Origin of the sequence: Delftia sp. WY8 (assembly GCF_018437695.1) — a bacterium.
GTDB classification, from domain to species: domain Bacteria; phylum Pseudomonadota; class Gammaproteobacteria; order Burkholderiales; family Burkholderiaceae_C; genus Comamonas; species Comamonas tsuruhatensis.
Genome location: NZ_CP049795.1, coordinates 6,224,097 through 6,280,335 on the forward strand (window position 1 = coordinate 6,224,097; position 56,239 = coordinate 6,280,335).

Sequence of the window (56,239 nt, forward strand, 5' to 3'; positions counted from 1 at the left end):
CGACAGCCCCGTCGTGCGCTATGAGAAGGACGGCCAGGTCCATGAGCTGCAATGCGACTTCATCGCCGGCTGCGACGGCTTTCACGGCATCTGCCGCGCCAGCGTGCCGCAGGACAAGGTGCGCACCTTCGAGAAGGTCTACCCCTTCGGCTGGCTGGGCCTGCTGTCGGACACGCCGCCCGTCTCGCACGAACTGATCTACGCCCAGACCGAGCGCGGCTTCGCACTGTGCAGCCAGCGCAGCGCCACGCGCAGCCGCTACTACCTGCAGGTGCCGCTGACCGAAAAGGTCGAGGACTGGAGCGACGAGGCCTTCTGGAACGAACTGCGCCTGCGCCTGGACCCCGAGGCCCGCGAGCGCCTGGTGACCGGTCCCTCGCTGGAAAAGAGCATTGCCCCGCTGCGCAGCTTCGTGACCGAGCCCATGCGCTTCGGCCGCCTGTTCCTGGCCGGCGACGCGGCCCACATCGTGCCGCCCACGGGCGCCAAGGGCCTGAACCTGGCCGCCTCGGACGTGGGCTACCTGTCCAGCGCCTTCGCGCAGTACTACCGCGACAAGGCGCCCGAAGGCATCGACGGCTACTCCGAGCAATGCCTGCGCCGCGTCTGGAAGGCCGAGCGCTTTTCGTGGTGGATGACCTCGCTCATGCACCGCTTCCCCGACGCGGGCGGCTTCGACACCAAGGTGCAGGAGGCGGAGCTGGACTACATCGTCAACTCCCGGGCAGGCTCGACCTCGCTGGCGGAGAACTATGTGGGGTTGCCGCTGGTGTGAGGGCCGGCGTGAGGCCCCGGGCGCCGCCGAGGCTGCGCCCGCATTGATGCGCGCCTGTCGCCACAGCATTGCGCAAATTTGCAGGCCGCCTCGCCCGGACGGGTGCGGGCGAGGAGTAAGCTTGGCAGGTTATGGCGCACATCACGTTTCCCCCTCCCTATATCGCTCCCCAGAATGCAGCGCAGTCGCTGCGCGACGCAGGCTATGCGGTGCTGCGCCCCGATGAATTCGCGGCCTGGGCGGGCGTGTCCTTGACCGAGCTGCATGCGCTCGATGCCGACTGGGCCCAGCTGCCGCCCGATGCCTTTCTGAAGGACGGCGGGCGCTACCGGCGCCGCCGCCATTCCTGCTTCATCGCGGGGCAGGACGGGCTGCAGCAGGTGGAGCACCGCGCGCACTGGCAGCCGGTGGAGTACAACGCCCTGCATGGCGGCATGCTGCGCATGTTCGAGCCCATGCGCGATGCCACGGCGCAAAGCGCCACCTGGAGCCGCCTGCTGCTGGCGCTGGCGGGCCTGTCCGACCAGGTGTTCTGCGCCCAGGGCGATGATGTGCAGCACGAGCGCTGGTTCATCGAGTCCCACCAGTTCCGCATCGACACCACGGACGGCATTGGCCGGCCCACCCCCGAAGGCGCGCATCGCGACGGCGTGGACCTGGTGGCCGTGATCCTGGTCGGGCGCGAGGGCGTGAAGGGCGGCGAGACGCGCATCTTCGAGGCCACGGGCCCCAGCGGCCAGCGCTTCACGCTGACCGAGCCCTGGTCGGTGATGCTGCTGGACGATGCCCGCATGATCCACGAGACCACGCCCATACAGCCCGAGCAGCCGGGCGGTGTGCGCGATACCCTGGTGCTGACCTATCGCCGCCAGGGGTTCCAGGGCTCGGAGCTGACGCGTCGCCGCAAGGATTGATGCAGCTCAAGACGCTGGCGCATGATGGGCGCACACTTTGGTTCATCGACCCGGCCGCCCCCGATTCCTGAGGGCGGCCAAGCACAAAGGAGAAAACGCATGTTCAAGCACATCCTGGTTCCCGTGGACGGCTCCAACAGCTCGATGCTGGCGGTCCACAAGGGCGTGGAGCTGGCCAAGGTCTTTGGCAGCACGCTGACGGCGGTCTACGTGGTGGACCCCTATCCGTTCACGGGCGTGGGCGCCGACTTCGCCTACGGCCAGTCGCAGTACCTGAGCGCGGCCACGGCCGAGGCCAACACCACGCTGGACGCCGTCAAGAAGATCACCGACGAGGCCGGCATCACCGCCACCACCGTGGTGGGCGAAGGCCATGCGGTGCACGAAGGCATCGTGCGCGTGCTCGAGAGCACGGGCGCCGACCTGATCATCATGGGCTCGCAAGGCCGCCGTGGCCTGGAAAAGCTGATGCTGGGCAGCGTGACCCAGCGCGTGCTGGGCGCCGTGCGCGTGCCGGTGCTGGTGGTGCGCGAGTAATCCCCGGGCCGCTCGGCCCTTCGCCGGGTGAAACGTCAACGGCTCCTTCGGGAGCCGTTTTTATTGGTGCGCTGCAGGGGGAGAGGGCGATCAGCGATTGAGCAGCCGTGCCAGCCAGCCCTTTTTCTTGCGCTGCAGTTCCAGTTCCTGCAGCACTTCGTTCTTGAGCCTTTCCTTCTCGGCGGCAGGACTGGACTCGCGCGCCATGCGCAGATAGGCCTTGGCCGAGTCCACGTAGCCGGTGTCTTCGTTGCGGATGTGGTTGAACAGCCAGCGCGAGAGCATGCCGTGCAGCTCGGCGGCCACGTCCTCGCCGGCATCGAAGCGGGTCTGCATCTCGATCACGCGGCGGGTGAACAGCTCGTGCACCTTCTTGTGCGGGCCGGCGAACATGTAGCCGGCGCTCTCGATCAGGCTTTCCTCGAACACGAAGTGCGAGACGGTGTAGTCGATCATCTCGCCGATGACATCGCCCAGGGCCTCGCGGTCGGGCGAGGACCGCAGCTCGTAGAGCTTGTTGATGTAGTCGACGATGCGGCGGTGCTGCCTGTCGATCTCTGCAATTCCGGTGTCCAGCTCGGGGACCCAGACCAGCAATGCCATGGCGTTCTCCAGGAATTCGATGATTTCCGGAGAAGTATTCACGGGACTGTCACATCGCCCCTTGATGCAGATCAGTCTGATCTGCATCAAGGAGACGCGGCGTCACTCGATCTTGGCGCCCGAGGACTCGACGATCTGCTTGGACTGCTTGAAGTCGGCCTGGAACATCTTGTCGAAGTCGGCCACGGTCATGGACTGGGGCTCGGCGCCCTGGGTCTGGATGGCGTCGCGCACTTCGGGCATGGCCAGCAGCTTGTTCACTTCGGCGTTGACCTTGGTCACGATGGCCGTGGGCGTGCCCTTGGGCATGAACAGGCCGTACCAGGTGCTGACGTCAAAGCCCTTGAGGCCCGATTCGGCCAGCGTGGGCGTGTCGGGCAGCGAGGACGAGCGCTTGGCCGAGGTCACGGCGATGGCGCGCAGCTTGCCGGCCTTGATCTGGCCGATGGCCGAGGGCACGGAGGACACCAGCAGGTCCACGTTGCCGGCCAGCGCATCCATCAGGGCCGGGTTGGAGCCCTTGTAGGGCACGTGCACCAGCTGGATGCCCGCCGCCTTCTCCAGCAGCACGCCCGAGAGGTGGATGCTGGTGCCATTGCCCGGCGAGCCGTAGGTCACCTTGCCCGGGTGCTGCTTGGCAGCGGCCACGATGTCGGCCAGGGTCTTGTAGGGCGAGTTCACGCTGGTGGCGATCACGATGGGCGTGTAGGCCACGTGGGCCACGGGCACCAGGTCCTTGACGGGGTTCCAGGGCAGGTTCTTGTAGAGGTAGGGGCCCAGGACCACGTTGTCCTTCTGGCCCATGACCATGTCGTAGCCCGTGGGCGCCGCCTTGGCGGCCTCGGTGATGCCGATGGTGCCGCCTGCGCCCGCGCGGTTGTCGGGCACCACGGTCCACTTGCTGACTTCGGTGAGCTTGTTGGACACCACGCGCGCGAGGATGTCGGTGCCGCCGCCGGGCGGGAAGGGCACGATCATGCGCACGGGCTTGTTCGGATAGTCGGCAGCCGCACCTTGGGCGGCTGCGGAAAAGCTCAGGCCCATGGCGGCGGCCACGGCGGTGCAGGTGATCAGTTGGCGGAACATGAAAGAAGAAACTCCAGGGTCTGATGGGGCGGTGCAACCTTCTCGCAGCGGACCGGCAGCACCGGGCCGCCCATGCGGTGGGTTGTCGATGATCGGGGAGGGTGGTTCCGCCATCTTGCATTGGGAAACCCGCTATTTGGGCGGATTTCCGCAATCTGTGCCACAGGGGCTTCCACCAAGGAGCAGCTTGTGCCTGCTCCAGAGGGAAGCGGGCTATTTTATGCCGCCTTGGTGCCTGGCCGCAGGCCAGGCGCTCAGCCCTGCGCCAACTGCCTGTCCAGCACGCGCACCGTCTCGTACAGCACCCGGGTGCCGTCCAGCAGCTGGGACGGCTCTATCCATTCCTCGGGCGCGTGGCTGCGGCCGTGGAGGCAGGGGATGAAGATCATGCCCATGGGGCCGGTGGGCGCCATGTAGACGGCGTCATGGCCGGCGCCGCTGGGCATGCGCATGTGGGCGTAGCCCAGGTTGTCGCAGGCCTGCTCCACGCCCTGCATGACCAGGCCAGCGCAGTCCGTGGGCTGGGAGCGGCTCACGTCGGCCATCTCGGCACGCACGCGCAGGGCGGCCAGGCCGGGCAGGACTTCGGCCAGCAGTTCCTCGGGGAAGCGCTCCAGCACGCCGGCGTGGTCGCTGCGCACTTCCATCATCATCTCGACCAGGCCAGGCACGGCATTGGAGGCATTGGGCGTGAGCGAGAGCCGGCCCACGGTGGCCACCACATAGTGGGGCTGGCCATTGAGCGCAGCGGCCTTGCGGTTGGCCGCATCGATGATGCGCGCCGCGCCCACCAGCGCGTCCTGTCGGATGTCCATGGGCGTGGTGCCTGCGTGGTCGGCCTGGCCGTGCACGGTGAAGCCCACGCGGCGTATGCCCACGATGTTCGTCACCACGCCAATGGGCAGGCCGCGCTGCTCCAGCACCGGGCCCTGCTCTATGTGCAGCTCCACAAAGGCGGCCGTGCCGCCGGCGCTGCGCAGCGGGCGGTCCAGCGCCTCGGGCCGTGCGCCGATGCGCCGCATGCCTTCGGCCAGGGTTTCGCCTTGCGGGTTGCGTGCCGCCAGCATGGCGGCGTCCAGCTTGCCCGACAGCGCGCGGCTGCCTATGCAGGAGATGCCGTAGTCGCTGGGCTCCTCGGACAGGAAGTCGATCACCTCGAACGGGTGCTGCAGGGCGATGCCGTTTTCATGCAGGCAGTGCGCCACCTCGATGCCGGCCAGCACGCCGATGATGCCGTCGAAGCGCCCGCCCATCATCACGGTGTCGCAGTGCGAGCCGGTGGAGATGGGGGCGCGTTCTGCGCTGCCCGCAGCGGCCTGGGCAGCCGGCAGGCGGCCGACCAGATTGCCGCCTTCATCCAGATGCACCTGCATGCCCGCGGCCGCGAACTCGGCGCGCAGCCAGGCGCGGGCCTGGTCGAACTCGGGCGAGAAGGCGCGGCGGGTCCAGGGCCGGTCGGGCAGGGTGAAGGTGGACAGGGTCTGGACACGGCGCCAAAGGCGCTCGGCATTGATGGGGGGCAGGGCGGTCATGGGTCTCGGTGAGTTCTGCGGCAGGCGCGCGAGCCGCGCAGGCGGCGCAGGCAGGCTGGGCGAAGCGGGGATTGTCGCGCGCAAAGGCGGTGCTCATGCAGACGTGCGCAGGCTCCTGAGCAACCGCTCCAGCGTGTCGAAGCTCACGGGCTTGACCAGGTGGTGGTCCATGCCGGCCTCGCGCGATCGTCTCAGGTCATCCTCCTGCCCCCAGCCCGTGAGGGCGATCAGCAGGACCTGGTCGCGGCCCTGACGGGCGCGGATGCGGCGCGCAACTTCCAGGCCGTCCATGCCGGGCAGGCCGATGTCCAGCAGCACGACGTCGGGCCTGAAGGCGTCGTGCATGGCCAGCGCGCCGGGGCCGTCGCGGGCGATCTCGACCTCGGCTCCCAGCAGCCCTAGCAGCATGGACAGGGTGTCGGCGGCGTCCGCGTTGTCATCGACCACCAGGATGCGGCCGAAGGCTGGCGCGTCCCCGGACTGCGCGCCTGCGGCCGGGCCGGGCAGGGAGGGCACATCGGCGGGTGCATGGGCGGATGCATCGGCAGGTGCATGGGCCGGCAAGGGCAGGCGCAGCCGCAATTCACTGCCCTGGCCCGGACCTTCGCTGAGCGCCTGCACGCTGCCGCCGTGCATCTCCACCAGGCTGCGCACCAGGGTCAGGCCGATGCCCAGGCCCCCCTGGCCCTGGCGGCCGCCGCGGTCCACCTGCATGAACATGTCGAAGATCCTGTCCAGCAGCGCGGCGGGGATGCCTATGCCGTCGTCACGCACGGAGATCACGGCCTGCGCACCCTCTGCCCAGGCCGCCAGCACGACGTGGCCGCCGGGATCGGTGTACTTGGCGGCATTGTTGAGAAGGTTGGTGACCATTTGCGCCAGCCGCACGGGGTCGGCCGGCAGCAGCAGGGTCTCGGCGGGCAGCTCCAGCCGAAGCTGGTGGCCGCCGGATTCCATGACCGCATGGCTGGCCGCCGCCACGCCTTGCAGCACGTTGTTCAGGTCCACCACCTCCTTGCGCAGCTGGACCTTGCCCGTGGTGATGCGCGAGACCTCCAGCAGGTCGTCCACCATGCGCACCATGTGGTTGACCTGGCGCTCCAGCATCTCCTGGCTGCGGCGCGCGCTGTCGTCGCCATGGACGGTGCGCTTGAGGATTTGCAGGCCGTGGCTGATGGGTGCCAGCGGATTGCGCAGCTCGTGGGCCAGGGTTGCCAGGAACTCGTCCTTGCGCCGGTCGGCCTCCCTGAGGTGCTGCTCGGCGCGCTTGAGTTCGGTGATGTCCTGGATGACGGAGCAGGTGCCCACGAGCTGCCCGCCGTCATCGCGCAGCGGAGCGGCGCTGACGCGCATCCACCATTCGCGGCCCTCGTCGTCGGTGTGCAGCATCTCCAGCCCCGGCATGACCACCTCGCCGCGCAGCGCGCGCCTGCCGGGCCAGTTCTCGGGCGGTATGGGCCGGCCCTTGTCGTCCCAGCCGCGCCAGCGCTGCACGCGGTCGGCAAGGGTGGACGGGATGGCGCGCGGGACGAATCGGTCCATGAGCGCATTGCTGAGCACCATGGTGCCGCCCATGTCGGACACGCCCACGCCCGCCGGCATCTGGTCGATGATGGCGCGCAGCCTTTTCTCGTTGGCGCGCAGGGCAGCATGGGCCTGCTCGCGCACGCGCTCGAACTGCAGCAGCGAGGCGACGCGCGCCAGCAGCTCGCGCGCCGAAAAGGGCTTGACCAGGTAGTCGTCCGCGCCGGCGCGCAGGCCTTCGACCTGGGCCTCCTGGCCTGCACGCGCGGACAGCATGATGACGGGGATGGAGCGCGTGGCCTCGTCGCTGCGCAGCGCATGCAGCAGCTCGAAGCCGTCGAGCACGGGCATCATCACGTCGGCAATCACGAGATCGGGCCGCTGGCGCCGGATGCAGTCCAGCGCGGCCCGGCCGTCGCCGGCCACCTCCACCTCGTACAGCGGACGCAGCAACTGGCCGATATAGCCGCGCATGTCGGCGTTGTCGTCGGCGCAGACGATGCGCGGCCGGGGGCCTTGCGGTTCGGCACCAGCCGGCACGCCGTGCGGGGCGTGCGTGGGCGATTCGCCCGGCACCCACTGCCGCGTCTCGTCCACGAGCTGGCGTGCGGCCGGGGCGCCCGCGCCGTGCCCCGGCGGCGGCGGGGTTGACGGTGCCGCGATGGGGTTCACCTGTTCGGCCGGCAGGTGCGCGCTGCCCTTGGGCAGCCGCACGGTGAAGCGGCTGCCCTCGCCCTCCGTGCTGGTGACCGTGATGGTGCCGCCATGCAGCCGCACCAGTTCCTGCACCAGGGCCAGGCCGATGCCCGTGCCCTCGTGCGTGCGGGCGGGCTTGCCCGGAATGCGGTGAAAGCGCTGGAAAAGATGGGGCAGGTGCTGGGGCGAAATGCCCGAGCCGGTGTCGCTGACGGACAGCTCCACCGCAGGGCCCGCGTCGTGCAGCGCCACGGCGATCTCGCCCTGCAAGGTGAACTTGAAGGCGTTGGACAGCAGGTTGAGCACGATCTTTTCGTACATGTCCTGGTCCACGTAGACCGGCCCTTGCAGTGGCGGGCAGTCCACGCGCAGCCGCAGGCCCGCCTGCTCCATGGCCGAGCGGAACACGCTGGCCAGCTCGGCCGTGGCGCGGGCCAGGTCCGTGGGCTCGTAGCAGGCCTGCATGCGCCCGGCCTCGATGCGCGCGAAGTCCAGCAGGGCGTTGACCAGCTTTTGCAGGCGCAGCGCGTTGCGGTGGACCATCTGCGCCTGATCGGGCGGCAGGTGGCCGCCGTGCTCGCGCAGGGCGTCGTCCAGCGGCCCCAGGATCAGCGTCAGCGGCGTGCGCAGCTCGTGGCTGACGTTGGAGAAGAACACGGTCTTGGCACGGTCCACCTCGGCCAGGGCCCGGGCGCGCCGCGCTTCCTGCTCATAGGCCACGGCGTGCGCGACAACGCCGCCCGTGTGGCTTGCCACCATATCGAGGAAGGCGCAGTACTCCGCATCCAGCGGGCGGCGCGGGCTGACGCCCAGCACCAGCACGCCCGAGGCCTGGCCGTCGCCCGACCAGCGAACGGGCACGATGCGCGCCAGGCGCGAGGGTTCGGGCCAGGGGCCGCCAGGCAGGGTCAGGCCCAGCTGCGCCAGGTCCACGTTGGCCGGCTGGCCCGATTGCACGGCCTGGGCCAGCGGCCAGGGCGCGGGGTCGGCCGCCAGGTCGGTGTCCATGCCGGTGGAGCACAGTAGCTGGAAGGCCGGGGGAGCGGTGTCTGCGCTGCCTGCATCCGGGGCGGCCTGGCATTCGTAGATGATGGCGAAGGGCACGTCGTAGGGGTTTTCATCCAGCACGGCGCAGACCTTTTCGCCCGCGTCCTTGGCACTGCGCATGTCCAGCGTGCGGATGCCCAGGCGGTGCAGCGTCTCCAGGCGCCGCCGGCTGACGATTTTCTCGGTGGTGTCGGTGCAGGGACAGAACACGCCCTGCACGGTGATGCCGTCATCGGCCAGGATGGGGCCGTAGGTGAAGGTGACGAAGACCTCTTCCTGCGGCAGCTCGCGGTCGAAGAAGTAGCGCGCATCGGTGGACCAGGTGGCCTGGCCCGTGCGCAGCACGCCCTCCAGCATGGGGCCGATGTCGTCCCAGATCTCGCTCCAGCATTGCGCGCCGGCCTGTCCCAGCGCCTTGGGGTGCTTGCTGGTGCCCAGGAAGGGAATGTAGGCGTCGTTGTAGATCAGCCGGAAGTCATCGCCCCACCAGATGATGATGGGAAAGCGCGAGCCCAGCATCAGGCTGGCGGCGTTGCGCAGGCTTTGCGGCCAGCTCTGCGGCGAGCCCAGGGGCGTGCCCTCCCAGTCGTGGGCGCGCACGCGTGCCGCCATTTCGCCGCGCTGCGGCAGGAATCCAAAACCGTCTTCTGAATTCACGGGTTCTCCCACGGGATTGCCGACTTCGCGGGCCGGCCTGTGTCGTTGATCCAGGCGCCGGGGCCGCGGGGGCGGCGCAGCTATCGCGAGGCGGATTGCGCTGCAGGTGCGGCGCCTCGCCTGCGGGCGCCCTTGCGGGCAGCGCAAGGCACTGCTTGCCGGCCCCGGCCGCAGCCCGATCGCCTGCCGCCGCCGCTGTCCTTGTCCACGGTGGCCCACAGGCGCCTTTCTGCGTCTTCATGGCCTGCGCCGCGCGATTCGTGGCTGTGCACTATGTGCCGGGCCTGGCGTTTTCGCTCATGGGTATCGGTGGATTGGTCTCCTCGGGGCATGTCACTCTCCCTTGCGGGTCTGTTCCTGCTCGGGCGCGGGCGGCAATTCTATGGGGGGCGCCGTGGTGGGCGGATCTATCGGCTCGGGTCCGCGCGGGCGGCCGGGCTGGCGGTTGGGATCGTCGGGTGCCACGGGGTCGTTGGGCGTGGTCGGCACCTGGGGAATATTGGGTGCGTGGGGCAGGGGGTGGTTCATGGCTGCTGCTGTCCTGAGGGGAAGGGTTGATACAAGTGCGCAAGCGGGCTCAGCGTGGCGCGGTGGTGGCGGGTGCGGTGGCCGGATCGGCCTGCGGCGGCGTCATGGAAGGCGCGGCAGGTGCGGCAGGTGCGGCCGGCGAGGCAGAGGAGGTGGGCTCTGTCGCTGGCGTTCCGGTGGCGCTGGGCGCATCCAGCCGCCCCCTGGGTGCCATGAAGTTGAACATCAGCACCAGGATCAGTGCGACGGCGGCCGTGAGGGCGGCGATGCGCAGCGGCCAGCGGCCATCGCGGATGTGGTTGTTCTCGCTGCGCTGGCGTTCGAGGGGGGCGTGCACTCTGCGGGGAGGGGTGTCCATGGCGGTCTCCTTCAATCCATGAGCCTTCACCTTAGGCCGGACGGCGGCCTGCAACTGTCGGACAAGGCAGGACCTGGGGGAGCGACAAGCCGCTGCACGGCAGTGGGGCTTGGCAGGACACACCGCCACGGGCAGCGGCGCCAAGGGCCATCGCAAGGCCGCGGCCGCGACGGCAGGTGCCGTGTCAGCCGTGGCGCCTGCGCCGGTCGGCCGGCGCTATGCGCAGCAGCTGGCGGTACTTGGTGACGGTGCGGCGGGCCACGACCAGGCCCTGGGCGCCCAGCTGGCGTGCGATATCGACGTCGGACAGGGGCCGGGCATCGGATTCGGCCGCGATGATGTCGCCGATCAGCTCGCGGATGGCCGTGGCCGAGCAGGCGCTGCCGCTGGCACTGAGCATGGGGCGCGAGAAGAAGTGCTTGAGCTCGAACACGCCCGTGGGCGTGGCCATGTACTTGTTGTTGGTCACGCGCGAGACGGTGGATTCGTGCACACCCACTTCCTCGGCAATTTCGCGCAGCACCAGCGGCTTCATGGCCATGGCGCCGAACTCCAGGAACAGCTCCTGCTTTCGCACGATGGCCCGGGCCACGTCCAGGATGGTGGAAAAGCGCTGCTCCACATTGCGCACGGTCCAGCGCGCGTCCTGCAGATGGTCGGCCAACTGGGCCTGGCCCGTGCAGCGGTGGCGCTGGAACAGCTGCTCGTAGACGCTGTTCAGTCGCACGCGCGGCACGACGGCGGGGTTCAGTTGCACATTCCAGCCGCTCGGTCCCCTGCGCACGATCACGTCGGGAACGATGTAGTCCACGCGCGTGGAGCCGAAGCTCCAGCCAGGCCTGGGGTTGAGGCGCCGTATGGCATCCATGGCCTGCACGACCTGGGCCGCCGGCACCTGCAGCGCCTTGGCCAGCCGCGGCACGTCGCGCGCGGCCAGCGCGTCCATGTGGTGCTGCAGCAGGGTCTGCGACAGCTGGCGCAGCGTGGCGTCGGCCATCTGCGGGCATTGCAGCAACAGGCATTCGCCCACGCTGCGCGCGGCCACGCCCGCCGGATCCAGCGATTGCACCAGTCGCAGGGCGATGAGCATTTCCTGCGCATCGGGCGCCGGGCTGAGCGCCAGCAGGCCGGCCAGCTCCTGCAGGTCCGTGCGCAGATAGCCGTCGTCGTCCAGCGATTCCACGATGGCGCGCGCCATGCACAGGTCGCGCGGCGTCATGGCCGTCACGTTGAGCTGGCCGTGCAGGTGCATGGCCAGCGTGGTTTCGCAGGCAGCCGTGTCCATGGCGGAGCCTTCCGCGTCAACGGCCTGGCGCGCGCCCAGGTGCATGTCGGCCACCCACAGGTCGCGGTCATCTGCGGGCTCGGCATCTTCCAGGAATGGGTTGTCCTCCATCTTGCTGCGCACCATCGCGGCAAAGTCCAGCGAGGACATCTGCAGCATGCGCACCGCGTGCTGCAAGCGCGGGGAAAGCGTCTGGGACTGGCGTATGTCCGCCTTGAGGTGCATGGAACCCATCTCGTCTCCTTGTTGCGATGGCCACAAGGACGCAACGTTCATGCCCCGATCAGCGTGGCGAATCGTCTGGATACACTTTGGGCACGAAACCTGCTGCGTACTTGCTGCGCAGAAGGCACAGGGGCCCGGGGTTCGGCCGTCGCTGCGGGTATCGGCTTTGCAACAGCAGGGCCGCTCAAGGCGCCTGCGGTAAAAATTTCCGCTCGGGCGCAAGGTTTTCTGCAAACTTTGCCATGTACCAATCCACCGGTTTTCACACGGTCCCGCCGCCGGGAACCCTCAATGCAGTCCCGCAAGGCGGGGCGCGCGGCGCCGCACGCGGGCCATCCATGTCCATGCGCCTGAGACGGGTCCTGTTGCTTCTGGCCTTGCTGGTGCTTGTGCTGGCCGCCTCGTCCTGGCTGCTGTTGCGCGCCTATCAATCCGGGCACGCGGCGCAGGAGCAGGCCGTTCGCATCGCCAGCATGGCCGCGGCCCGCCTGCTGGACAGGCAGGAGCCACGCGCTGCCAATGCCGAGCAGGCGCTGGCTGCCGTCCAACCGCTGCTGGAGGCGGGATGGTCCGGCTTTCTGGTGGACAGCGCGGGCCGTGCGGTGCCGGCCGGCACGGCTGCGGCAACGGGTCAGCCTGCCTTGCCCGCTGATTTCAGCGAGCGCCTGGCTTCCAGCCTGGCGCACGGCTGGCTGGATGTGCCCGATGCGCAGGGCGGCACCCTGCGCGTTTTCTTCAGCAGGACGGCCCAGGGCTGGACCTGGGTGAGCTGGGTTCCCTGTTCCGCGCTGGATCCGGCGTGTTCCCCGCTCCTGAGGGGCGTGATCTGGGCGGCGATCGTGTTGTTTGCGCTGGCCGGCCTGGGCCTGGCGGGGCTGGCCCTGCGTGGCAGGGCGGACCCGATGAGGCCGGCCCGGCGCAGCCAGGCCGGCGGCGCACCGGGGGAGCGGGACAACGAAGCCGGCGAGGCCCATATCCAGAATGAGCGCCTGCAGGTGGTCGGCCGGCTGGCAGGCCGCTTCTCCCATGAGTTCAACAACCAGCTCGGCGTTCTGAGCAACAGCGCCTATCTGATTGAGCGTCGTTCGGAGGACCCGAACCTGCGCCTGCCTGCACAGGCCATGCTGCGTTCGGTGGACACGGCCAGTCGGTTGACACAGCAGCTGCTGCGCTTCGGGCCGCGCCACAGCACGCATGCGCTGGTGGTGGATCTGTACCGCTGGTTGCCGGGGGTGCGGGGCACGCTGGCCGTGGTGCTGGGAAAGCGCGTGGCGCTGGAGGTGGCTGAGCCCGCCGAGGCCAGCCCGCCGGGCCAGCCGGCCGCGCGCCTGGGCGTGTATGTGGACCCTGACGAGCTGGAGCTGGCGCTGATCAGCATTTTCCTGTCCGTGCGCGAGGCCTTGCCCGATGGCGCCCGCGTGCGCATGGCGGCACATCCCGTGGGCGGACATCTTGCGGCATCGGCCGCCAAGGGCGAGCAGGTGGAGATCCGCATCGAGGCCGTGGCCCACTGGCAGGGCGCCGGGCCGGGGCCGGAGGGGGCGGGTCCGGGCGAATCGGGCGCTGCGGCCGAAGCGGGCGAAGCGGGCGTAGTGGCCGCAGCCAGCGCCGAGGCGCCGCAGCGGCCGCAGGAATCCCGCCCCGGCGTGCGGTTGAGCGACGCCGATGCAGATGCCTCCTGCGGCCTGGCCCTGGCGCGCCGACTGTGCCTGGCTGGCGGTGGCGTGGCGTGGGCCGAGGGCGGCAGCGGGGGAGGCGACGGCGATGGAGACAGCGGCGGCCTGGCCGTCTCTCTGGTCCTGCCGCGCGTGCCCATGGCGGCGCAGGATTGTCTTGCGCAAAGCCTGGACTGAGCTGGCATTCGCGGTCCTGGAAACAGGACTGCGCGCCGGGGCGCGCAGTCAGCAAGCAGGAAAGTCAAAAAAGAGAGGAGGGCCGAGCCCGGTCAGCGTGCGAGGCGCGCGATCAGCAGCCCCGCCGCCAGCGCCGTGGCAATGGAGCGCAGCGGTTTCTTGCACACGGCGCTGCCCTGGCGGGAGAGGTCGGTGCTGCCAGCGGTACTTCTGGTCTGGAAGGGATCTTTGCTCATGGAGGCTCCTTTCCTGCAAGTCAATGGCCCGTGGCCGGGCCGGCTCAGTGGCGCATGCGCGGTTTGCACAGGTTGAAGATGGCCAGCAGCGCAACGGCGCTGACCATGGAAATGAAGATGGACATGGATGTGGCCGGCACCTGCGCCTGCGCATCCATGGCCGAGGGCGCCAGCAGCGGCGCCAGCAGCCAGCCGCCCAGCAAGGCGCCGATGGCGCCTATTGCCACGTTGAGCAAAATGCCTTGCTGGGCCTGGGTGTTCGTGACCATGCTGGTGATCCAGCCGATCAGCCCGCCCACCATCAGCCAGATGAGGAAATCCATGGCATCGCCTTTAACAAAAGTTGCAGTTGAATATCAATGGCAATCGGCGTGCCTGCCCGTCGCAAGCGACTCAGCGCTCCGGTTGCGGGGTGCCGTTGCCCTGGGCCGGCGCGGGGCGGATTTGTGCACGCTCGGCTTCGCGGCCTGTAGGTGTCTGGGCGTCCAGGCCCCGGTCGGGCGACTCGCTGACCTGGGGCAGATCGGCGGCGTGTTCTATCAATTCCTCGATGATGAAGCGGCCGTAGAGCTGGGCGCGCTCGGCGCCGGCGGCCTTGAGGGCATCGGCGGCGTTGCGTGCGGCCTCGTCGCTGTCCACCCGTACCACCAGCCAGTGGTAGCCGCGCTCGGCCAGGGCCTGGTGGGCCTTGACCAGATTGAGTTCCTGGCCCACGGCGGCCACGGGGCTGGCCTGTCGCAGGTCTTGGTCGATCTGGGCCAGCATTTCCCGGTCGGTGTAGCGCCGTACGTCCTGCTCGGGCAGGTTCAGCGCCTGCAGCGCCGCCATGCCGTCATCGGCCTGCGCAGCCGTGGGAAAAGAGACCACCATGTGGCCCACGGGCTTGAAGACACCGTAGGCGCGGGCAGGAGAGGAGTCCATGGGCTTGTCCTTGGTTGCTCAAAGGTGCTTGCAGGGTGGCAAGCAGCGTGCCCGCAAGGCAACGGCAGCAGGTGCTGTGCGCGTCTGCGCACGTGTCAGCCGGGTTCGGGGTCCGTCCTGTCCTTTTTGCCGCCCGCATAGTCCTTGAGCCGGTTGTACAGCGTCTTGAGGCTGATGCCGAGCACGGCGGCCGTGCGTTCCTTCTGGTACTTGCACTGCTTGAGCGTGGCCTGGATCAGCAGCCGCTCGGCCTGCGCCATGGTCATGCCGATGGGCAGCTGTATGGTGGCCGGCTCCATATCGGGCAGGTCGTAGGCGTCGCCTGCCGCGCCGTGGTCGGCGAACGGATGCACGGCGACATGCGCGGCCTGCGCAGTGGGCGGCAATTGCGGGGCGTTGGCGGCCAGCTGTGCAGGCACGGATGTGTGCACGGATGCGTGCAATGACACCGGCATGGGGGCGGGCTGGGCAATGGCCACCGGTGGGCGGGGCAGCCATTCGGTGCCTACCTGCGGGCCGGGCTCCATGACGTAGGCACGCTGCACGGCATTGCGCAGCTCGCGCACATTGCCGGGCCAGCTGTGCTGCGCCAACTGCCTCAGGGCCGACGCCGTGAACTGCTTGGTCTGCCCCTCTCGCTGCGAGATGGCCTGCAGCAAGTGCTGGGCCAGCAGCGGGACGTCGGACAGGCGCTCGCGCAGCGGCGGCAGCTCGATGGGAAAGACGTTCAGCCGGTACAGCAGGTCCTCGCGCAGCCTGCCGCTGGCCACGGCCTCGAAGGGGCAGCGGTTGGTGGCGGCGATCACGCGCACATCGGTCTGCAGCGTCTGGGTGGAGCCCACGCGCATGAAGCGGCCGGTCTCCAGCACGCGCAGCAGCTTGACCTGCAGCTCCATGGGCATTTCCGTGATCTCGTCCAGGAACAGCGTGCCCGTGGCCGCGCGCTCGAAAAAGCCCTGGTGCTGGCGGTCGGCACCCGTGAAGCTGCCCTTTTCGTGGCCGAAGATCTCGCTTTCGATGAGATGCGGCGAAATGGCGCCGCAGTTCACGGCAAGAAACGGGCGGCTGCGCCGCTGGCTCAAGTCGTGCAGGGTCTGCGCCACGACCTCCTTGCCGGTGCCGCTCTCCCCCGTGAGGAATACCGTGACCGAGGTGCCTGCCACGCGCTCCATCTGCTGGTACAGGCGCTGCATGGGAGGCGATTGGCCCAGGAGCCGGCCAAAGCGGCCTTCCTGCGCGCAGTAGCTACCAGCGGGTGCGCAATGGTCTTGTGCCGTGATCTGATCGGAGGCCGGGCCTGCGCCGTTGCGGCTGTCCGCGCCCGACAGGCCCGGCGTGGGGATGAGAAAGCGCGAAAGAATGTCCTCGAGCCGGCCTATGCCCACGGGCTTGACCAGATAGTCCATGGCGCCTCGGCGCAGGGCTTCGATGGAGGAGTCCAGGCTGGCATGGCCGGTCACCAGCACGATCTGCGAGTCCTGCGGCACTTGCCGGTCGCCGAACAGGTCCATGCCGTTGCCATCGGGCAGCTGCAGGTCCAGCAGAACCAGGCTGGGCGGCTGCATGGCCATCTGGCGGCGCGCATCGCGCAGGGTGTGGGCCACGGCGACCGAAAAGCGGTCCACGCCCACCAGTTCGCGCATGGTGGCTGCCGAGTCCGCGTCGTCATCGACGATCAGCACGTGGTTCATTCCATGGCCTCCAGAGCTGCCGGCCGCAGCCTGTTTTGACAAAAATTCATGATCCGGCAGTTTAGGGGCTGGGATGTATGCATCTGTGTCAGTCCACAGGCACAGTGCTTGCCGGGTGGTCCGGTCCCCGCCGCCGTCGCCGCAAAGAGGGGATCAAGCGGATCAGGCGGGCCGGCTGCTGGCGCCCTGGGCACGGCGGGGCGGGGTCTGGCGGGGCCGGGGCTGGGGCTCCAGCAGGCCCAGGAACAGGCATTCCTTGGCGCTCAGCCCGCGCGTGCGCCGTGCGGGTGCAGCGGTCGCGGCGGGCGGGCATTGTCCGGGCTGCTCGCACAGGGCCAGTACCTGGGGATGGATGTAGAACTTGCGGCAAACCGTACAGGTATTGCCCAGGCGCCGCGCCACCTCGGCGATCAGGTCCGTGAAGGTGAGCGCGCCCGGATGGCGGCTGCCCGCCGGTGACGCTGCGGCGGCCATGGCCAGCTCCAGCGCGTACACGCTGGCATGCCAGGTACGGAAGTCCTTGGCACTGAAGTCCGGTCCGTCTGCCTCGTCTGCCCCGGCCTTGCTGCAGATCCTGCGGATGTAGTCGTTCACGTGCTCGGAGCGCACATGGTGAACATCTCCCTCGTCGTCCACGAACTGGAAAAGCCGCTGCCCCGGCAGGTCCTGGCAGCGCTTGACGATGCGGGCCACGGCCCGGTCGGACACGCGGGCCTGCTGGGCGACGCCGCTCTTGCCCTTGAAGCTCAGCGTCAGCTCGCCGGCGCGCACCTGGGCATGGCGGTTCCTGAGCGTGGTCAGGCCGAAGGATCCATTGGCTTCTGAATACTCGTCGTTGCCAACGCGCAGCGCCGTGCAGTCCAGCAGCCAGACGATGGTGGCCACCACGGTTTCGAGCTGCGGCCGCCCCGGCCTGAGGTCCCGCGCCACGGCACGCCGAATGGCGGGCAGATGCCGACCGAACTCGCGCATGCGGTCGAACTTGACCTGCTTGCGCTGCTCCTGCCACTGCGGGTGATAGCGGTATTGCTTGCGCCCGCGGGCATCGCGGCCCGTGGCCTGCAGGTGGCCCCGGGCGTCAGGGCAGATCCACACATCCACATAGGCCGGTGGAATGGCCAATTTGCGGATGCGCTCCAGCGCCTGGGCGTCGCGCACGGGCCTGCCGTCCTGGTCCACATAGGAAAAGCCTTTGCCACGCCGCACGCGGCGCCAGCCGGGCATGCGGTCGTTGACATGGATGAGGTCTGCAGTCAGTGCAACCCCTGCGGCGGCGGAGGCGGAGGTGCGATGGGGGGATCGGAATAGGGCGAAGGCGCCGGAGCCGGCGGAGGATCACCCACGGGTGGCACCAGCGGCTCGGTCGGCGGCGGATTGACCTGCGGAGCGACGGGAGGTGTGGCAGGCGGTGTGGGTGGCGCAGCGATCATGGAACGGTTTCTCCTGTGATGGTGGCGGGCCGCAGCGGCCATGCAGCCGCTGCAGCAATCGCCATGCCCGGACCCTTGCACGGGGCCGAAGCGTTGACATTTGGTAGCAATGATTCGCGAAAACCGGTGGCCTGCGGCCTCAGGCCAGCGTCCTCAGCGTGGGCTCGCGGTCCCAGAAGCGTTTCTTGGCGCCTTCGACAAAGGGCTTGGGCGTGTCGATGGGAAACACGCCATCGTCCGGCGTGATGCCCGCGGTCTGCAGGATGTGCCCGGTGGCCTTGCAGGCCGCAATGGCCTTGAGGTGGCCGAAGGCATCGCGGAACCAGTCCTGGGCGGCCGCTTCCCGGGCCAGGGCTTCACCGCGCTGGGGCGTGAGGATGGACACCACGGCGTCGAACTGCGCCGAGGGCGATCCGGCCAGCTGGCCGTCTGCGGGCAGGTGGCTGCCGTCGTCCAGCGTGGCGCCGCCGATCTTGGGCGCAATGATCTTCACGCTGGCCTTTTGCGCCACCAGGGCCTTGTGGAAGGCGGCAATGTGCCGGGCGCTGGAGCCTTCATCCACCAGGATGGCCACGCAGCGGCCCTGCAGTGTGGGCTTCATGCGGTCGATGATGCGCGTGGCCGGGCTGGGCGGCAGCTTTTGCGGGGGCACGGCAGGCTTGGCGGCAGGCGGCAGCTGGGGCAGGCCCAGGCCGTCGGCCACGCGCTTTGCCAAGTCGGCGTCTATCACCTGCAGGTGGCCCACCACGGCCAGTCGCACATGCGGCGTCTGCACCTTGGACAGCTCGAACACCAGGGCGCTGGCGATGTGGGCCTGCTCCACCGCGCTCTGGCTGGCGTAGAACATGCGCGCCTGGCTGTAGTGGTCGGCAAAGCTTTCGGGGCGGATGCGGCCCTTGGCGCCGTCCCCGTCATCCTGGGCAAAGTGCCTGAAGCCGCGCGCCGCCGAGGCGCGCGGACTGTCGGCCTGCAGGCTGGAGGGCTCGTAGGCCACGCGGCCCTTGGGCACCTGGGTCTGCATATGGCCGTCGCGCTGGTCGTGGGCAAACGGGCATTTGGGCGCGTTGATGGGCAGCTGCGTGAAGTTGGGCCCGCCCAGGCGCGACAGCTGGGTGTCCAGGTAGGAGAAAAGGCGGCCCTGCAGCAGCGGATCGTTGCTGAAGTCGATGCCCGGGGGCAGGTTGGCCGGGCAGAAGGCGACCTGCTCGGTCTCGGCAAAGAAGTTGTCGGGCCAGCGGTCCAGCACGAAGCGGCCGATCTTGCGCAGCGGTATTTCCTCTTCCGGAATGATCTTGGTGGGGTCCAGATGGTCATAGGGCAGGGCGTCGGCCTGTTCCTGCGAGAACAGCTGCACGCACAGCTCCCAGGCCGGGTAGTCGCCCGCCTCGATGGCCTCGAACAGGTCGCGGCGGTGGTAGTCGTTGTCGGCGGCCTGCAGCTTCAGGGCCTCGTCCCAGACGGTGGATTGGATGCCCAGCTCAGGCCGCCAGTGGAATTTCACGAAGGTGCTTTTGCCTTGCGCATTGACCAGCCGGAAACTGTGCACGCCAAAGCCCTCGATCATGCGCAGGCTGCGCGCGATGGTGCGGTCGCTCATGATCCACATGACCATGTGCATGGACTCGGGCATGAGGGAGATGAAGTCCCAGAACGTGTCGTGCGCCGTGGCGGCCTGTGGAAAGCCCCGGTCCGGCTCCATCTTCACGGCATGGACCAGGTCGGGGAATTTCATGGCGTCCTGGATGAAGAACACCGGAATGTTGTTGCCGACCAGATCCCAGTTGCCCTCTTCGGTATAGAACTTGATGGCGAAGCCGCGCACGTCCCGCGGGGTGTCCACCGAGCCTGCGCCGCCGGCCACGGTGGAAAAGCGCACGAAGACCGGCACCTGCTTGCCGGTTTCGGTCAGCACCTTGGCGGTGGTGTACTGCTCCAGTGAATCGGTCAGCTGGAAATAACCGTGGACACCTGTGCCGCGTGCATGGACGATCCGCTCCGGAATGCGCTCATGGTCGAAATGCGTGATTTTCTCGCGCAATATGAAATCTTCCAGCAGCGTGGGTCCCTTTGGCCCTTGCTTCAATGAATTCTGGTTGTCCGCAACCGGTATGCCCTGCTGCGTCGTCAATACAGGATGAGAGGCTTCGGCCTGCTGCTGGAGTTCTCCGCCGTGGCCAACGGGGCATTGGGATGGGGATTTCTTTTCAGCTGGGGCTTTCTTGGCCATGATGCACTCCTTGGGAATGAACGCCATGTTCTTTTGACGCGGATATTGCAAGCGGAGCAACGGTATGTTTTTCAGTTGCCGCAATGGGAAAATAAAAAAAGGGCCCGGAGGACCCTTTTTTCAGGTCATGCAACCTGCGGCTCAACGCTGCTGGTGGCTGTCCTGCTTTTGCTGCTGACCCGGCTGGTTGCGCTGAGGGTTGCTCTGCTGTTGCTGGTGGTTGGGATTATTGGGATTGCTTTGCTGCTGCTGCCCCGGATTGTTTTGTTGCTGCTGCTGGTTCTGCTTGTTCTTGTCGTTTTGCTGGTTGCTGGCCGTGTTGCCTTGAGGGTTATTGGTCTGTTGCGTCATTTCCATACTCCTTAAGTAAACAGCGATGCCGTCATCACTGCAATTTCATTGTGCTGCCTGAAAAATCCACGGCGTGTAGGAAATTCGGAAGATTACTTTTGGTAAATCATTGGAATTTGCTATGCATATCGTGGAATCCATTTTTGCGGCAAAAAATGCATGTATTTTTTATCATGAAATGCCATTTGTAGATTATGCAAAACGGCAATGGTCCGTTTCATTTGGATGTTGAACGTTTTGCAGGCGCCTTGGACGCTGGCTTTCGGGGCTTGGGCGTTGTCCGGGTCGCGGGCGCTTTTGCAGCTTTTGCAGCTTTTGCCGCCGCCCCGGTATTTTTTTCCTTGGCCGCGGAGGCGGGGGCCCCGCTGCCTGCCTTGCCCAGGCTGCTCCTGAGCAGGGCGGTCAGATCCAGCACGGCTGCGTTGGCGGGTGCGGCGGGCGCGTCCTGCTGCCTTTGCACACTTTGCACGTCGCCCGCATGGGCCTTGGCCTGTACCAGCTGGTGGATTTCCTCGCTGAAGGAGTTGCGGAACTGGTCGGCGTCCCAGGCCTGGCTCATGTCCTTGATCAGTGCCAGGGCCATGGTCATTTCGGCGGCCTTGATGCCTGCGGCCCTTGCGTCCAGCGGCGGCAGGTCCAGCTGCTCGAAGGAGCGGATCTCGCCGCCCCAGCGCAGCAGGTTCAGCACCAGCGCCCGGCCGCAGGGGATCAGGATGGCCAGGTGCTGCTTGGCCTGGATGACGACCTTGGCCACGCCCACCTTGTTGCTCTTGCGCAGCGCCTCGCGCAGCAGTGCGTAGACCTTCCCGCCCCGGTGCAGGGGGGCGGTGTAGTAGGGCCGCTCCAGGTAGATGAAGGGGATATCGTCGGCATCGACAAAGGCCTCGATCTCTATGGTCTGCGTGGTCTTGGGAAAGGCGGCGGCAATCTCTTCGGCGCTCAGCACCACGTAGCGGCCTTCTTCGAATTCCACGCCCTTGACGATGTCGGCCGAGGCCACCTCCTTGCCTGTGACCTTGTTGATGCGCTTGTAGCCCACGGGCTGCATGTTGCGCTTGTCCAGCCAGTCGAAGTCGATGTCCGTGCTGGCCGTGGCTGCATACAGGCCTATCGGGATGTGGACCAGGCCAAAGCTGATGGCCCCCTTCCACAGGCTGCGCGAGGAGACGGCCGGGGCCGTGCGGGGAGATGTGGCTTTCCTGGTCATCGTTGTGCTTTCCTCGTTGGCGGCGCTTCGCGGGCCGGTGCCTCGAAGCCCAGCGCCTTCATGGCGCGGCCCAGGCTGGTGGCCGCCGTGCCGTAGTGCTCCCAGGGCGAGTTGCCCAGGCGCAGGCGCTGGTCCACCGAGCGAATGGTCCAGTGCGCGCCGCTCGTGAGCCTGTCGAGCTCGTTCCAGCCCACGGGCACGGAGATGCCCATGCCGGGCCGCGCACGCGCTGTCCACGCGCAGGCCGTGGTGGCGCCAAAGCCGTTGCGCAGGTAGTCCACGAAGATTTTTCCCACGCGGTTGCGTGGCCCGCTCTTGGCCACGAAGCGCTGGGGCACGGTGCTGGCCAGGTGCTGGACCACGGCCTGGGAGAAGGCCTTGACCGTGTCCCAGTCCAGCAGCCGCTTGATCGGCACGACCACATGCAGGCCCTTGCCTCCGCTGGTCTTGAGGAAGGCCGGCAGCTCCAGCTCCTGCAGCAGCACATGCAGCAAGGTGGCCGCTTCCTGCACCTGCGTCCAGGGCACGCCCTCGCCGGGGTCCAGGTCGAAGGTCATGCGGTCGGGCCGGTCGATGCGGTCCCGGCGGGCATTCCAGGTGTGCCATTCGATGGTGTTCATCTGCGCAGCCGCCACCAGGCCTTCACGCCGCGCCACCTCCATCAGCGGCGCATGGCCGGGATCGAGTTCGGGCGCCAGGGCGGCAATGCCCTGCAGCGGCGTCTGGTCCATGTGTTTCTGGAAGAACAGCTCGCCCTCGATGCCCTCCGGCGCGCGCACCATGGCCACGGGCCGGGCCTTGAGGTGGGTGATCATGAAGGGGGCCACCGTGGCGTAGTAGCGCGCCAGCTCCATCTTGGTGATGCCGGTGGAGGGGTCGATGACACGCTCGGCATGGGTGATGGCGATCGTGGCGGGCAGGCGCGCCGCCTTGGCCATGCGGGGCGGGGCGGCTTTGTGGCGGTTTGCGGTGCGGGGTGAAGATGCGGTCGATGGCACGTGCTGTGGCTCCTCTTTTGCGATGCGGCGCGCAGGCTTGTCCGTGCGCAGGCCCTGGAATACGGCGTGGCGGATGCGGCCGTCCGCGGTCCATTGCGCGAACGAGACTTCGGCCAGCAGGGTGGGGCGCACCCAGTGCACCTGGCTGCCAAGGCCCCGGGTGTCTGCCAGCGGGGATGTGCCGGTGGCCAGGCCGTCCAGGCGCTGGCGCAGGTCGGCCAGGGTGCGTGCGTTGAAACCCGTGCCGACCTTGCCGGCCGCGTGCAGCTGCCCGTCCTCGCCATGCACGGCGAGGACCAGGGCCCCCAGGCCGGTGCGCGAGCCCTGGGGATCGGTATAGCCGGCGATCACGAACTCCTGGCGGTGGCCGCACTTGAGCTTGATCCAGTCCATGCTGCGCCGCGAGACGTAGGCGCTGCCGCGCCGCTTGCCGATCACGCCCTCCAGGCCCAGCCGGCAGGCGGCGGCCATCAGGTCGGCGGGCGGGGCGTCAAAGGCCTGGCTGAACCGAACGCGGTCCGACGGCGCCTTGTGCAGCAGCTCCTGCAACCGCTGGCGGCGCTGTTCCACGGGCTGCTGGCGCAGGTCCTGGCCGTCGTGCCACAGCAGGTCGAAGGCGAAGAAGACCAGCAGGTCGGTGTGCTCGCCGTCGAAGGCATTTTGCAGGGCCTGGAAGTCGGGGCGGTCGTCGCTGTCCAGCATCAGCACCTCGCCGTCGATCCAGCCTGTTTGCAGGGGCAGGGCCGCCAAGGCGCGGGCCAGGGCAGGCATTCTGGCGGTCCAGTCCTTGCCGTTGCGCGTGACAAGCCGCACGGTACCGCTGTCGATGCGGGCCAGCAGGCGGTAGCCGTCGAACTTGCTCTCGAAGATCCATTGCCCGGCCTCCGTGGGCGGGCGGTCCACCAAGGTCGCCAGCTGGGGGTCGATCTCCTGCGGCATGGTCGCGGTGCCGGCGTGCTGCTTTCGTGCTGGCGCTGGCGCTGTTGCTGTTGTTGTTTCTGTTTCTGTTTCTGTCGTTGCCGCTGCTGCAGGTTCCAGGGGAAGGCCCGCCACGCTGTCGGGCATGTCCTCGACCACGCTGAATTCGCCGGCGGCGCGTTCCAGCCCGTCATGCTCCTTGATCAGCAGCCACGCGGGTTTTTTGGCATCGTCCTTGCCGCGCATGCGCACCAGGGTCCAGCGGCCCTGCAGCTTGTGGCCGCGCAGTTCGAACTTGAGCTTGCCCTTGCGAAGGCCCTCGGCGGCGTCGCCTTGTGGCCACCAGGTGCCCCGGTCCCAGATGATGACCTTGCCCGCGCCGTACTGGCCCGGCGGAATCTGGCCTTCGAAGCGGTTGTAGGCCATGGGGTGGTCTTCCACCTGCACGGCCATGCGCTTGTCGGCCGGGTCGTAGCTGGGGCCCTTGTGCACGGCCCAGCTTTTCATGCTGCCGTCCAGCTCCAGCCGGAAGTCGTAGTGCAGATGGCTGGCCCAGTGCTTTTGAATGACGAATTGCAGGACACCCGTGCCGGGCTGCCCTGCAATCGCGTCGCTGGAAGGTTCTGCCGAGGGCTCCGGCGTGCGCGTGAAGTCGCGCTTTTGCCGGTAGGCCGCCAGCGAAGCGGCAGCCTTGTCCTGCCCGCCGGCCGCAGCAGCCCGCCGCGGCTGCTGCGTGACCGGGTGGCTGCGGCGCGGTGCGGGCATGCGGCGCTCCTTCAGAACATCAGTGCAATCAAAATGATGATGGGAATGGGCACGCCCAGAAGAAAAAGCAGTATGGATCGCATGAATGGCCTCCGTTCAATGAATGGTTGGATGGTGTTGACTGCGATGCAAAATCAAATGGCATCGCGTTGGCGGCCACCCCAGGTGGCGCACAGGCTGCCCACAAAAGCGCCCAGCATCAGGGAAACAAACAGCCAGAGCATGGAATGGGCGGTGGCCTTTCGCGTTTCTTCAGCGGCCTGCTTGGCCTTTTGCTTGGCCTCTTCTGCCTTTTGCTCGGCCTGCTTTATCTGCATCTGTACGGAATCAAAGGTGCTTCGCACTTTCTTTTGCGCTTCTTCCACCGGAATATCGGAATTGCGCGCAATCAGCTGGGCCAGATATTGCTCATCGGCCGCAGAAAGCTGGCCGGTGCGCAGCGACTGGGCAAAGATCACGCCGGCCTCCCGCGTGGCGCTGGCCATGTCGGCAGGCGTTGTGCTGCCGGAGGTTGCCGCGGAATTGCGGAACAGGCTGCCGGTCCAGTAGGCCAGGCCCTGGGGCGAGGCATCGGCGCCCGAGGTACCGGCCATGGCTGCGGCACCGCCAGCAGCCGCACCGCCGGCGGCGCCGATCGCGCCGCCCACCACGCTGGAGGCGCTGGTGGCCACGGTCTGCGCGGCCTTGAAGGCGCCGGACACCGCACCACCGGCCGCAGCGCCCATCAGGGCCACCATGGCCAGCGTGGCCAGCGCCCAGGACAGAAAGCCGTGGGCCGTGTCGCGGAAGTAGACCTCGTCCGTATGCACGCCTTGCCAGCGGGTGCGCAGCCGCCCGGCCAGGTACCCGCCCACGCCGGCGGAGGCCAGCTGGGTGAAGGCGATCCAGGCCACGGCCGTCCACCCCAGGGCGCCGGCATCCATGCCCTGGCCGGTCCATACCGAGACAGACGACAGGCCCAGGCCCGTGCCCAGAATGAACAGCAGCAGCGACAGCGAGGCCGCCGCCATGGCGCCCGCGAATATCGCCGCCCATGAAACACCGCTGACGGATGTATTGGCCGCAGGGACCACTGGCACTGGCGTTGCCAGGGGATCGGAATAGGCAATGGACATGGCTGGATTTCCTGGAGTTGAGTGCCCCATTCTTGCCAGCCGAAATAAATGCCACTGTAGGAGGATTGGAAAAGCGGGACTGGCAAACGCAGACGAAAAACGTCATCCTTTGCCAGATGACGGTTTCCAAGGCAATGCGCGGCCTGGATATGGGAAATGATTCCTGCAATCGGTAAAACTTGCGGAATATTTTCCAGGGCGAATGGCTGGATTGTTTCCGGCAGCACGGCGATATGTTTCTGTCTGCTGCCGGGATTTTCATTGCTGCATCGGGCCTGCCAGACCCGTACGTTCAGGGCTGGCGCACGTCGGCCACGACCTGCTCGCCAAAATCCGCGCGCTGCAGCCAGCCCAGCACCAGGGTGGCGGCCTGCTCGGGCGTGGACAGCTTGCCGCCCTCCTTGAGCTGGGCGAAGTTGCCTGCGTCGGGAAAGGCTGCGGCATCGGCGCTGCGCAGCTGCACCTGCATGTCGGTGTCGATGACGCCGGGCGCCAGCGAGCAGATGCGCGCGCCGTGGGGCTTGAGCGCCTCGTCCAGCGCCACGCTGCGGCTGAAATGGTCCATGCCGGCCTTGGCCGCGCAGTAGGAGGCCTGCGAGGCAATGGCGCGCCGCCCCAGGCCGGAAGAGATGTTGAGCACCTTGCGCGGCACGGCCGTCCAGCCTTCGGTGGCGGCCAGGAAGGCGGCCGTCAGCAGCATGGGCGCCTCCAGTCCCACGCGCATGGCCTGGGCGATGTCGGCGGGCCGCAGCTGCGACAGCGGCGCGATCTGCGGAATCACGCCCGCGTTGTTGATCAGGGTGACGCTGGCGTAGCGCGTGGCGTCCAGCCCGGCGAGCCATTCGCCCAGCCTGCGGGCCGCTGCCTCGGGCTCGCCCAGGTCCACGCTCCACTGCTGCAGCGGGGCGCCTGCCGTGGCGGCGGCCCGGTTCAGGTCTTCGCTGGTGGAGCGCGACAGCGTGACCAGCTCATGGCCGGCATCGAGCAGTTGCCGGGCCATGGCCAGGCCCATGCCGCGCGAAGCGCCCGTGAGAATCGTCAGGGAAAGGAGAGGCGATGCATTGTTCATGCGGGCGATGGTATCGCTTGTGCCCGTGCTGCCGGTGCTGCCTGCGCGGTCATTGCCCGGGCGGCGACGGGGTCCGAGGGCAGCAGCAGCTCGGCGCTGCGCGCCTGCCGCGTGCGCTCCAGCGCCTGCACGATGCGTTCGCAGGCTCGCTCGGCCGCCTCGCGCAGGCTGGCGCCCTGCAGCCAGTGGCCGGTGAGCGCGGCGCTGAACAAGTCGCCCGTTCCCTTGGGCACCGCATCCACGCGCGCGTGGGTGATCACATGCACGTCCTCGCGCGTGACCAGCGCCACGCGCATGCGCAGTGCATGCTCGCCGCCCAGCTCGGGCGCCGCGCTGGTCACGGCCACCCACTGCGTGCGGCCGGTCAGCAGGCTGCGCGCGGCCTGGACCACATCGTCCATGCCGTGCACAGGGCGCGCGGTCAGCCGTTCCAGCTCGAAATGGTTGGGTGTCAGCCCGTCGGCCAGGGGCAGCAGGTGGCGCTGGTAGGCCTCGACCATGGCGGGGTCCACATAGATGCCGCTGTCGTGGTCGCCGATCACCGGGTCCACCACCACGCGCAGGCCGGGGCGCTGCTGCAGCAGGCCCGCCACCCAGTCCGCCAGCAGCCCGGCCTGGTCCGGCCCGCCCAGGTAGCCGGCCAGAACGGCCTGCAGTTGCCCGAGCGCGCCGCGCGCGCCCAGGTCCTGCAGATAGCCCGCAAACCACTCGGCGGCAATTGCTCCGCCGTGGATGCTGGGATAGTGCGGCGTATTGCTGAACACCACCGTGGGCACGGCCGCCGCCGCCAGTCCCAGGGCCTGCAGCGTGGGCATGGCCACGTTGTTGCCAACGCGGCCGTAGACGACCTGGGACTGCACGGACACCACGTCGATGGCCAGGGGTTGCAGCATGTCATGGGGGGCGGGGGCGTTCATGAGCGGCCTTGCGGGTGGTAATTCTTGGGCGAAGCTGCATTTATAGCGCTGCCATGCGAGGGCCGGCAGCACAATCCAGGGAGCACGGCCAGACCACTTCCAGAATCGCGGCAGCGGGATTGGAGCGCCATGCAAGAATGGTTTTTTCCGCGCGCATGCATCTCGCTTGAACATGAATTCCCCTTCAGAAATCCAGGCCCTGTATTCGAAATTCAGCGGTGCCGAGGCCTCGGAGCGATTGAGGGCCGAGATCCGCAGCCAGGTCGCAAGCTGGCGCTGGGCGTCCGACTCCATGAGCTTTGACGAACCCTATGCCCGTGAGCTGTTCGGCGGCCCTGCCGCACGCTGGCTCAGCGATGGGCGGGCAGACCCGCAAAAGCATGTGCACCACGGCTTTGATGCCCAGGGACGTATCGTCATCGAATGCCGGTCCAACGCGCGCGAGCAGGTATGCCTGTACACGCCCGGCCAGCGCACAACCGTGTCGTGGCATGGAGGCGGCAGCATCGATTCCGTCAGCCAAAGCCGCTACGAGGAGGGGCGGCTGGTCGCCCATCACATGCACCTTGGCTACCGTGGCATGGACAGCCGTTATGAGTACGACGGCCGGCAACTGCAGTGCAGCGTGACCCGGAACTGGGAAACCCGTGAGAAGCCCTGGCTCACGCGGCATGTGTTCGTGCATGGCGCGGACGGCGTTCTGGATCGCATCCACCTTCAATACCTGGACACCCAGGGCCAGCCCGAGCCGGGTGCCGACAGGCTGCTCTACCTGCGCCTGCCCAGGGGCGAGACGCTGAAGACCGTCGAGGCGCGTGTGCAGCAGCTGCTGGAGCAGTCACTGGCCACGGCCTTGCAGCAGATCCCACGCGGCGAACCGCTCTACGGTCTTTTGCTTTGCTACACGCATGAGGACCTGACTGCAGCCTGGCCGCCTTTTCTGGTCTGGGGGCGCGAATCCTATCGGCGCGCGGTGCTGGAGCGTGGTGAAGAGATTCCGTATTACCTGTGGGCGCCGGACGAGATACGCGGCATGGGCGAGGCCGATGAGCACTGGTTCTCCGACGAGGCGCTAGGCGAAGCCTGCCTGCTGCATGGCCAGTTGATGGAGATGAAGCAAAGCAATGCCTCGGCCATGCGGGTGCTCAGGCACATGCTGCCCTTGCTGGAGAGCATGGTCAGGCAGGCGGGCCTGCCCGTGACCGATGATTTCGTGGTGGCCTTTGCCGACAACACGGGCGAGGTCGATCCCTTGAAGGCCATGAAGGCCCGTCTGCCGGATGCGCATTGGGCGTTGCTCAAGCAGCGCGGCCTGGTATGAGGTCTCGCGGGCTCTGAAATGAAAAGGCCCGCCGAATGGCGGGCCTCCGTTCAGTGCCGGCGTGCAGTATTGCCGGCGTTTTGCCGGGCGCGCAGGCGCTCAGGCGCCCAGGTAGGCGCGGCGCACGGCGTCGTTGGTCAGCAGGTTGGCGCCGGTGTCCTCCAGCACCACCTTGCCGGTCTCCAGCACATAGCCGCGGTCGGCGATCTGCAGGGCGCGGTTGGCGTTCTGCTCGACCAGGAAGACCGTGACGCCAGCGGCGCGGATGGTCTGGATGATCTCGAAGATCTGCGCAATGATCAGCGGCGCCAGGCCCAGCGTGGGTTCGTCCAGCAGCAGCAGGCGGGGCTTGCTCATCAGCGCGCGGCCGATGGCCAGCATCTGCTGCTCGCCGCCCGACATGGTGCCGGCGCGCTGGTGGGCGCGCTCACGCAGGCGCGGGAAGAGGCCGAACACATGTTCGATGCCGGCCTCGATCTGCGGCTTGTCCAGGAAGAATCCGCCCATCTTCAGGTTGTCGGTGACCGTGAGGTCCGAGAAGATGCGCCGCCCTTCTGGCGAGACCGCAATGCCCTTGCGCATGATGTGGTGCGAAGGAAGCTGGGTGATGTCCTCGCCCTCGAACGAGATGCGGCCCGAGCTGGCGCGCGGGTTGCCGCACACCGTCATCAGCAGCGAGGTCTTGCCGGCGCCGTTGGAGCCGATCAGCGAGACGATCTCGCCCTGGTTGACGTGCAGGCTGACGCTGTCGACCGCGCAGATGGCGCCGTAGTGGGTGGAGATGTTCTCCAGTTGCAGCATGGCAGGCATCAGGCTTCTCCCAGATAGGCCTTGATGACCCGTTCATCGTTGCGAATGGCATCCGGCAGGCCCATGGCGATGGGTTTGCCGTACTCCATGACCAGGATGCGCTCGGACACGCCCATGACCAGGCCCATGTCGTGCTCGATCAGCAGCACGGCAATGCCGTACTGGCGGCGCAGCTGGTCGATCAGGCCCTGCAGGTCCTTTTTCTCCTGCGGGTTCAGGCCGGCGGCGGGTTCGTCAAGCATGAGCACGCGCGGCTTGGTGATCATGCAGCGCGCGATCTCCAGGCGGCGCTGGTGGCCGTAGGCCAGGTTGCCGGCCTCGCGGTTGACGAACTCGCGCAGGCCCATCACGTCCAGCCAGTGCAGGGCGCTCTCGATCTTTTCCTCTTCGCTGCGGCGGTAGCCCGCCGTGTTGAACAGGCCCGACAGCAGGTTGACGCCCGAGCGGCGGTGCTGTGCCACCAGCAGGTTTTCCAGCACCGTCATGGACTTGAACAGGCGCACGTTCTGGAAGGTGCGCACCACGCCGTGGTTGGCCACGTGGTGGCTGCTGCGCCCCTCGATGGCGCTGCCGTCCAGCGCGATGGAGCCGCTGCTGGGCTGGTAGAAACCGCTGATGCAGTTGAACACCGTGGTCTTGCCGGCGCCGTTGGGGCCGATGATGGCAAACACTTCCTGCGGACGCACGTTGAAGCCCACGTGGTCCACGGCCAGCAGGCCGCCGAAGCGCATGCACAGGTCTTTGACTTCTAGCAAATACTCGCTCATTGCCGGCCCTTGCTGCTATCTGTTGTCCCAAAAATCATGGTGTCGGCATGCCTCATGAGCGCACCTCCACATGGCGACGGCGCATGGGCAGCAGGCCCTGCGGGCGCCAGACCATCATCAGCACCATCACCAGGCCGAAGATCAGCATGCGGTACTCGGAGAACTCTCGTGCCAGCTCGGGCAGCACCGTCAGCAAGATGGCCGCGATGATCACGCCCAGCTGCGAGCCCATGCCGCCCAGCACCACGATGGACAGGATCAGCGCCGACTCGATGAAGGTGAAGGACTCGGGGTTGACGATGCCTTGGCGCGCCGCGAAGAAGGCGCCGCCGAAGCCGGCGAACATGGCGCCCAGCGTGAAGGCCGACAGCTTGATCTTCATGGGGTTCAGGCCCAGCGAGCGGCAGGCGATCTCGTCCTCGCGCAGTGCCTCCCAGGCGCGGCCTATGGGCATGCGCACCAGGCGGTTGGAGATCCACAGCGTGACCACGGCCAGCAGCAGCGCCATCAGGTACAGGAAGATCACCATGTGCAGCGAGCTGAACTCCAGCCCCAGGAACTGGTGGAACGTCGTGCCGCCCTCGGTGGAGGGGGTGCGCGTCATCTCCAGGCCCAGCACCGTGGGCTTGGGGATGCTGGAGATGCCGTCCGGCCCGCCCGTGATGCTGGTCAGGTTGACCAGCAGCAGGCGGATGATCTCGCCAAAGCCCAGGGTCACGATGGCCAGGTAGTCACCGCGCAGCCGCAGCACCGGAAAGCCCAGCACGAAGCCGAACATCGCGGCAGCGGCACCGGCCAGCGGCAGCGCTTCCCAGAAGGACCAGCCGGCCCAGTGGAAGAGCAGCGCATAGGTGTAGGCGCCCACGGCGTAGAAGCCCACGAAGCCCAGGTCCAGCAGGCCGGCAAAGCCCACGACGATGTTCAGGCCCAGGCCCAGCATCACGTAGATCATGGCCAGCGTGGCGATGTCCACCGCGTTGCGGCCCGCAAAGAAGGGCCAGGACACGGCGATCAGCAGGGCCGCCAGCATCAGGCCATTGCGGTGGCTGGGGCGCGCCTGCGGCAGCGAGGGCAGCGAGACCTTGGGCATCTTCGCCGCGATCAGCGGGCGCAGCAGCTGCACCAGGAAGACCAGGGCGCAGGCCCAGGCCACCACCGTCCAGTCGGGGTTGATGATGGTGCGGGTGCCGGCGCGTTCCAGGTGCAGGCCGAAGATGGGCGTGACGACCACGGCCGTCATTACCGTGGCGATCAGGGCGTCGCGCAGGTTCAAAGTGGGTTTGGTTTTCATCAGACCTTCTCCACTTCAGGTTTGCCCAGCAGGCCCGTGGGGCGGAACAGCAGGATCAGCACCAGCAGGCCGAAGGCCACGATGTCCTTGTACTCGGACGAGATGTAGGCTGCCGCAAAGGTCTCGGCCACGCCCAGCAGCACGCCGCCCAGCATGGCGCCGGGGATGGAGCCGATGCCGCCCAGCACCGCGGCCGTGAAGGCCTTTATGCCGGCCAGAAAGCCGATGAACGGGTTGAGCTTGCCCACGGCCAGCGCGATCAGCACCCCGCCCACGGCCGCCAGCATGGCGCCCAGCACGAAGGTGAACGAGATCACGCGGTTGGTGTCGATGCCCAGCAGGCTGGCCATGTGCATGTCCTGGGCGCAGGCGCGCGAGGCGCGGCCCATGCGCGAGTGGCGGATGTACAGCGTCAGCAGCACCATGAGCACGATGGCCACCACGATGATCAGGATGCGCGAGTAGGGCACATAGATCTCGAAGCCGCCTTCGGCACCGAAGCGCAGCGCGCCCGGCAGCAGCGAGGGCACGGCCATGTCGCGCGCACCCTGGCCCAGGGCCACCCAGTTCTGCAGGAAGATGGACATGCCGATGGCCGAGATCAGGGCCACCAGGCGGGGACTGCGGCGCAGCGGCTTGTAGGCCACCTGCTCCACCACCAGGCCATAGACGCCGGTGACGAAGACCGAGACCACCAGCATCAGGCCGATGATGGCCCACACCGGCAGGCCGCTTTGCGTGCCTATGGCCGACAGCGTGACCAGGCCGATGTAGGCCCCGATCATGTAGATGTCGCCGTGGGCGAAGTTGATCATCCCGATGATGCCGTAGACCATCGTGTAGCCGATGGCGATCAGGGCATAGATGGCGCCCAGGGACAGTCCGTTGAACAGCTGCTGTATCAGCTGAGGTAAGAGTTCTGACATGGTGTAATGCCGCCCCAAAACAGGAAAAGGCCTAAAAGGCCAGGATGCAGACGACCGGGACACGCCGAATGCGTGCCCCGGTCAGTCAGACGGAGGGGGATTACTTGGCAGCGACCGACTTGCTGCCGTCCTTGTGCCATTCGAACACCTGGAAGTCGAAGGACTTCAGGTCGCCCTGCTTGTTCCAGCCCACCGAGCCCAGAACGGTCTCGAAGTTGGACTTGTGCAGGTGGTCAGCCACCTTGGCGGGGCTGTCGCCCACGGCCTTGATGCTGTCCAGCAGCACTTGCGTGGCGGCAAATGCGGTCAGCTGGAAGGCGCCCGAAGGATTGCGCTTCTTGTCCTTGAAGGCCTTGACCACGGCGGCGTTCTTGGGGTTGGCCGAGAAGTCTGCGGGCAGGGTCACCAGCATGCCTTCGACGGCGTTGCCGGCGATGGCGTTGACTTCGGGGTTGCCGACGCCTTCGGGGCCCATCATGCGGACCTTCAGGCCCTGCTCGGAAGCCTGGCGCAGCAGCAGGCCCATTTCGGGGTGGTAGCCACCGTAGTAGATGAAGTCCACGCCGGCGCTCTTGAGCTTGGTGATGACGGCGGAGTAGTCGCTGTCGCCGGCGTTGATGCCTTCGAACAGGGCCACTTCCACGCCGGCCTTCTTCAGGTCGTCGCGCACGGAGGATGCAATGCCCTGGCCATACGACTGCTTGTCGTGCAGCACGGCAACCTTCTTGGGCTTGGCCTTTTCCAGGATGAACTTGGCGGCGGCCGGGCCCTGCTGGTCATCGCGGCCGATGGTGCGGAAGATGAAGTGGTAGTTCTTGCCGTCGGTCAGGGCGGGGGACGTCGCCGAGGGGGTCACCACGACCACGCCTTCGTTGTTGTAGATCGGGGCTGCGGCAATCGATGCGCCCGAGCAGACGGGGCCGATCACGTAGCCGATCTTGGCGTTGACCACGCGGTTGGCGGCCACGGGACCCTGCTTGGGTTCGCAGGCGTCATCGACGGACACCAGCTCGATCTTCTTGCCGTTGACGCCGCCGGCCGCATTGGCCATTTCCACGGCGGTGTTCACGCCTTCCTTGACCATGTCGCCGTACTGCGTCAGCGGGCCGGTGGTGGGAACCACCATGGCGATCTTGATTTGCGCATGCGCTGTGGAGAACAGGGCGGCGCCAGCCAAACCCAGGGCGGCGACGACGGTGTGCATGCGGAACGGAATGCTCATGAGTACTTCCTTCAACTTTGGGTAAAGCGTTCTGAAAAACGCGGTGGCTCCTGTAGGGGCTAGCCGCGCAAAGAAGCACAGGTTAATCGCCTGGTTACCAATGGCAACAGGGTATCCCGGGGCTGGCGCGGCAACAGGCTTTTCGCTAAGGCTCCCATCGCGGCCTGCGCCGTCGGGCGGGGGCTGTTTTGGCCGAAGAAAACGGCTGATGCCGACGCTGCACCCTGACGGTGCTTCGTGAAGTCAATATGACCAACTGCAAGAAGGGGAAACACGTACGCTGAATGTTGCATTGCAGCAACGTACGCTGTGGCGATGATTTGCGTGTTCCTGCGATGGATCAGAACGGCGCGGCGGATTCGAAACGCAGCGTCTCGCCAGACAGGGGATGCGCCAGCTCCAGCAGCTGCGCATGCAGCAGCAGGCGCGGCGACAGCGCCTGCACGGCGGCATCGGCATAGAGCGCATCGCCCAGGATGGGATGGCCCAGCGCGGCCATGTGCACGCGCAGCTGGTGGGTGCGGCCCGTCACGGGCTGCAGCTGCACCCGCGTGGTGATTGCGTCCCGGACTTCGGCGGCTTGCGCGCCTGGCAGGGCGCGCCACAGGGTCTGGCTGGGCTTGCCCTGCACGGCATCGATGATGCGCAGCGGGCGCCGCTCCCAGTCGGCTGCAATCGGCAGGTCGATGCTCTGCCATGCGCCGGCTTGCCGCGCGGTGGGGCTGCCTGCCACCACGGCCACATAGCGCTTGTGCACGCGGCGCTGCGCAAAGGCCTCGCTCAGCAGGCGCTGGCTGGCCAGGCTGCGCGCCATGATCACCAGGCCCGAGGTGGCCTGGTCCAGCCGGTGCACGACCAGCGCATCGGGCCAGCGCTGCAGGGCGCGGGCGCTCAGGCAGTCCTGCTTGTCTGGGCCGCGCCCGGGCACGCACAGCAGGCCGCTGGGCTTGTCCAGCACCAGCAGTTCGGCATCTTCGTGCAGGCAGATGACGCCTGCGCCGCCACCTGCACTGGCGCCGCCATCGCGTTGCTCAGGGGTCAAGCCGTTCCCCGCTCATTCAGCAGCCTGTGCACCGTGGCGCACAGCTCTTCCACGTCGTTGGGCTTGTGGACCAGGGCCCTGGCGCCTGCAGCCAATGCGGCCTGCTCGATCTCGGTGGTGATGTAGCCCGAGGCCAGCGCGATGGGCAACTGCGGCTGGATGGACAGGGCCTCATGCACCAGGTCGATGCCGCTGTAGCCGGGCATGTTGTAGTCGGTGACCAGCAGGTCGCAGTCCTGGGGCGCGGCGCGCAGCGCCTCGATGGCCTCGTGCGGATCGGTGAAGCCGCTGACCTGGTAGCCGCGCCGGCGCAGCAGGCGCTGCACCAGAAAGACCAGGGCCTGGTCATCGTCCACGTACATCACATGCTGCTGCGCGGCCTGCGGGTCGGGCAGCAGGGCGAACTGCGGGCCGGTCGGGGTTTCCGCGGCCGCCAGGGGCTCGGGTGCGCTGGGCAGCGCCTGGGCGGCGAGGGGCTCGGCCGGTGCAGAGTCGGCCGGCGTCAGGGGGTCGGCCGGAGGAAAGTACAGCGTGAAGCGGCTGCCCTGGCCGGGGATGCTGTACACGTCCACGGCGCCGCCGTGGTTGCGCATGACACCGTGCACCACGGGCAGGCCCAGGCCCGTTCCCTGGCCCACGGGCTTGGTGGTGAAGAAGGGCTCGAAGATGCGCTGCAGCGTGCGTGCGTCCATGCCGGGGCCGTTGTCCTGCACCGACAGCGCCACGTAGCTGACGGGCGGCAGGCCCAGGCGTTCGCACAGGCGCTGGTCCGGGCGCACCAGGTCGGCATCCATCTGGATCAGGCCGCGCCGCTCGCCCAGGGCGTGCATGGCATTGGTGCACAGGTTGAACAGGGCCTGCTCCACCTGCATGGCGTCGGCCAGCATGGGCGGCATCTGCGGCGGCACGTGCACCTGCAGCTCCACGGCGGGCGGCAGGGTCACGCGCAGCAGCCGCGCCGTGTCGCCCATGACCTCGCGCGCCTGCACGGGCTTGCGCTGCGGCGGTTCATTGCGGCTGAACGTCAGGATCTGGCGCACCAGATCGCGCGCGCGGCGGCCGGCCTTTTCGATCTCCTGCAGGCTTTCGATGGCTGCGGCATTGCCGCCGCAGTCGGCCTTGGCCAGCTCCACATTGCCCAGGATGGCGCCCACGATGTTGTTGAAGTCGTGGGCAATGCCGCCGGCCATGGTGCCCAGGGCCTGCATCTTGTGCGATTCGCGCAGCTGGTCTTCCAGCTCGTTGCGCTGGGCCTCGGCCTTCTTGCGGCTGGTGAGGTCGCGCGCGAACACGGTGGTGGTCTCGCCGCCGCTGTGGTGCTCGAAGGAGACGCTGACCTCGACCGGGATTTCGCGGCCGCTGGCCGTGCGTGCCGTCATCTCGCCCAGCACGGCCTGCGTGGTCAGTGGCGCAAAGGACAGGGCCTGGGCCGCATCGGGCAGGAAACGCTCCAGCGGACTGCCCAGCGCGTCGTGCGGCGGACACAGAAACAGGGCGGCAGCCGTGGGATTGAAGACGGTGATGCGCTGCTCGTGGTCCAGGCAGATGATGGCGTCCAGGGCCGAGTTGATGACCGATTCGAGCCGCCGCTCGCTCAGGAATAGCTGGTGGTTGCGCTGCTGCAGCGCCAGGCGCTCGGCCAGCAGCGGACCCTGGTCGACCACGGCGCACAGGTACTGCGCAATGGGCGGGCCGCTTTGCTGCGGAATGGCGATGCAGGCCACATGCAGGTCGGCGCGCAGCTGGTGCTGCTCGGTGATGTCGAAGCAGACCTCGTGGGCCTCGGTGCGGCCCAGCTCGCGTGCCGCAACGAAGGTCTCGCGCACGCGCTCGGCGTCGTCAGGGTGCACGAAGGGCGCGAAATTGACCAGCAGCCGGTCATGCTCGGTGGGCTGGAAGGCGCTGTGCGCCATGGCGTTGGCCTGCACCACCATGTCGTGCTCGTCCACCACCAGCAGGGGCAGGGGAATGCTGGCAAACAGGGCTTCGAAGCGCTCGGAGGCGCTTTCGGCCACGGCCTGGCTGTAGTCCAGCACGCGGTTCTGGATCTCCAGCTCGCGCTGGTAGTTGCGCAGCTCGGCGACCAGGGCCTGCAGCGGATCGTCTTCGGGCTGGAAGGAGGGGAAACGTTCGACGGGGGGCAGGTCGGCGCCGGGCGCCAGCAAGGCATGCAGGGGCAGGTGCTCGTCGTCGCGAGGCTGGTCGGAAGGGTCTTGGCTGCTCATCGCGTGCTGGCGCTGGGGAAAGCGGCATCTGCCGCACAAATCCTGGTCGCCCGCGCCTGGCGCCCGGCAGATGGACCGGGGCCCGGCGCGGGCAGGGCCGCAGTGTACGCGCGCCGGGCGGGGCGCCACAAGCGCCCCTTTGGGTGGCAGGTGCTTCAGCTCAGGTAAGCGTCGACCGGGATGCAGCTGCAGTAGAGGTTGCGGTCGCCGTAGACGTTGTCCACCCGGCCCACGGGGCACCAGTACTTGGACTGGCGCAGGGCAGCCACGGGGTAGGCGGCGGCCTCGCGGCTGTACGGGTGGGTCCATTCCGAAGCCAGCAGGGTCTCGGCCGTGTGCGGCGCGTTCTTGAGCGGGTTGTCGTCCTGGGGCAGGCGGCCCTGCTCGATGGCGCGGATTTCCTCGCGGATGGCGATCATGGCGTCCACGAAGCGGTCCAGCTCGTACAGGCTTTCGCTTTCGGTGGGCTCCACCATCAGCGTGTTGGGCACGGGGAAGGACAGCGTGGGCGCATGGAAGCCGTAGTCGATCAGGCGCTTGGCCACGTCCTCGGCCATGACGCCCGTGCTTTCCTTGAACTGGCGCAGGTCCAGGATGCACTCGTGCGCCACATGGCCGTGCTCGCCCGCGTACAGCGTGGGGTAGTGGTCGCGCAGCCGGGCGCTGATGTAGTTGGCGCTGAGGATGGCGGTCTCGGTGGCCAGGGTCAGGCCCTGGGCGCCCATCATGCGGATGTACATCCAGCTGATGGGCAGCACGGCCGCATTGCCCAGCGGCGCGGCACTGATCGCGCCCGTGCCGCCCGCAAGGCCCGTGGTGGCATGGCCGGGCAGGAAGGGGACGAGGTCCTCGACCACGCAGACCGGGCCCACGCCCGGGCCGCCGCCGCCGTGCGGGATGCAGAAGGTCTTGTGCAGGTTCAGGTGGCTGACATCGCCGCCGAAGCTGCCCGGCGCGGCCAGGCCCACCAGGGCGTTCATGTTGGCGCCGTCCACGTAGACGCGGCCGCCGTGGTCATGCACCAGCTTGCACAGCTCCTTGACCTGGGTCTCGAACACGCCGTGCGTGCTGGGGTAGGTGATCATGATGCAGGCCAGGTTGGCACTGTGCTGCTCGCACTTGGCCGCCAGGTCCGCCATGTCGACGTTGCCGTTGGCGTCGCAGGCGGTGACCACCACCTGCATGCCCACCATCTGCGCGCTGGCGGGGTTGGTGCCGTGGGCGCTGCTGGGAATCAGGCAGACGTTGCGGTGCGACTGGCCCCGGCTCGCATGCCAGCCCTTGATGGCCAGCAGGCCCGCGTACTCGCCCTGGCTGCCGGCATTGGGCTGCAGGCTGATGCCGGCGTAGCCCGTGGCCTGGCACAGCCAGTCGCGCAGCTGCTTGTCCAGTTCCGCATAGCCCTGCTGCTGGTCGGCCGGGGCAAAGGGGTGCACCTGGGCGAACTCGGGCCAGGTGATGGGAATCATCTCGCTGGTGGCGTTGAGCTTCATGGTGCAGGAGCCCAGCGGGATCATGCTGCGGTCCAGCGCCAGGTCCTTGTCCGACAGCTGGCGGATGTAGCGCAGCATGGCGGTCTCGGAGCGGTGGGTGTTGAACACCGGGTGTGTGAGGAAGGCGCTGCTGCGGCGCAGTCCGTCGGGAATCAGCGGCTCCACGCCCTTTTCGAAGGCGGTGAAGCTGGGCAGGGCCTGGCCGTCCCGGGCGAAGATCTTCCACAGCAGTTCGACATCGGCGCGCGTGGTGGTCTCGTCCAGCGAGATGCACAGGTATTCCTTGAAATACACGCGCAGGTTGGCGCCCAGGGACACGGCACGCTCCACGATGGCCTGGGTGGCCGCGCCCGTGTGCAGGCTCAGCGTGTCGAAGCTGGGCGCCTCGCGCAGCGGCGCGCCCAGCTCGGCCAGGCCGCGCGCCAGGATGGCCGTGTACGAGGCCACGCGGCGGGCGATGCGCTCCAGGCCCTCGGGGCCGTGGTAGACGGCGTACATGCTGGCCACCACGGCGGGCAGCACCTGGGCCGTGCAAATGTTGGAGGTGGCCTTTTCGCGGCGGATGTGCTGCTCGCGCGTCTGCAGTGCCAGGCGGTAGGCGGGCTTGCCGTGCACGTCCACGCTCACACCGACCAGGCGGCCGGGCAGGGAGCGCTTGAACTCGTCGCGGCAGGCCATGAAGGCGGCGTGCGGGCCGCCGGCGCCCATGGGCATGCCAAAGCGCTGGGTGGTGCCCACCACGATGTCGGCACCCCATTCGCCGGGCGGCGTGATCAGGGTCAGCGCCAGCAGGTCGGTGGCCACGATGAAGGCGGCCTGCTTGCCATGGGCCTTGTCCACGTCGGCGCGCAGATCGTCGATGCGGCCGCTGGTGGCAGGGTACTGGGCCAGCACGGCGAAGTAGTCGCCCTCCATCAGCTGGTTCCATTCCTCCAGCGAGTTGGCCAGCAGCACCTCGATGCCCAGCGGCGCGGCGCGCGTCTGTATCACCTCGATGGTCTGGGGGTGGGCATCGCCGGCCACCACGAAACGGTTGCTCTTGCTTTTGACGGAGCGCTTGGCCAGCGTCATGGCCTCGGCGGCCGCCGTGGCCTCGTCCAGCATGGAGGCGTTGGCAATCGGCATGGCCGTCAGGTCGCAGACCATGGTCTGGAAGTTGACCAGGGCCTCCATGCGGCCTTGCGAGATCTCGGCCTGGTAGGGCGTGTAGGCCGTGTACCAGGCGGGGTTCTCCAGAATGTTGCGCAGGATGACGCCGGGCGTGTGCGTGCCGTAGTAGCCCTGGCCGATGAAGCTTTTGAGCAGCTGGTTGCGGCCTGCCAGCGCCTTGAGTTCGGCCAGCGCCTGGGCCTCGGTGGCCGCTGGCGGCAGCGCCATGGGCTGGTGGCGCCGGATGGAGGGCGGGACGATGGCGTCGATCAGCGCATCGCGCGATGCCGCGCCGATGGCGCTGAGCATGTGGGCCTCGTCTTCGGGCGCGATGCCGATATGGCGGGCCACGAATTCGGTGGCGTTCTCGAGGGCGGCAAGGGGCTGGGTGGAGGACATCAGCATGGAGGGACCTGTCTCAAAAGCTGAAAAGCGCCAGGGCGGGCCCTGGCGCCCGTCCTGGCCGGAAAGTGGCGTCAGTTGCTCTGGGCAAAGGCCGTGTAGGCGGCTTCGTCAAGCAGCGCGGCCAGCTGGCCTGCGTCGCTGAGCTTGACCTTGAAGAACCAGCCTTCGCCCAGCGGGTCGCTGTTGGCCAGGGAGGGGTCGTCGCGCAGGGCCTCGTTGACTTCGACGATCTCGCCGCTGACGGGCATGTAGACATCGGCGGCGGCCTTGACGGACTCGACCACGCCGGCCACATCGCCCTGGTTGAAGCTGGTGCCCACGGCGGGCAGGTCGACGAACACCACGTCGCCCAGCGCGTCCTGCGCGTGGAGGGTGATGCCGACGATGGCCGCGTCAGGGTTGGCGGCGTTGATCCACTCGTGGTCCTTGGAATACTGGATGCTCATGGCTTGCTCCGATAGAAACTGAAAAAACCTGTGAAAGGCGGTTTGAGAAAGGTCAGTGCGCACTGTAGCGGCATGCGATGGCAGGAAAAACGAATCCGCCGAACTCCATCCACGCCAAGCGCGCAGGCTGTCCTCAACCGCGGTGATAGCGGGGCGCCACGAAGGGCGTGGCCTGCACCTGCATGGGCACGGCCTTGCCGCGCACCATGGCCTGCAGCGTGGTGCCGACGGCGGCGCTGCCCGGCTCCACGTACGCCAGGGCCACGGGCTGGTTCAGCGTGGGCGACAGCAGGCCGCTGGTGACCTGGCCGACCTTGCGGCCGCTGGCATCCAGCAGTTCCGTGCCTTCGCGCACGGGCACGCGCTCCAGGGCCACCAGGCCCACGCGCTTGCGCGTGAGCAGCTCGGGCGACTGCAGCTGGGCCAGCACGGTGGCTGCGCCGGGAAAGCCGCCTTCGCGCTCGCCCCCGATGCGGCGGACCTTCTGCACGGCCCAGTTCAGGGCGGCCTCGGCCGGGGTGGTGGTCGTGTCCAGATCGTTGCCGTACAGGCACAGGCCGGCTTCCAGGCGCAGCGAATTGCGCGCGCCCAGGCCCACGGGCCTGACTTCGGGCTGGGCCAGCAGGGCACGGGCAAAGGCCTCGGCGTGGCTGGGGGGCAGGGAGATCTCGAAGCCGTCCTCGCCGGTGTAGCCGCTGCGCGTGATGTACAGCTCGGCGCCTTCCCAGTCGAAGTGGCCGCCTGTCATGAACACCAGGCCGGCCGTGTCGGGCAGCAGGCGCTCCATGGCGGCTGCGGCCTGCGGGCCCTGCAGCGCCAGCAGGCCCCGGTCGAACTGGGGCTCGATTTCACAGCGCTGGCCGATGCGGGCCTGGATGTGCGCCAGGTCTTCGTGCTTGCAGGCGCCGTTGACGATCAGGAACAGGTCGTCCTCGCGGCGCACGAACATCAGGTCGTCCAGAATGCCGCCCGCGTCGTTGAGCAGCAGGCCGTAGCGCTGGCGGTGTTCGCCCAGGCCCAGCACGTCCATGGGCAGCAGCGATTCCAGCGCCGCGCCGGCATCCGGGCCGCGCAGGCTGATCTGGCCCATGTGCGAGACATCGAACAGGCCTGCCGCCTCGCGGGTGTGCAGGTGCTCGGCCATCAGCCCCTGCGGGTATTGCACGGGCATGGAGTAGCCGGCAAACGGCACCATGCGCGCGCCCAGTTCCTGGTGCAGGTCGAACAGCGGGGTCCTGAGCAGATCGGTGGTGGAGGCAGCGGACAAGGAGGGCTCTCTTTCAGGCAAGGAACAAGGCATAACGCCATCCCGGTCCTCCGGGATGTGCTGCCCTGCTGTCCGCTTTACCTGAGAGATTCACCCGCACCTTCCATGCGTGGGGCTTGCTCCTTCGGTGGATGGGGCACACCGCCGTGCCCTGCATCTCTCTCCAGCTAGGAACGCCTGCGGCCGTGGCGGCAGGCGGTGCCAGTCCTTTTGCCTGAGCGTTCGGGGCGAACCCTGCGCCTTCGGCGGTGCCGCTGCCTGCGACCGTTGCGGCCGGGCGGGCACTCTCTCCTGACCGGCGCATTCTAGCTGCGGCCAGCGTCCGCGCGGCTTCGGGATTTCCGCGGGCCGACTGCAACTCCATGCGCTTGCCTGCATGGATGCATTTGCAAATTGCATAACTGTCTAAAAAATCTCCTACATTGAGGTGCATCGATATATGAAATCTCGTGAGCGAGAAGGAAGAAGCGCACATGCAGCAGACGCTGGGAGACACATTGGCCTGGCCGGCACGTTACCTGCCGAACAAGGAAGCCCTGGTCGCATGGGAGGGCGGCGAGCGCCGCGCCTGGACCTACGCCCAGCTCGATGCCGAAGTCAACCGCCACGCCCACGGCCTGGCCGAGCTGGGCATAGGCCATGGCGACGTGGTCGCGGCCTTTCTCTACAACACGCCGGCCTTTGTCTTCACCATGCTGGCGGCCGCGCGCCTGGGCGCCATCTTCAACCCCATCAACTACCGGCTGGCGGCGCAGGAGCTGGCCTTCATCCTCAAGGACGGCGCAGCGCGCGCCCTGGTCTTCGAGCACGAGGGCGGCGAGGTGGCCGCACGCGCCCAGGCCCTGCTCAAGGCCGAAGGCGGCGGCACTGGCGCAGGCATCGAGCACTGGATCTTTGCCGACGATGCCCCGGCCGACCCGCTGCCGGTCTGGGCCACGCAGCGCCTGTCCGCCCTGGCCAGGGGCCGCAGCAGCGCGCCGCCCCAGGCCCATGTGCGCGAGAGCGACCCCTGCATCCTCATGTACACCAGCGGCACCACGGGCCGGCCCAAGGGCGTGCTGCATACGCACCGCAGCAAGCTGGCGCACAACGCCCTCATGCACCAGACCATGCAGTTCACGCGCGACGACGTGGGCCTGGCCATGGCGCCGCTCAACCACACGGCCGAGCTGCACACCAGCTTTCTGCCGCGCCTGCAGGCCGGCGCCACCCAGGTGCTGCTGCGCCGCTTCGACGTGGCCGAGGCCTGGCGCCTGATCCGCGAAGAGCGCGTGAGCTTCTTCTTCGCGGCGCCCACCATGATCACCATGCTGCTGGCCGAACCCATCGCCTCGCCTGAGCAGGCGCCCGCGCTGAGGCTGGTGGAGTACGGCGGCGCCTCCATGGCGCCGCACCTGATCCGCGAATGGACGCGCAAGGTCGGAAGCGACCTGGTCCAGGTCTACGGCACCACCGAGATGGGGCCCTGCATGTCCGTCCTGCTGCCGCGCGAGCAACTCTCGCACGCGGGCTCGGCCGGGCTGCCCTCCATGGGCCATGACCTCATCGTGGCCCGCTTGCGCGAAGACAACGCCCCCACCGACCCGGCCGAGGCCTGCCTGCCCGGCGAGGTGGGCGAAATCCTCGTGCGCGGCCCCTGCATGATGGCCGGCTACCTCAACCGCCCCGACGCCAACACCCGCGCCCTGGCGCACGGCTGGTACCACACGGGCGACCTGGGCCACATCGACGACGACGGCTATCTCTGGATCCGCGACCGCATCGACTACATGATCAATTCGGGTGCCGAGAACGTCTATCCGCGTGAGGTGGAAGACGCGCTGGTCGAACACGCCGACGTGCTCGAGGTCGCCGTCATCGGCGAGGCCGACGAGCGCTGGGGCCAGATCGTCGCCGCCCACGTGGTTGCCAAGCCGGGCGCCACACCCACGGCCGAGGCGCTGGACGCCTTCCTGGTCCACGGCGACCGCCTGGCTGCCTACAAGCGCCCGCGCCGCTACCACTTCCGCGAGGCCCTGCCCAAGACGGCCAGCGGGAAGATACAGAAGCAGTTGCTGAGGGTGGTGGTGGCAGCCTGAGGCTGCGGCCTGCGCTTACTTCTGTGTTTGCCCCTGCGCAGTGCAGCACTGCGCCATCGAGTTGCGCAGCCACCGATGCATGGCATCCCCCTGCTTGCGCACATGCCAGGCCTGCTGGTAGGCAAACCGGGGCAGCTCCAGCGGCGGAGCGAAACGGCGCAGCGTTTTGTGGCGGCGCAGGTCACCGATGGCGCGGCTGCCCACGGTCAGCACGAGGTCGGTGCCTGCCAGCACCTCCAGCGCCGCGCTCCAGTGGGGCAGGGCCAGCACCACGCGGCGGCTCAGGCCTTGGGCGGCCAGCGCCCGTTCGATCTCCTCGCTGGCGTCGGGCCGCATGGCCAGCATGACGTGCGGGCGCTGCAGCCAGTCCTGCAGTGACAGCCCGCCGCGTGCCGGCAGCACGGCCTGGTCGGCCACGCTCACGAACTGTTCCTGGAACAGATCCTGCACCTCGATGCCGTCGGGCAGGTCGGGTGCGTCGGGGAAGGGGCCCAGGGCCAGGTCCAGTTCGCCATCGGCCAGCTGGGCCAGCATCACCTCGCGCGTGGACTGGCTGATGGCCAGGTCCAGCCCGGGTGCGTGCTGGCGCAGATGCCGCATCAGCGGCGGCAGCACGATGCGTGATGCGTAGTCCGACAGCGCCAGCCGCAGCCGTCCGCGTGCGTGGGCCGGGTCGAACTCCGCCTGTGCCAGCAAGCCGTTGAGGCTGCCCAGCGCATCCGCCAGCGGTTGCACCAAGCCTTGTGCGCGTGCCGTCAGCGCCATGCGGCCGCCGCGCCGCACCAGCAACGGGTCGCCCAGGTGCTCGCGCAACTGCGCCAGCGAATGGCTCATGGCCGGCTGGCTCTTGTGCAGCCGCAGGGCCGCGCGCGTCACATGTTTTTCGGCCAGCAGGGCATGCAGGGCCAGCAGCAGGTTGAGGTCGATCCGGCGCAGTTCATCCATGCCATGAATATAGACTGTGCACACAAACGATTTCCATCAACGTGCTGGATGCGAGAGCATGCAGGCATCGATTGACAGAAGAAGAAAGATCTTGCCGCATGACAGGTAAAAGCACATTCACCGCCCTTGCTCCCGTGGCCCTGGCGCTGCTGGCGGGGGCCATCCTGCCATTCCAGGCCGCCAGCAATGCCCTGGTGGGCCGCCTGCTGGGCCACCCGCTGTGGGGCGCGCTGGTCTCGCTGGCCGTGAGCGTCATGGTCGTGGTGCCTGCACTGTGGGTGCTGCGCGCGCCCGCTCCGGCCATGGCCCAGGCGGCAGCGGGGCCATGGTGGCTATGGATAGGCGGTGTGCTGGGGGCCATCTATGTGGCCAGCGCGGCCGCCGTGACACCCAGGCTGGGCGCAGGCGGCTTCCTGGTTTGCGTGGTGGCGGGGCAGATCGTGGTCTCGGTGCTGGTGGACCACTTCGGCCTGATGGGCCTGGGCGCGCGGCCGGTCAATGCGACGCGCCTGGCCGGCGTGGCCTTGATCCTGGGTGGAGTGCTGCTGGTGGTGCAGGGCGGGACGGCCCGTGCAGCGGCGGCCCCATGAGCGCCGCGAGCACGCACTGCTTCAGGGGCAAAGGCCCCGGCCTTGCCCGCGTCAGGCGGGCATGCCCGGCGGCACGGCGGCCGGCCTTGCCGCTGGCGGACATTCCTGGCAGGCATCTGCCGTGCCGGGCAGGAACCGGCCCAGCCGGATGACAAAGCAGGCCCCGCCTCCGGCAGCCGGCTGGAAGAACGCGTCGCCTGCGTGCAGCCTGGCGATGCGCCTGACCACGGACAGGCCCAGGCCATGCCCGTTGACGTGCCGGGTGGCGCTTGCGCGTTCATAGGGCTCGAAAACCTGTCTTGCCGCTTCGGGTGCAAGGCCCGGTCCCTGGTCGCTGACGGAAATCAGCAGGTCACCGGACGCATCGCAGCGGGCGGCCAGGGTGATGTCGCCCGCCTTGGCATATTTGATGGCGTTGCCGACAAGGTTGGAGATGGCGATGCGCACCAGGACAGGGTCGCATTGCCATTGCTGCGGGCCTTGTTCCAGATCCAGTTTCAGGCGATGCCGCCGGGACCAGCCGACGAGCTCTGCAGACTCCTCCAGGAGTTCATCCAATGGCGTCTGCTCCAGTTGCAGCCGGAACGCGCCCGCGTCCAGCCGGTCGTTGATCAGGCAGGTGTCCACCAGGGTCATCAGCCGGCGCGAGGCCCTGCGTATCTGGGACGCCTGCTCGATGAGCGAGTCCGCGTCCGTCGTCGGGAACGTCTGCAGTTCGGTCGCGGCGCCGTCCACGATCGTGAGTGGGGTGCGGAACTCGTGGTTGATCATGTTGAAGAACTGGCGCTGTTCCAGCCGCATCTCCCGCTCGCTGTGCAAGGCCGTCTGCAGGGCCTGCTGGGCCGTTTGCAGCTGTGCGGTGCGCTGCAGCACCTTGGACTCCAGCTCGCGCTCGGCCGCCTGGGCGCGTGACAGGGCCTGCATCCGCTCACTGCGCAGGGCGCGCTCCGCCACCCGCGTGCGGTTGGTCACCGCCATTCCCAGCAGGATGGCCTCGGAAACACGCCCGGCAAACCACAGCATCTGGGCCGATGGCAGCGCGACATCGGGCAGCAGGCCCTGGGTTCTCAGCAGGTTCAGGATGCCCAGGGCGGATGGCACGGCAAACGCCAGCGCGCCCGGCAGGTATTGCCACTGCCTTCGGACCACCAGCAGGTACAGCACGAAGACGGCGCCGAACGATGTGGACACCAGGGCCGTGAACACCACGGCACGCGAGATCTGCGCATAGCCACCCAACAGTGCCAGGCCCAGTGCGATGGCATTCAGCCAGGCCACCACGCTGAAGAGGTGCGCAGCCCAGATCCAATGGCGGCGGAACTCGAACAATTGGCTGAAAAACACCGTCGCCACCACACAGAAGCTGCAGTAGGCGATGGACAGCGCATGCTGGGGCTGGTCGGCGCCGGGCAGCCACAGGCCTTCGGGCCGGTAACGGAAAGCAGCGTAGGCAAAACCGGCTGCCAGGAGCGCGGCGCAAAGAATGTAGAGCCTTTCCCTGAGCCAGCACCACAGGATCAGGCTCATCAGCGTGATGGCCAGGGCCGAGCCCATGTACGCGTAAAGCAGCATGGCGGCCGGCGCCATGCTCCTGCCGGGAAAGACCGCGATGCCCTGGGCTGCCTGGGGGTTGGGCAGCCAGCGGGTGAGCAGTGCCAGAAGCGCTGCGGCTGCCAGGGCTTGCGCCAGCCATCGCATTGCAGAATCCGTTGGCCAGTGCCTCCGGCGGCCTTCGGTGGGATTGTCTTGGGTGTGGATCAAGGGGCCGATTGGTTGATGTGGCGAGCGCCCATGCATGCCCGACGTCAGGGTCAGTGCATGGGCGTGCACGTTTGCGGGAGGCATTGTGCACCGGCCGCCGTTGCGGGAAAGCGCTGCCGGGTGTCTGCGGATGCCTGCCGGGTGCCCCAATGCAACAGGCCGCCCCACTGCGGATAAGCGGGGCGGCCTGTAACGGGTTCCTGAGGGGATCACGCATCCGGGCGCTGGCGGTAGTCGGCGGGGCTGGGTGAATGGTTTTGCTGCGCCGGTAAGCGTGCTCCCATGCAGACAAGTGTGCGCGTTTGGCCTCAGAAAATGCTGCTTTATTTCTTCAAAACAGGCGTTGCTACAGAAAATTATTCTGTGCCTGCCTGTTTTGCAGTAGATTGCCGGACATGGATACCCTCGACAGAAAGATTCTTTCCGCCCTGCAGGCCAACGCGCGCGCCAGCCTGCAGGAAATCGGCGCCGCCGTGGGCCTGAGTGCCTCGCCCTGCTGGGCACGCATCAAGAAGCTGGAAGAGGCGGGGGTGATCGAGGGCTATACCGTGCGCCTGAACCCGCTGGCGCTGGGCCTGGGCGATACGGTGCTGGTGCAGGTCACGCTGGACAGCCATTCGGACAACACGCTGGAGAAATTCGGCGAGATGCTGGCGACCATTCCCGAGGTGGTGGAGGCGCACCTGGTCTCGGGCGAGTACGACTACCTGCTGCGCGTCGTCGTCAAGGACACGCGCGACTACGAGCGCCTGCTGCGCGAGAAGCTCTACAAGATCAAGGGCATTCGCCACAGCCAGTCCAGCTTTGTGCTGCGCACGCTGAAGAAGGCGGACCTGCCGCTGGGGGTCTGAAGTCCATGCCCTCTGGCCAGGCGCCGCCGCCCGCTCCCTACCGCGAACACTCCCCGCCGCCCGCCTTGCAGCCGCACTTCCAGTGCCTGTGGAGCAGCACCGTGGCCCCGGACTATGCCGGCGGTTTTCTCGTGGTGCCCGATGGCTGCGTGGACATCGTCTGCAAAGGCGGGCGGCTGCTGGCCGTGGGGCCTGACAGGGTGGCTGCGCGGCCCGCGCTCGTGCCGGGGTCCGAGGTATGGGGGGCGCGCTTCGGCCCCGGTGCGGCCAGCGCCTGGCTGGGCCTGCCCATGGACGAGATCGTGGGGCAGGCGGTGGAACTGGGCGATCTGCTGGGGCCGTGCGTGCGGGAGTGGGTGCATCGCATCAACGATGCACAGCCGGGTGCAGGGCAGGCCGTGTTCATCCATGGACTGGTGCAAATGGGCCGCGACGCCCCGGAGCTCGACCGGCAGGCCATGGAGCTGTTCAATGTGGCGGCTGCAGCCGGGCGGGACGAATCCGGTGTGCTGGCCGCGATGCGCGCGCAGCTGGACATGTCCGAGCGCAGCCTGCGCCGCCTGTGCCACGCGCAGTTTGGCTACGGCCCCAAGACGCTGGAGCGCGTGCTGCGCTTTCAGCGCCTGCTGGCCCTGGCACGGTCTGACCGGCAGGCAGGTCTTGCGGCCCTGGCGGCGGAGGCCGGCTATGCGGACCAGGCGCATCTGTCGCGCGAGGTGAGGGCGCTGTGCGGCATCACGCCCCGCGCTGCCCTGCAGCAACTGCTGGATTGAGCGGCCCGGCTGGCCGTTTTGTTCAAGATGCCATGCCCCTGCGTGGCCGATGATGGCGGCCTACCGACATTCAATGGAGCATCACATGGGCATCAGGGGCAACAACCACCAGATCGACAACATCGAATTCAACGTGGCCGACATCGCACGCAGCAAGGCGTTCTACGGCGCGGCCTTCGGCTGGACCTTCACCGACTACGGGCCGAGCTACACCGAGTTCAGCGACGGCCGGCTGACGGGCGGCTTCACCACGGGCGAGGAGGTGCGGCCCGGCGGCCCGCTGGTCATCCTCTACGCCGACGATCTGGCCGAGGCGCAGCGCCGCGTGGAAGCGGCCGGTGCCGTGATCAGCCGCGCGGTGTTCGCGTTCCCGGGGGGGCGCAGGTTCCACTTCACCGATCCGGATGGCTACGAGCTGGCCGTGTGGTCGGCCGATGCCTGAAAGACGACAGCCCGCATCTGCGGGCTGTTTTCATGGGGACCGGGCGGGGCGTCAATCGACGTTGGAGCCCAGCTGCATGTCCTTGTACTTCACGATGTGCGTGCCCTTGACCAGGCGGTAGCCGCCCCAGATCAGCAGGAACAGCGGCAGGCCGATATAGGTGGCGACCACGCCGGTCCAGTCGATGCGGTCGGCCATGAAGGCCTCGTAGTTCTGGCCCAGCGTGATCACCATGCACAGCACGAAGGCGAAGATGGGGCCGAACGGGAACCACGATGCACGGTAGGGCAGCCGGTTCAGGTCCAGGCCCTGGGCCTCGTAGCCCTTGCGGAAGCGGTAGTGGCTGATGGCGATGCCCAGCCAGGCGATGAAGCCCGTCATGCCCGACAGATTCAGCAGCCAGATGTAGACCAGCTGGGGGCTGAAGATGTTGGTCAGAAAGCACAGAGCAGCCACGACCGTGGTGGCCAGCAGGGCCATCGTGGGCACGCCGCGCTTGTTGACGTACGAGAACATGCGCGGCGCCATGCGCTGGCAGGCCAGCGTGTAGAGCATGCGCGTGGAGGCGTACATGCCGGAGTTGCCGGCCGACAGCACCGAGGTCAGCACCACGGCGTTCATCACGGCGGCGGCCGACAGCAGGCCCGCGCGCTCGAAGACCAGGGTGAAGGGGCTCACGCTGATGTCGCCCAGGTCGTTCTTGAGCAGTTGCGGATCGGTGTAGGGGATCAGCAGGCTGATGACCAGGATGGCCAGGACGTAGAACAGCAAAATGCGCCAGAACACCTGGCGCACGGCGCGGGGCACGTTCTTGGCGGGGTTCTCGGATTCGCCAGCGGCAATGCCGATCAGCTCCGTGCCCTGGAAGGAAAAGCCCACGATCATGGCCACGCCGATCAGCGCCGAGAAACCGCCTGCAAAGGGCGCATCGCCCTGGCTCCACAGGGCAAAGTTGCCCCAGATGCCTTCAGGCGCGCCGCCCCGCACGATGCCCAGGATCATGAGCACGCCCACGCCGATGAAGAGGATGACGGTGGTCACCTTGATGGCGGCGAACCAGTACTCGGCCTCGCCGAAGCCTTTGACCGAGATGGCGTTGAGGCCGAACATGATGGCCAGGAACAGGGCGCTCCACAGCATGCCGTTGCCGTCGGGGAACCAGTAGGCCATGACCAGCTGGGCGGCCACCAGATCCACGGCAATGGTGACGGCCCAGTTGTACCAGTAGTTCCAGCCCAGCGCGAAGCCGAAGCCTTCGTCCACGTAGCGCGCGCCGTAGGTGGCGAACGAGCCCGAGACGGGCAGGTTCGCGGCCATTTCGCCGAGGCTGGTCATGAGGAAGTAGACCATCAGGCCCACGATCATGTAGGCCAGCAGGGCGCCGCCGGGGCCGGCCTGCGATATGGTGGCGCCCGAGGCAACGAAGAGGCCGGTGCCGATGGAGCCGCCGATGGCGATCATGGACAGATGCCGCGCCTTGAGTTCGCGCCTGAGTGCGGTGGGAGCGGCGTTCTTGGAGTTGTCTGCTGCCATGGATGTGTCGATGGTTGGATCAGATCCCGCGTGGCCGCTGGCCGGCGCGGGGGCAGGAATGCAAAACAGGTAAAAACAAAAGAGCCGCGCTGTCGCGGCCCCATCAAGGTGCATGCACCACGAAAAGGCGTGATTGTCCGAGAACGCAGCCATCGTGGAAAGGCAGCAGTTTAATCTCCCTTCACCCGCATAAGCCGATCTGAATCAGCACCCACTGTGTGTGCGGCGCCACGCCAACTCGGCTGGCCGCTGCCGCCTCACCACTGTGTCTGCGCCAGCAGCAGTTGTGCCAGTGCCTTGATGCGCGGCGAAGCCTGGCGCGTGCGCGGGTAGACCAGGGACAGCTCGCGGGCGCGGCCTTCGTGCTGGGGCAGCAGCCGCACCAGCCTGCCCGCCTGCAGGTGCTCGCGCACCGCGAACTCCATGACCTGGGCCACGCCCAGGCCGCCCAGCGAGCCTTCCACCAGCGGATCGCCGCTGTCGAAGGTCACGGTCTGCGGCGCAGGCCAGTCGAGCATCTCGCCATTGCCCGCCAGGAACTGCCAGGGCACGCGCCGGCCCAGGTAGTGGTTGTAGACGGCCATGCAGCTGTGCTGCGCCAGCTCCTGCAGCGTCTGCGGCGTGCCGCGCGCCGCCAGGTAGGCGGGCGAGGCCACGGTCACCCAGCGCAGCGGCGGCAGGGCGCGGGCGATCATGCGGCTGTCTGCCAGCGGGCCGATGCGCACGGCCGCGTCAAAGCCTTCTTCCACCATGTCCACCATGCGGTCGGTGAAGCTGGTGTCGATCTGCAATTGCGGATGCTCGCGCAGCAACTGCCCCAGCAGCGGCACCAGCACGATGCGGCCCAGCATGGACGGCGCCGTCATGCGCAGCACGCCGCTGGGGGCGCAGCGCCGGTCGCTGACCAACTGGCGCGCCTCTTCCAGCCCGGCGATCAGCGGGGCGCAGCGGTCCACCAGCGCGCAGCCGTCTGGCGTGAGCGACACGCTGCGCGTATTGCGGTGCAGCAGCCGCGTGCCCAGGTCTTTCTCCAGCTGCGCCACGGCGCGCGATATGCGGGACTGGCTGGTGCCCAGCAGGCTTGCCGCCTGGGTGAAGCTGCGGCTTTCGGCCACCTTGATGAGCAATTGAACGGCGTTGAGGTCCATGGCGATGGCAAGTTTGATTGATTCGATTTTGCATAAGAAAAATGAATATCTGATGTTTATCTTCAGAAATGCATTAATTAGGATCGCTCCCATGCTTGTGAACGACTCCCCCGCTGGCGCCCTGCGCCACCCGCGCGCCGCGCTGGCGCTGCTGTCCCTGTCCCAGTTGCTGATTGCGCTGGATGCCACCATCGTCTTCGTCGCGCTCGACGCCATGGGCCAGCAGCTGCAGATGGATGCGCACCACCTGTAATGGGTGGTCAGTGCCTACAGCGTGGCCTTTGGCGGCTGCCTGCTGCTGGGCGGGCGCTGCGCGGACCTGCTGGGCAAGCGGCGCATGTATGTGGCGGGGATGGCGCTGTTCGGCCTGGCCTCGCTGGTCGGCGGCTTCGCCTCCCAGCCCTGGCAACTGGTGCTGGGCCGCGCAGGGCAGGGCGTGGCCGGGGCGCTGCTGTTTCCGGCCACGCTGTCGCTGATCAACACCTTGTATGCGGCCGGGCCCGAGCGCAACCGCGCCCTGGCCGTGTGGAGCATGGCGTCGGCCGGTGGGCTGGCGGCCGGCGCGCTGCTGGGCGGCGTGCTCACGCAGACGCTGGGCTGGAACTGGGTGCTGTGGGTGCTGGTGCCCGTGGCCTGGCCGTGTGCCATGGCGGCGCTGCGCTTTCTGCCGCCCTCGGCCCGTACCGGGCGCGCCGCACCGGGCCAGGGCTTTGATCTGGCCGGCTGCCTGAGCGTGACCGTGGGCAGCAGCCTGCTGGTGACGGCCCTGGTGCAAGGCCCTGAATGGGGCTTTGCCAGCGCCGCCACTCTGGGGACGCTGGCCGTGGCGATCGCGGCGTTGGCGCTGTTCTGGCGCATCGAGGCGCGCATCGCCTCGCCGCTGATGCCGCTGTCCCTGCTGCGCGTGCCCAGCCTGCGCTCGGCCATGCTGCTGACCATGATCTTCATGAGCAGCTTTGGCGTGCAGTACTACTTTCTGGCGCTGTATTTCCAGCAGATCTACGGCTGGAGCCCGCTGCAGGCCGGCCTGGCCTTCCTGCTGCCCACGGCGGTCTGCACGCTGGGCATCCGCTGGGCCGAACACTGGCTGCACCGCTCCACGCCGCGCACCGTGCTCATGGGCGGCTGGGCCGCAGGCACCCTCGGCCTGGCGTACATGGCCTGGGCACTGCCGCTGGGCGGCAGCTATGTCTGGCTGGTGCCGGGCTTCGTGGTGCTCAGCCTGGGCCAGGGCGCCAGCTGGACCGCCATGTGGGTGGTCGCCGGCCAGGGCGTGGCGGCTGCGCAGCAGGGCGTGGCCTCGGGCATTGCGGCCACGGCCCAGCAGGTGGGCGCAGCAATGGGGCTGGCCCTGCTGGTGATGGTGGCCACGGCGCCGCTGGCCGGTATCACGGCGCCCGATGCGCTGCGCGAGGCCACGGCCCGGGGGCTGCAGCAGGCCGAATGGGGTGCCGCGCTGATCGCGCTGCTGGGGTGGGTGGTGTCGGCGGCCATGCGCCGCGCACCGGCAATCCAGTCCGTGCCGGGCGCGGAGCAGCCTGCCTGCTCGCCTTGAGGTCACTGGCCCGCAGTTACCATCTGCGGCTGCTTTGCACACCCCTCACCACCAACCCACATGGCAGAAACGAGCATCTCCAGCGACTGGGTCCGGCATTCGCAGCTGGGCGCAGGCCTGGAGCGTATCGAGGCCTACTTCGGCGGGCACGGCTATGCGCCCCACAGGCACGACACCTACGCGCTGGGCCTGACGCTGTCCGGCGTGCAAAGCTTTGCCTACCGCCGCAGCCAGCGGCACAGCCTGCCGGGCGGTGCCATGGTGCTGCACCCTGACGAATTGCATGACGGCCACGCGGGCACCGACGCGGGCTTTCGCTACCGCATGGTCTATGTGGAGCCGGCCCTGATCCAGCAGGTGCTGGGCGGCAGGCCCTTGCCTTTCGTCGAGGGAGGACTTTCGGCTGATCCCCGGCTCAAGGCTGCGCTGCTGCCCTTGCTGCAATGCCTGGACGAGGACCTTGAGCCGCTGGCACGCGACGATGCCCTCTACGACCTGGCGCTGGCCCTGGAGGCCGTGGCCGGTCGGCGCAAGCTCAGGCGTCTGCCGGACCTGGTGGCCGTGGAGCGTGCCCGCGCCTGCATCCATGATTCGCTGGAGCAGGGCGTAACCCTGGAGGCGCTGTCCCAGGCCAGCGACCTGGACCGCTGGCGGCTGTGCCGGGATTTCCGCGCGCTCTACGGCACCAGCCCCTACCGCTACCTGAGCATGCGCCGGCTGGACACCGTGCGGCGCCTGCTGCTGGCGGGGCAGCCCGTGGCCGAGGCTGCCCTGCAGGCCGGGTTCTTCGACCAGAGCCACATGGCACGCCAGTTCGCCATGGCCTATGGCGTGCCGCCCGCACGCTGGCTCAGGCGCCTGGGCGCGGCCTGAGCTGCACGATCGTGCAAGACCGCAGGGAAGGCGCTTCCTAGCATGGAGGCTTCACACGCTTTCATAAGGTCTGCCCATGACGTTCCCCGTTGAAAACCGCCCCTACAAGGCCATCAACTTCCCCGACAAATTCAGCCGCTTCACCGGCCAGTGGAGCCCCCGCGTCGTCGCCGAGATGAACGACTACCAGTTCAAGATCGTGCGCGTGCAGGGCGAGTTCATCTGGCACTCGCATGCCGAAACGGATGAAGCCTTCCTGGTGCTGGACGGCGAGCTGCGCATCGACTTCCGTGATGGCCATGTGCTGCTGCGCCAGGGCGAGCTCTACGTGGTCCCCAAAGGCACGGAGCACAAGCCCAGCGCCGAGCGGGAAGCCTGCCTCATGCTGATCGAGCCGCGCGGCGTGCTGAACACCGGGGAGGAAGGCGGCGAGAGGACGGCGTTGAACGATGTGTGGGTTTAGCGGGCTGGCGGTTGGCTGTCGCCGGGATGGCCGGCCAGCTAGAGAATGTCGCGCTCCCACTTCTGCGTTCCGTGCAGGCGGCGCGCCAGGCTGTCGATGCGCCACTGTCCCGCCTTGCGATGTACGGAGAAACGGTGTTCGTATGCCATGGACTCGTTGGCGCGAAGAACGATGAGTTCCATTCTCGATGCGGATTGCTGGGTCACCGACAGCAGCAGGTCTTGCGCGGAGTGGTGGGTGGGTGTGCCAAAAGAGCTGTGGGCGTAGGCGCGCGGCTTGGAGGTGCAGTACTTGGCCACGATGTCCAGTTGCTCTGCCCAGAACTCAGGCGCGGATGCGGATGCTGCGTGCCTGGCGGCGCCTTTGCGTTCCCAGGCTTCCATGGCCAGGATGTAGGCGCGAACCACTCGTTCAGGCGTCTGCGTTTCGGTGCCCGGTGGTGTCTCTGGCCAATCCTGAGCCTGCGGTGCTACAGGCGGCGGCGGCCTGGCGCTGCCAGACCTCTCCAGCAGTGCCATGACCTGCGTATGTCCCTTGGCCTGGGCCAGCGCCCAGGCGTTCTCCTGGCGGAAATCCAGCGGTGCGGGATCGGCACCTGCCTCCAGAAGCAAGGCCACCAGTTCCGTATGGCCGGCCTGCGCGGCGCTCATCAGTGCCGTGCGGCCCAGCTCGGGCGAGGCGATTTCGATGTCGGCATTGTGCGAGAGAAGCATTGCAGCGATGGCCGCATCGCCCAGGCTCGCCGCCCAGGCCAATGCCGTGCTTCCAAGCGCCTTGCATTGCAGGTTGAGCGATGCTCCGTGGCGCAGCAGGGCGGTCACGGCCTGCGGCTGCCGCTGGATGCTGGCCTCGATCAGTGCCGTCCTGCCGGTTCCCTTGTGGCGCCAATCTATGTCTGCGCCGCGGGCCAGCTGGGCATCGATTGCCGCGACATCACCGGCACTTGCGGCCTTGAAAAGGAGATGGGACATGGGGGATCGGCTTTCTGAAGTCAAAAGGCCAGGGCAGGGGCCGTGAAAAAGGGCGCCGCAGCGCCCTTTTATCTTATGCGGGCTGTTTCAGCCCAGTTCAGCTCAGCCCAGCAGCAGCGCGTCGTCTGCCAGCTTTTCGCCGCGCACCTTCTCGAACATTTGCAGCAGGTCGGGCACGTCCATGCGGGCGCGTTCCTCGCCGCTGACGTCGAGCACGACCTGGCCCTGGTGCAGCATCACCGTGCGCTCGCCCACGTCCAGCGCCTGGCGCATGCTGTGGGTGACCATCATGGTGGTGAGCTTGGCCTCGGAGACGATGCGCGCCGTCAGCTGCAGCACGAAGTCGGCCGTGCGCGGGTCGAGCGCAGCGGTGTGCTCGTCCAGCAGCAGGATGCGCGAAGGCTGCAGCGCCGCCATCAGCAGGCTC

General features: G+C 67.7%; 49 protein-coding genes and 2 riboswitches (2 of these 51 only partly in view). Of the genes, 15 read left to right on the forward strand and 34 right to left on the reverse strand.

Translation table 11 applies throughout. The features are described from left to right. The 3 genes from pobA to G4D77_RS28460 all read left to right on the forward strand — a co-directional run. Window positions 1-775, forward strand: the 3' portion of a protein-coding gene (gene pobA / locus G4D77_RS28450) for a 4-hydroxybenzoate 3-monooxygenase (protein ID WP_013801914.1). The gene continues 401 nt to the left of window position 1, outside the view; only the last 775 of its 1,176 coding nucleotides appear in the window; its start codon lies beyond the left edge, outside the window; the stop codon is at window positions 773-775. Between the two features lie 131 nt (window positions 776-906). After that, window positions 907-1,689, forward strand: a complete 783-nt coding sequence (locus tag G4D77_RS28455) for a 2OG-Fe dioxygenase family protein (protein ID WP_016451485.1) — start codon at window positions 907-909, stop codon at window positions 1,687-1,689. Window positions 1,690-1,788: 99 nt separating this feature from the next. Further along, the gene (locus tag G4D77_RS28460; RefSeq protein WP_016446360.1) at window positions 1,789-2,226 is read left to right on the forward strand and encodes a universal stress protein; all 438 of its coding nucleotides are present in this window, start codon (window positions 1,789-1,791) and stop codon (window positions 2,224-2,226) included. A 90-nt stretch (window positions 2,227-2,316) separates the two neighbouring features. Here G4D77_RS28460 and G4D77_RS28465 read toward each other — a convergent pair whose 3' ends face one another. From G4D77_RS28465 to rpoN, 7 genes are all read right to left on the reverse strand, one after another. Continuing rightward, on the reverse strand, window positions 2,317-2,871 hold the full coding sequence (locus G4D77_RS28465; protein WP_223275325.1) for a bacteriohemerythrin: 555 nt from the start codon (window positions 2,869-2,871) through the stop codon (window positions 2,317-2,319). A 60-nt stretch (window positions 2,872-2,931) separates the two neighbouring features. Beyond that, on the reverse strand, window positions 2,932-3,915 hold the full coding sequence (locus G4D77_RS28470; RefSeq protein ID WP_016451487.1) for a Bug family tripartite tricarboxylate transporter substrate binding protein: 984 nt from the start codon (window positions 3,913-3,915) through the stop codon (window positions 2,932-2,934). A 254-nt stretch (window positions 3,916-4,169) separates the two neighbouring features. Next, complete coding sequence (gene ertE, locus G4D77_RS28475) at window positions 4,170-5,447, reverse strand: N-carbamyl-l-glutamate amidohydrolase ErtE (protein WP_074922916.1); 1,278 nt, start codon at window positions 5,445-5,447, stop codon at window positions 4,170-4,172. A 93-nt stretch (window positions 5,448-5,540) separates the two neighbouring features. Continuing rightward, on the reverse strand, window positions 5,541-9,371 hold the full coding sequence (locus G4D77_RS28480) for an ATP-binding protein (RefSeq protein ID WP_213757817.1): 3,831 nt from the start codon (window positions 9,369-9,371) through the stop codon (window positions 5,541-5,543). 333 nt (window positions 9,372-9,704) lie between these two features. Continuing rightward, window positions 9,705-9,899, reverse strand: a complete 195-nt coding sequence (locus G4D77_RS28485; protein ID WP_016446355.1) for a hypothetical protein — start codon at window positions 9,897-9,899, stop codon at window positions 9,705-9,707. 49 nt (window positions 9,900-9,948) lie between these two features. Then, window positions 9,949-10,257: a hypothetical protein gene (locus G4D77_RS28490; protein WP_047216897.1), complete on the reverse strand. Its 309-nt coding sequence runs from the start codon at window positions 10,255-10,257 to the stop codon at window positions 9,949-9,951. A 184-nt stretch (window positions 10,258-10,441) separates the two neighbouring features. Beyond that, the gene (gene rpoN, locus G4D77_RS28495; protein ID WP_126312568.1) at window positions 10,442-11,776 is read right to left on the reverse strand and encodes an RNA polymerase factor sigma-54; all 1,335 of its coding nucleotides are present in this window, start codon (window positions 11,774-11,776) and stop codon (window positions 10,442-10,444) included. A 233-nt stretch (window positions 11,777-12,009) separates the two neighbouring features. On the opposite strand from rpoN, the gene G4D77_RS28500 reads away from it, so the two are divergent. Then, window positions 12,010-13,620: a nitrogen regulation protein NR(II) gene (locus tag G4D77_RS28500; RefSeq protein ID WP_047327498.1), complete on the forward strand. Its 1,611-nt coding sequence runs from the start codon at window positions 12,010-12,012 to the stop codon at window positions 13,618-13,620. A gap of 92 nt (window positions 13,621-13,712) precedes the next feature. Here G4D77_RS28500 and G4D77_RS28505 read toward each other — a convergent pair whose 3' ends face one another. The 6 genes from G4D77_RS28505 to G4D77_RS28530 form a co-directional block, all read right to left on the reverse strand. Further along, window positions 13,713-13,856 (reverse strand): hypothetical protein, encoded by a 144-nt coding sequence (locus G4D77_RS28505; RefSeq protein ID WP_016446351.1) that lies wholly within the window; start codon window positions 13,854-13,856, stop codon window positions 13,713-13,715. Between the two features lie 44 nt (window positions 13,857-13,900). Then, window positions 13,901-14,179: a GlsB/YeaQ/YmgE family stress response membrane protein gene (locus G4D77_RS28510; protein WP_047327497.1), complete on the reverse strand. Its 279-nt coding sequence runs from the start codon at window positions 14,177-14,179 to the stop codon at window positions 13,901-13,903. A gap of 70 nt (window positions 14,180-14,249) precedes the next feature. After that, window positions 14,250-14,777, reverse strand: coding sequence for a hypothetical protein (locus G4D77_RS28515; RefSeq protein ID WP_047327496.1), 528 nt, complete (start codon window positions 14,775-14,777; stop codon window positions 14,250-14,252). Between the two features lie 95 nt (window positions 14,778-14,872). Further along, on the reverse strand, window positions 14,873-16,468 hold the full coding sequence (locus G4D77_RS28520; RefSeq protein ID WP_047327495.1) for a sigma-54-dependent transcriptional regulator: 1,596 nt from the start codon (window positions 16,466-16,468) through the stop codon (window positions 14,873-14,875). 162 nt (window positions 16,469-16,630) lie between these two features. Next, a complete protein-coding gene (locus G4D77_RS28525; RefSeq protein ID WP_154834087.1) occupies window positions 16,631-17,692 on the reverse strand; it encodes a DNA topoisomerase IB in 1,062 nt (353 codons plus the stop codon). A gap of 345 nt (window positions 17,693-18,037) precedes the next feature. Further along, a complete protein-coding gene (locus G4D77_RS28530; protein WP_154834088.1) occupies window positions 18,038-20,125 on the reverse strand; it encodes a catalase in 2,088 nt (695 codons plus the stop codon). Here G4D77_RS28530 and G4D77_RS28535 point away from each other — a divergent pair. Next, a complete protein-coding gene (locus tag G4D77_RS28535) occupies window positions 20,033-20,491 on the forward strand; it encodes a hypothetical protein (RefSeq protein WP_193726257.1) in 459 nt (152 codons plus the stop codon). The genes G4D77_RS28530 and G4D77_RS28535 overlap by 93 nt on opposite strands. A gap of 202 nt (window positions 20,492-20,693) precedes the next feature. Here G4D77_RS28535 and ku read toward each other — a convergent pair whose 3' ends face one another. The 5 genes from ku to pdxK all read right to left on the reverse strand — a co-directional run bounded on the left by ku (window position 20,694) and on the right by pdxK (window position 27,465). After that, complete coding sequence (ku, locus tag G4D77_RS28540) at window positions 20,694-21,683, reverse strand: non-homologous end joining protein Ku (protein WP_016451498.1); 990 nt, start codon at window positions 21,681-21,683, stop codon at window positions 20,694-20,696. Further along, the gene (gene ligD, locus G4D77_RS28545) at window positions 21,680-24,364 is read right to left on the reverse strand and encodes a DNA ligase D (RefSeq protein ID WP_154834089.1); all 2,685 of its coding nucleotides are present in this window, start codon (window positions 24,362-24,364) and stop codon (window positions 21,680-21,682) included. Before ligD ends, ku begins: the two co-directional genes overlap by 4 nt. Window positions 24,365-24,498: 134 nt before the next feature. Beyond that, window positions 24,499-25,479: a hypothetical protein gene (locus G4D77_RS28550; protein ID WP_154834090.1), complete on the reverse strand. Its 981-nt coding sequence runs from the start codon at window positions 25,477-25,479 to the stop codon at window positions 24,499-24,501. 292 nt (window positions 25,480-25,771) lie between these two features. Continuing rightward, on the reverse strand, window positions 25,772-26,548 hold the full coding sequence (locus G4D77_RS28555) for an SDR family NAD(P)-dependent oxidoreductase (RefSeq protein ID WP_046240202.1): 777 nt from the start codon (window positions 26,546-26,548) through the stop codon (window positions 25,772-25,774). Next, window positions 26,545-27,465: a pyridoxine/pyridoxal/pyridoxamine kinase gene (gene pdxK / locus G4D77_RS28560; RefSeq protein ID WP_154834091.1), complete on the reverse strand. Its 921-nt coding sequence runs from the start codon at window positions 27,463-27,465 to the stop codon at window positions 26,545-26,547. Before pdxK ends, G4D77_RS28555 begins: the two co-directional genes overlap by 4 nt. Window positions 27,466-27,637: 172 nt before the next feature. Between pdxK and G4D77_RS28565 the strand changes: the two genes are divergently transcribed. Continuing rightward, entirely contained in the window at window positions 27,638-28,786 is a 1,149-nt protein-coding gene (locus tag G4D77_RS28565) for a hypothetical protein (protein WP_016446338.1), read from the forward strand. 99 nt (window positions 28,787-28,885) lie between these two features. On the opposite strand, the gene G4D77_RS28570 is transcribed toward G4D77_RS28565, so the two are convergent. The 10 genes from G4D77_RS28570 to gcvT form a co-directional block, all read right to left on the reverse strand. Next, window positions 28,886-29,587, reverse strand: a complete 702-nt coding sequence (locus G4D77_RS28570; protein WP_026062223.1) for an ABC transporter ATP-binding protein — start codon at window positions 29,585-29,587, stop codon at window positions 28,886-28,888. 8 nt (window positions 29,588-29,595) lie between these two features. Next, window positions 29,596-30,363: a high-affinity branched-chain amino acid ABC transporter ATP-binding protein LivG gene (gene livG / locus G4D77_RS28575; RefSeq protein ID WP_016446336.1), complete on the reverse strand. Its 768-nt coding sequence runs from the start codon at window positions 30,361-30,363 to the stop codon at window positions 29,596-29,598. Window positions 30,364-30,415: 52 nt separating this feature from the next. Further along, window positions 30,416-31,654, reverse strand: a complete 1,239-nt coding sequence (locus tag G4D77_RS28580; RefSeq protein ID WP_016451503.1) for a high-affinity branched-chain amino acid ABC transporter permease LivM — start codon at window positions 31,652-31,654, stop codon at window positions 30,416-30,418. After that, a complete protein-coding gene (gene livH, locus G4D77_RS28585; protein WP_016446334.1) occupies window positions 31,654-32,580 on the reverse strand; it encodes a high-affinity branched-chain amino acid ABC transporter permease LivH in 927 nt (308 codons plus the stop codon). Before livH ends, G4D77_RS28580 begins: the two co-directional genes overlap by 1 nt. A gap of 100 nt (window positions 32,581-32,680) precedes the next feature. Then, on the reverse strand, window positions 32,681-33,802 hold the full coding sequence (locus tag G4D77_RS28590) for a branched-chain amino acid ABC transporter substrate-binding protein (protein ID WP_016446333.1): 1,122 nt from the start codon (window positions 33,800-33,802) through the stop codon (window positions 32,681-32,683). A gap of 340 nt (window positions 33,803-34,142) precedes the next feature. Then, on the reverse strand, window positions 34,143-34,844 hold the full coding sequence (locus G4D77_RS28595; protein WP_154834092.1) for an RluA family pseudouridine synthase: 702 nt from the start codon (window positions 34,842-34,844) through the stop codon (window positions 34,143-34,145). After that, window positions 34,841-37,069 (reverse strand): PAS domain-containing hybrid sensor histidine kinase/response regulator, encoded by a 2,229-nt coding sequence (locus G4D77_RS28600; protein ID WP_017404836.1) that lies wholly within the window; start codon window positions 37,067-37,069, stop codon window positions 34,841-34,843. The genes G4D77_RS28595 and G4D77_RS28600 overlap by 4 nt, the downstream gene beginning before the upstream one ends. Window positions 37,070-37,224: 155 nt before the next feature. Then, window positions 37,225-40,116, reverse strand: coding sequence for an aminomethyl-transferring glycine dehydrogenase (gene gcvP / locus G4D77_RS28605; RefSeq protein WP_046985417.1), 2,892 nt, complete (start codon window positions 40,114-40,116; stop codon window positions 37,225-37,227). A gap of 71 nt (window positions 40,117-40,187) precedes the next feature. Next, window positions 40,188-40,562: a glycine cleavage system protein GcvH gene (gene gcvH, locus G4D77_RS28610; RefSeq protein ID WP_012206130.1), complete on the reverse strand. Its 375-nt coding sequence runs from the start codon at window positions 40,560-40,562 to the stop codon at window positions 40,188-40,190. A 133-nt stretch (window positions 40,563-40,695) separates the two neighbouring features. Further along, on the reverse strand, window positions 40,696-41,829 hold the full coding sequence (gcvT, locus tag G4D77_RS28615; RefSeq protein WP_462805102.1) for a glycine cleavage system aminomethyltransferase GcvT: 1,134 nt from the start codon (window positions 41,827-41,829) through the stop codon (window positions 40,696-40,698). A 58-nt stretch (window positions 41,830-41,887) separates the two neighbouring features. After that, a riboswitch (glycine riboswitch) is annotated at window positions 41,888-42,006 on the reverse strand. A gap of 15 nt (window positions 42,007-42,021) precedes the next feature. Then, a riboswitch (glycine riboswitch) is annotated at window positions 42,022-42,133 on the reverse strand. Between the two features lie 169 nt (window positions 42,134-42,302). Between gcvT and G4D77_RS28620 the strand changes: the two genes are divergently transcribed. Then, on the forward strand, window positions 42,303-43,907 hold the full coding sequence (locus tag G4D77_RS28620) for a fatty acid--CoA ligase (protein ID WP_154836355.1): 1,605 nt from the start codon (window positions 42,303-42,305) through the stop codon (window positions 43,905-43,907). A gap of 15 nt (window positions 43,908-43,922) precedes the next feature. Here the strand turns inward: G4D77_RS28620 and G4D77_RS28625 are convergent, their stop codons facing one another. Next, window positions 43,923-44,852: a LysR family transcriptional regulator gene (locus G4D77_RS28625; RefSeq protein WP_154834097.1), complete on the reverse strand. Its 930-nt coding sequence runs from the start codon at window positions 44,850-44,852 to the stop codon at window positions 43,923-43,925. A gap of 98 nt (window positions 44,853-44,950) precedes the next feature. On the opposite strand from G4D77_RS28625, the gene G4D77_RS28630 reads away from it, so the two are divergent. Further along, window positions 44,951-45,442, forward strand: coding sequence for a DMT family transporter (locus G4D77_RS28630; RefSeq protein WP_046985421.1), 492 nt, complete (start codon window positions 44,951-44,953; stop codon window positions 45,440-45,442). Window positions 45,443-45,493: 51 nt separating this feature from the next. On the opposite strand, the gene G4D77_RS28635 is transcribed toward G4D77_RS28630, so the two are convergent. After that, on the reverse strand, window positions 45,494-47,140 hold the full coding sequence (locus G4D77_RS28635; RefSeq protein WP_047216911.1) for a sensor histidine kinase: 1,647 nt from the start codon (window positions 47,138-47,140) through the stop codon (window positions 45,494-45,496). 458 nt (window positions 47,141-47,598) lie between these two features. Between G4D77_RS28635 and G4D77_RS28640 the strand changes: the two genes are divergently transcribed. From G4D77_RS28640 to G4D77_RS28650, 3 genes are all read left to right on the forward strand, one after another. Further along, complete coding sequence (locus G4D77_RS28640) at window positions 47,599-48,054, forward strand: Lrp/AsnC family transcriptional regulator (protein ID WP_016446324.1); 456 nt, start codon at window positions 47,599-47,601, stop codon at window positions 48,052-48,054. 5 nt (window positions 48,055-48,059) lie between these two features. Next, window positions 48,060-48,827 (forward strand): helix-turn-helix domain-containing protein, encoded by a 768-nt coding sequence (locus G4D77_RS28645; RefSeq protein ID WP_154834099.1) that lies wholly within the window; start codon window positions 48,060-48,062, stop codon window positions 48,825-48,827. Between the two features lie 85 nt (window positions 48,828-48,912). Continuing rightward, window positions 48,913-49,269 carry a VOC family protein gene (locus tag G4D77_RS28650; RefSeq protein WP_046985412.1) on the forward strand — a complete coding sequence of 119 codons (357 nt, stop codon included), beginning with the start codon at window positions 48,913-48,915 and terminating at the stop codon, window positions 49,267-49,269. A 51-nt stretch (window positions 49,270-49,320) separates the two neighbouring features. Here G4D77_RS28650 and G4D77_RS28655 read toward each other — a convergent pair whose 3' ends face one another. Both G4D77_RS28655 and G4D77_RS28660 read right to left on the reverse strand, forming a co-directional pair. After that, window positions 49,321-50,802, reverse strand: coding sequence for an amino acid permease (locus tag G4D77_RS28655; RefSeq protein WP_047216913.1), 1,482 nt, complete (start codon window positions 50,800-50,802; stop codon window positions 49,321-49,323). A gap of 257 nt (window positions 50,803-51,059) precedes the next feature. Further along, a complete protein-coding gene (locus G4D77_RS28660) occupies window positions 51,060-51,950 on the reverse strand; it encodes a LysR family transcriptional regulator (RefSeq protein ID WP_016446320.1) in 891 nt (296 codons plus the stop codon). Between the two features lie 91 nt (window positions 51,951-52,041). On the opposite strand from G4D77_RS28660, the gene G4D77_RS30940 reads away from it, so the two are divergent. From G4D77_RS30940 to G4D77_RS28675, 4 genes are all read left to right on the forward strand, one after another. After that, on the forward strand, window positions 52,042-52,203 hold the full coding sequence (locus G4D77_RS30940) for a hypothetical protein (protein ID WP_250134244.1): 162 nt from the start codon (window positions 52,042-52,044) through the stop codon (window positions 52,201-52,203). Window positions 52,204-52,206: 3 nt separating this feature from the next. Then, window positions 52,207-53,505 (forward strand): MFS transporter, encoded by a 1,299-nt coding sequence (locus G4D77_RS28665; protein WP_250134245.1) that lies wholly within the window; start codon window positions 52,207-52,209, stop codon window positions 53,503-53,505. A 60-nt stretch (window positions 53,506-53,565) separates the two neighbouring features. Then, window positions 53,566-54,378 carry an AraC family transcriptional regulator gene (locus G4D77_RS28670; protein WP_154834102.1) on the forward strand — a complete coding sequence of 271 codons (813 nt, stop codon included), beginning with the start codon at window positions 53,566-53,568 and terminating at the stop codon, window positions 54,376-54,378. Between the two features lie 76 nt (window positions 54,379-54,454). After that, window positions 54,455-54,841: a cupin domain-containing protein gene (locus tag G4D77_RS28675; protein ID WP_154834104.1), complete on the forward strand. Its 387-nt coding sequence runs from the start codon at window positions 54,455-54,457 to the stop codon at window positions 54,839-54,841. A 38-nt stretch (window positions 54,842-54,879) separates the two neighbouring features. Here the strand turns inward: G4D77_RS28675 and G4D77_RS28680 are convergent, their stop codons facing one another. Further along, window positions 54,880-55,812 (reverse strand): ankyrin repeat domain-containing protein, encoded by a 933-nt coding sequence (locus tag G4D77_RS28680; protein WP_154834106.1) that lies wholly within the window; start codon window positions 55,810-55,812, stop codon window positions 54,880-54,882. A 102-nt stretch (window positions 55,813-55,914) separates the two neighbouring features. After that, window positions 55,915-56,239, reverse strand: the 3' end of a protein-coding gene (locus G4D77_RS28685) for an ABC transporter ATP-binding protein (RefSeq protein WP_016446316.1). 470 nt of this gene lie beyond the right edge of the window; only the last 325 of its 795 coding nucleotides appear in the window; its start codon lies off the right edge, out of view; the stop codon is at window positions 55,915-55,917.

What these genes read in the sequence shown, in the direction of transcription:
- G4D77_RS28470 (WP_016451487.1), bottom strand. Translation starts at nt 3,915, where the DNA reads ATGTTCCGCCAACTGATCACCTGCACCGCCGTGGCCGCCGCCATGGGC.
- G4D77_RS28485 (WP_016446355.1), bottom strand. Translation starts at nt 9,899, where the DNA reads ATGAACCACCCCCTGCCCCACGCACCCAATATTCCCCAGGTGCCGACC.
- pdxK (WP_154834091.1), bottom strand. Translation starts at nt 27,465, where the DNA reads ATGAACGCCCCCGCCCCCCATGACATGCTGCAACCCCTGGCCATCGAC.
- G4D77_RS28680 (WP_154834106.1), bottom strand. Translation starts at nt 55,812, where the DNA reads ATGTCCCATCTCCTTTTCAAGGCCGCAAGTGCCGGTGATGTCGCGGCA.
- G4D77_RS28460 (WP_016446360.1), top strand. Translation starts at nt 1,789, where the DNA reads ATGTTCAAGCACATCCTGGTTCCCGTGGACGGCTCCAACAGCTCGATG.
- G4D77_RS28520 (WP_047327495.1), bottom strand. Translation starts at nt 16,468, where the DNA reads ATGAACCACGTGCTGATCGTCGATGACGACGCGGACTCGGCAGCCACC.
- G4D77_RS28525 (WP_154834087.1), bottom strand. Translation starts at nt 17,692, where the DNA reads ATGCCCGGCTGGCGCCGCGTGCGGCGTGGCAAAGGCTTTTCCTATGTG.
- gcvH (WP_012206130.1), bottom strand. Translation starts at nt 40,562, where the DNA reads ATGAGCATCCAGTATTCCAAGGACCACGAGTGGATCAACGCCGCCAAC.
- G4D77_RS28550 (WP_154834090.1), bottom strand. Translation starts at nt 25,479, where the DNA reads ATGTCCATTGCCTATTCCGATCCCCTGGCAACGCCAGTGCCAGTGGTC.
- G4D77_RS28590 (WP_016446333.1), bottom strand. Translation starts at nt 33,802, where the DNA reads ATGAGCATTCCGTTCCGCATGCACACCGTCGTCGCCGCCCTGGGTTTG.
- G4D77_RS28650 (WP_046985412.1), top strand. Translation starts at nt 48,913, where the DNA reads ATGGGCATCAGGGGCAACAACCACCAGATCGACAACATCGAATTCAAC.
- livG (WP_016446336.1), bottom strand. Translation starts at nt 30,363, where the DNA reads ATGAGCGAGTATTTGCTAGAAGTCAAAGACCTGTGCATGCGCTTCGGC.
- G4D77_RS28455 (WP_016451485.1), top strand. Translation starts at nt 907, where the DNA reads ATGGCGCACATCACGTTTCCCCCTCCCTATATCGCTCCCCAGAATGCA.
- G4D77_RS28515 (WP_047327496.1), bottom strand. Translation starts at nt 14,777, where the DNA reads ATGGACTCCTCTCCTGCCCGCGCCTACGGTGTCTTCAAGCCCGTGGGC.
- gcvP (WP_046985417.1), bottom strand. Translation starts at nt 40,116, where the DNA reads ATGCTGATGTCCTCCACCCAGCCCCTTGCCGCCCTCGAGAACGCCACC.
- rpoN (WP_126312568.1), bottom strand. Translation starts at nt 11,776, where the DNA reads ATGGGTTCCATGCACCTCAAGGCGGACATACGCCAGTCCCAGACGCTT.
- G4D77_RS28535 (WP_193726257.1), top strand. Translation starts at nt 20,033, where the DNA reads ATGAGAGGCTTCGGCCTGCTGCTGGAGTTCTCCGCCGTGGCCAACGGG.
- G4D77_RS28565 (WP_016446338.1), top strand. Translation starts at nt 27,638, where the DNA reads ATGAATTCCCCTTCAGAAATCCAGGCCCTGTATTCGAAATTCAGCGGT.
- G4D77_RS28640 (WP_016446324.1), top strand. Translation starts at nt 47,599, where the DNA reads ATGGATACCCTCGACAGAAAGATTCTTTCCGCCCTGCAGGCCAACGCG.
- G4D77_RS28620 (WP_154836355.1), top strand. Translation starts at nt 42,303, where the DNA reads ATGCAGCAGACGCTGGGAGACACATTGGCCTGGCCGGCACGTTACCTG.
- G4D77_RS28635 (WP_047216911.1), bottom strand. Translation starts at nt 47,140, where the DNA reads ATGCGATGGCTGGCGCAAGCCCTGGCAGCCGCAGCGCTTCTGGCACTG.
- G4D77_RS28510 (WP_047327497.1), bottom strand. Translation starts at nt 14,179, where the DNA reads ATGGATTTCCTCATCTGGCTGATGGTGGGCGGGCTGATCGGCTGGATC.
- G4D77_RS28580 (WP_016451503.1), bottom strand. Translation starts at nt 31,654, where the DNA reads ATGAAAACCAAACCCACTTTGAACCTGCGCGACGCCCTGATCGCCACG.
- G4D77_RS28570 (WP_026062223.1), bottom strand. Translation starts at nt 29,587, where the DNA reads ATGCTGCAACTGGAGAACATCTCCACCCACTACGGCGCCATCTGCGCG.
- G4D77_RS28675 (WP_154834104.1), top strand. Translation starts at nt 54,455, where the DNA reads ATGACGTTCCCCGTTGAAAACCGCCCCTACAAGGCCATCAACTTCCCC.
- G4D77_RS28660 (WP_016446320.1), bottom strand. Translation starts at nt 51,950, where the DNA reads ATGGACCTCAACGCCGTTCAATTGCTCATCAAGGTGGCCGAAAGCCGC.
- G4D77_RS28530 (WP_154834088.1), bottom strand. Translation starts at nt 20,125, where the DNA reads ATGGCCAAGAAAGCCCCAGCTGAAAAGAAATCCCCATCCCAATGCCCC.
- G4D77_RS28645 (WP_154834099.1), top strand. Translation starts at nt 48,060, where the DNA reads ATGCCCTCTGGCCAGGCGCCGCCGCCCGCTCCCTACCGCGAACACTCC.
- livH (WP_016446334.1), bottom strand. Translation starts at nt 32,580, where the DNA reads ATGTCAGAACTCTTACCTCAGCTGATACAGCAGCTGTTCAACGGACTG.
- G4D77_RS28490 (WP_047216897.1), bottom strand. Translation starts at nt 10,257, where the DNA reads ATGGACACCCCTCCCCGCAGAGTGCACGCCCCCCTCGAACGCCAGCGC.
- G4D77_RS28630 (WP_046985421.1), top strand. Translation starts at nt 44,951, where the DNA reads ATGACAGGTAAAAGCACATTCACCGCCCTTGCTCCCGTGGCCCTGGCG.
- ku (WP_016451498.1), bottom strand. Translation starts at nt 21,683, where the DNA reads ATGACCAGGAAAGCCACATCTCCCCGCACGGCCCCGGCCGTCTCCTCG.
- ertE (WP_074922916.1), bottom strand. Translation starts at nt 5,447, where the DNA reads ATGACCGCCCTGCCCCCCATCAATGCCGAGCGCCTTTGGCGCCGTGTC.
- G4D77_RS28625 (WP_154834097.1), bottom strand. Translation starts at nt 44,852, where the DNA reads ATGGATGAACTGCGCCGGATCGACCTCAACCTGCTGCTGGCCCTGCAT.
- G4D77_RS28505 (WP_016446351.1), bottom strand. Translation starts at nt 13,856, where the DNA reads ATGAGCAAAGATCCCTTCCAGACCAGAAGTACCGCTGGCAGCACCGAC.
- G4D77_RS28555 (WP_046240202.1), bottom strand. Translation starts at nt 26,548, where the DNA reads ATGAACAATGCATCGCCTCTCCTTTCCCTGACGATTCTCACGGGCGCT.
- ligD (WP_154834089.1), bottom strand. Translation starts at nt 24,364, where the DNA reads ATGCCCGCACCGCGCCGCAGCCACCCGGTCACGCAGCAGCCGCGGCGG.
- G4D77_RS28655 (WP_047216913.1), bottom strand. Translation starts at nt 50,802, where the DNA reads ATGGCAGCAGACAACTCCAAGAACGCCGCTCCCACCGCACTCAGGCGC.
- G4D77_RS28670 (WP_154834102.1), top strand. Translation starts at nt 53,566, where the DNA reads ATGGCAGAAACGAGCATCTCCAGCGACTGGGTCCGGCATTCGCAGCTG.
- G4D77_RS28600 (WP_017404836.1), bottom strand. Translation starts at nt 37,069, where the DNA reads ATGAGCAGCCAAGACCCTTCCGACCAGCCTCGCGACGACGAGCACCTG.
- G4D77_RS28500 (WP_047327498.1), top strand. Translation starts at nt 12,010, where the DNA reads ATGTACCAATCCACCGGTTTTCACACGGTCCCGCCGCCGGGAACCCTC.
- G4D77_RS30940 (WP_250134244.1), top strand. Translation starts at nt 52,042, where the DNA reads ATGCTTGTGAACGACTCCCCCGCTGGCGCCCTGCGCCACCCGCGCGCC.